General features: G+C 47.3%; 48 protein-coding genes and 2 pseudogenes (2 of these 50 only partly in view). 38 read left to right on the plus strand and 12 right to left on the minus strand.

Annotated elements, in window-relative coordinates; all coding sequences use genetic code 11:
- Both DN599_RS09270 and DN599_RS09275 read left to right on the plus strand, forming a co-directional pair.
- A protein-coding gene (locus DN599_RS09270; RefSeq protein WP_239473272.1) for a hypothetical protein crosses the window boundary here: on the plus strand, nucleotides 1-141 show its final stretch. It extends 198 nt beyond the left edge of the window; 141 of the gene's 339 nt are visible here — the last part of the coding sequence; the start codon falls outside the window, past its left edge; its stop codon occupies nucleotides 139-141.
- 147 nt (nucleotides 142-288) lie between these two features.
- The gene (locus tag DN599_RS09275; protein ID WP_110457323.1) at nucleotides 289-1,608 is read left to right on the plus strand and encodes a dicarboxylate/amino acid:cation symporter; all 1,320 of its coding nucleotides are present in this window, start codon (nucleotides 289-291) and stop codon (nucleotides 1,606-1,608) included.
- A gap of 126 nt (nucleotides 1,609-1,734) precedes the next feature.
- Here the strand turns inward: DN599_RS09275 and DN599_RS09280 are convergent, their stop codons facing one another.
- Complete coding sequence (locus tag DN599_RS09280; RefSeq protein WP_110457324.1) at nucleotides 1,735-2,148, minus strand: META domain-containing protein; 414 nt, start codon at nucleotides 2,146-2,148, stop codon at nucleotides 1,735-1,737.
- A gap of 157 nt (nucleotides 2,149-2,305) precedes the next feature.
- Here DN599_RS09280 and DN599_RS09285 point away from each other — a divergent pair, with 157 nt between their 5' ends.
- Complete coding sequence (locus DN599_RS09285; RefSeq protein ID WP_110457325.1) at nucleotides 2,306-2,512, plus strand: hypothetical protein; 207 nt, start codon at nucleotides 2,306-2,308, stop codon at nucleotides 2,510-2,512.
- Nucleotides 2,513-2,528: 16 nt separating this feature from the next.
- Here DN599_RS09285 and DN599_RS09290 read toward each other — a convergent pair whose 3' ends face one another.
- Nucleotides 2,529-3,506 carry a GGDEF domain-containing protein gene (locus DN599_RS09290; RefSeq protein WP_110457326.1) on the minus strand — a complete coding sequence of 326 codons (978 nt, stop codon included), beginning with the start codon at nucleotides 3,504-3,506 and terminating at the stop codon, nucleotides 2,529-2,531.
- 120 nt (nucleotides 3,507-3,626) lie between these two features.
- On the opposite strand from DN599_RS09290, the gene DN599_RS09295 reads away from it, so the two are divergent.
- From DN599_RS09295 to DN599_RS09320, 6 genes are all read left to right on the plus strand, one after another.
- Nucleotides 3,627-4,184: a GNAT family N-acetyltransferase gene (locus DN599_RS09295; RefSeq protein WP_110457327.1), complete on the plus strand. Its 558-nt coding sequence runs from the start codon at nucleotides 3,627-3,629 to the stop codon at nucleotides 4,182-4,184.
- 68 nt (nucleotides 4,185-4,252) lie between these two features.
- On the plus strand, nucleotides 4,253-4,618 hold the full coding sequence (locus tag DN599_RS09300; RefSeq protein ID WP_110457328.1) for a hypothetical protein: 366 nt from the start codon (nucleotides 4,253-4,255) through the stop codon (nucleotides 4,616-4,618).
- Nucleotides 4,619-4,868: 250 nt separating this feature from the next.
- Nucleotides 4,869-5,300: a DUF3429 domain-containing protein gene (locus DN599_RS09305; RefSeq protein WP_110457329.1), complete on the plus strand. Its 432-nt coding sequence runs from the start codon at nucleotides 4,869-4,871 to the stop codon at nucleotides 5,298-5,300.
- Nucleotides 5,301-5,690, plus strand: coding sequence for a thiol-disulfide oxidoreductase DCC family protein (locus tag DN599_RS09310; RefSeq protein WP_110457330.1), 390 nt, complete (start codon nucleotides 5,301-5,303; stop codon nucleotides 5,688-5,690).
- Between the two features lie 32 nt (nucleotides 5,691-5,722).
- Nucleotides 5,723-6,526 (plus strand): SDR family NAD(P)-dependent oxidoreductase, encoded by an 804-nt coding sequence (locus DN599_RS09315; protein ID WP_110457531.1) that lies wholly within the window; start codon nucleotides 5,723-5,725, stop codon nucleotides 6,524-6,526.
- A gap of 138 nt (nucleotides 6,527-6,664) precedes the next feature.
- Nucleotides 6,665-7,297 carry a flavin reductase family protein gene (locus tag DN599_RS09320; RefSeq protein ID WP_110457331.1) on the plus strand — a complete coding sequence of 211 codons (633 nt, stop codon included), beginning with the start codon at nucleotides 6,665-6,667 and terminating at the stop codon, nucleotides 7,295-7,297.
- A gap of 100 nt (nucleotides 7,298-7,397) precedes the next feature.
- On the opposite strand, the gene metK is transcribed toward DN599_RS09320, so the two are convergent.
- Complete coding sequence (gene metK, locus DN599_RS09325; RefSeq protein ID WP_110457332.1) at nucleotides 7,398-8,552, minus strand: methionine adenosyltransferase; 1,155 nt, start codon at nucleotides 8,550-8,552, stop codon at nucleotides 7,398-7,400.
- A 564-nt stretch (nucleotides 8,553-9,116) separates the two neighbouring features.
- Between metK and tkt the strand changes: the two genes are divergently transcribed.
- The 6 genes from tkt to DN599_RS09355 all read left to right on the plus strand — a co-directional run bounded on the left by tkt (nucleotide 9,117) and on the right by DN599_RS09355 (nucleotide 16,456).
- Nucleotides 9,117-11,111, plus strand: coding sequence for a transketolase (gene tkt / locus DN599_RS09330; RefSeq protein ID WP_110457333.1), 1,995 nt, complete (start codon nucleotides 9,117-9,119; stop codon nucleotides 11,109-11,111).
- A 137-nt stretch (nucleotides 11,112-11,248) separates the two neighbouring features.
- Nucleotides 11,249-12,268: an erythrose-4-phosphate dehydrogenase gene (gene epd, locus DN599_RS09335; protein WP_110457334.1), complete on the plus strand. Its 1,020-nt coding sequence runs from the start codon at nucleotides 11,249-11,251 to the stop codon at nucleotides 12,266-12,268.
- 123 nt (nucleotides 12,269-12,391) lie between these two features.
- Nucleotides 12,392-13,567: a phosphoglycerate kinase gene (locus tag DN599_RS09340; protein WP_110457335.1), complete on the plus strand. Its 1,176-nt coding sequence runs from the start codon at nucleotides 12,392-12,394 to the stop codon at nucleotides 13,565-13,567.
- Between the two features lie 177 nt (nucleotides 13,568-13,744).
- Complete coding sequence (gene fba / locus DN599_RS09345; RefSeq protein ID WP_110457336.1) at nucleotides 13,745-14,809, plus strand: class II fructose-bisphosphate aldolase; 1,065 nt, start codon at nucleotides 13,745-13,747, stop codon at nucleotides 14,807-14,809.
- Between the two features lie 198 nt (nucleotides 14,810-15,007).
- Nucleotides 15,008-15,748 carry a DUF481 domain-containing protein gene (locus tag DN599_RS09350; RefSeq protein WP_110457337.1) on the plus strand — a complete coding sequence of 247 codons (741 nt, stop codon included), beginning with the start codon at nucleotides 15,008-15,010 and terminating at the stop codon, nucleotides 15,746-15,748.
- Between the two features lie 276 nt (nucleotides 15,749-16,024).
- Nucleotides 16,025-16,456, plus strand: a complete 432-nt coding sequence (locus tag DN599_RS09355) for a winged helix-turn-helix domain-containing protein (protein WP_110457338.1) — start codon at nucleotides 16,025-16,027, stop codon at nucleotides 16,454-16,456.
- A gap of 391 nt (nucleotides 16,457-16,847) precedes the next feature.
- On the opposite strand, the gene DN599_RS09360 is transcribed toward DN599_RS09355, so the two are convergent.
- Nucleotides 16,848-17,381 (minus strand): hypothetical protein, encoded by a 534-nt coding sequence (locus tag DN599_RS09360; RefSeq protein WP_110457339.1) that lies wholly within the window; start codon nucleotides 17,379-17,381, stop codon nucleotides 16,848-16,850.
- Between the two features lie 11 nt (nucleotides 17,382-17,392).
- Nucleotides 17,393-18,214, minus strand: coding sequence for a cytochrome c3 family protein (locus tag DN599_RS09365; RefSeq protein ID WP_162599186.1), 822 nt, complete (start codon nucleotides 18,212-18,214; stop codon nucleotides 17,393-17,395).
- A 641-nt stretch (nucleotides 18,215-18,855) separates the two neighbouring features.
- On the opposite strand from DN599_RS09365, the gene DN599_RS09370 reads away from it, so the two are divergent.
- From DN599_RS09370 to tyrS, 5 genes are all read left to right on the plus strand, one after another.
- Nucleotides 18,856-19,635 (plus strand): winged helix-turn-helix domain-containing protein, encoded by a 780-nt coding sequence (locus tag DN599_RS09370; RefSeq protein WP_110457341.1) that lies wholly within the window; start codon nucleotides 18,856-18,858, stop codon nucleotides 19,633-19,635.
- Nucleotides 19,628-20,146 (plus strand): hypothetical protein, encoded by a 519-nt coding sequence (locus DN599_RS09375; protein ID WP_110457342.1) that lies wholly within the window; start codon nucleotides 19,628-19,630, stop codon nucleotides 20,144-20,146. Before DN599_RS09370 ends, DN599_RS09375 begins: the two co-directional genes overlap by 8 nt.
- Nucleotides 20,147-20,212: 66 nt before the next feature.
- Complete coding sequence (locus DN599_RS09380; protein WP_110457343.1) at nucleotides 20,213-21,619, plus strand: hypothetical protein; 1,407 nt, start codon at nucleotides 20,213-20,215, stop codon at nucleotides 21,617-21,619.
- 1,341 nt (nucleotides 21,620-22,960) lie between these two features.
- A complete protein-coding gene (locus tag DN599_RS09390; RefSeq protein WP_110457345.1) occupies nucleotides 22,961-23,761 on the plus strand; it encodes a response regulator transcription factor in 801 nt (266 codons plus the stop codon).
- A 91-nt stretch (nucleotides 23,762-23,852) separates the two neighbouring features.
- Nucleotides 23,853-25,103, plus strand: coding sequence for a tyrosine--tRNA ligase (gene tyrS, locus DN599_RS09395; protein ID WP_110457346.1), 1,251 nt, complete (start codon nucleotides 23,853-23,855; stop codon nucleotides 25,101-25,103).
- Nucleotides 25,104-26,370: 1,267 nt separating this feature from the next.
- Here the strand turns inward: tyrS and DN599_RS09400 are convergent.
- Nucleotides 26,371-28,548: an OmcA/MtrC family decaheme c-type cytochrome gene (locus DN599_RS09400; protein WP_110457347.1), complete on the minus strand. Its 2,178-nt coding sequence runs from the start codon at nucleotides 28,546-28,548 to the stop codon at nucleotides 26,371-26,373.
- Between the two features lie 506 nt (nucleotides 28,549-29,054).
- On the opposite strand from DN599_RS09400, the gene DN599_RS09405 reads away from it, so the two are divergent.
- Together DN599_RS09405 and DN599_RS09410 are read left to right on the plus strand one after the other, a co-directional pair.
- Nucleotides 29,055-30,032: a LysR family transcriptional regulator gene (locus tag DN599_RS09405; protein WP_110457348.1), complete on the plus strand. Its 978-nt coding sequence runs from the start codon at nucleotides 29,055-29,057 to the stop codon at nucleotides 30,030-30,032.
- The gene (locus DN599_RS09410) at nucleotides 30,019-30,972 is read left to right on the plus strand and encodes a LysR family transcriptional regulator (protein WP_110457349.1); all 954 of its coding nucleotides are present in this window, start codon (nucleotides 30,019-30,021) and stop codon (nucleotides 30,970-30,972) included. Before DN599_RS09405 ends, DN599_RS09410 begins: the two co-directional genes overlap by 14 nt.
- Nucleotides 30,973-30,984: 12 nt before the next feature.
- Here the strand turns inward: DN599_RS09410 and DN599_RS09415 are convergent, their stop codons facing one another.
- The 6 genes from DN599_RS09415 to DN599_RS09440 form a co-directional block, all read right to left on the minus strand.
- Complete coding sequence (locus DN599_RS09415) at nucleotides 30,985-33,216, minus strand: PAS domain-containing protein (protein ID WP_110457350.1); 2,232 nt, start codon at nucleotides 33,214-33,216, stop codon at nucleotides 30,985-30,987.
- 177 nt (nucleotides 33,217-33,393) lie between these two features.
- Nucleotides 33,394-33,996, minus strand: coding sequence for a TatD family nuclease-associated radical SAM protein (locus tag DN599_RS09420; RefSeq protein ID WP_110457532.1), 603 nt, complete (start codon nucleotides 33,994-33,996; stop codon nucleotides 33,394-33,396).
- Between the two features lie 114 nt (nucleotides 33,997-34,110).
- Nucleotides 34,111-37,248 carry an efflux RND transporter permease subunit gene (locus tag DN599_RS09425; RefSeq protein ID WP_110457351.1) on the minus strand — a complete coding sequence of 1,046 codons (3,138 nt, stop codon included), beginning with the start codon at nucleotides 37,246-37,248 and terminating at the stop codon, nucleotides 34,111-34,113.
- Entirely contained in the window at nucleotides 37,248-38,468 is a 1,221-nt protein-coding gene (locus tag DN599_RS09430) for an efflux RND transporter periplasmic adaptor subunit (protein WP_110457352.1), read from the minus strand. The genes DN599_RS09425 and DN599_RS09430 overlap by 1 nt, the downstream gene beginning before the upstream one ends.
- 212 nt (nucleotides 38,469-38,680) lie before the next feature.
- On the minus strand, nucleotides 38,681-39,910 hold the full coding sequence (gene srmB, locus DN599_RS09435; protein ID WP_110457353.1) for an ATP-dependent RNA helicase SrmB: 1,230 nt from the start codon (nucleotides 39,908-39,910) through the stop codon (nucleotides 38,681-38,683).
- A gap of 159 nt (nucleotides 39,911-40,069) precedes the next feature.
- A complete protein-coding gene (locus tag DN599_RS09440; RefSeq protein WP_110457354.1) occupies nucleotides 40,070-40,789 on the minus strand; it encodes a tRNA1(Val) (adenine(37)-N6)-methyltransferase in 720 nt (239 codons plus the stop codon).
- 449 nt (nucleotides 40,790-41,238) lie between these two features.
- On the opposite strand from DN599_RS09440, the gene brnQ reads away from it, so the two are divergent.
- The 16 genes and pseudogenes from brnQ to DN599_RS09520 all read left to right on the plus strand — a co-directional run.
- Nucleotides 41,239-42,570 (plus strand): branched-chain amino acid transport system II carrier protein, encoded by a 1,332-nt coding sequence (gene brnQ / locus DN599_RS09445; RefSeq protein WP_239473273.1) that lies wholly within the window; start codon nucleotides 41,239-41,241, stop codon nucleotides 42,568-42,570.
- 277 nt (nucleotides 42,571-42,847) lie between these two features.
- Nucleotides 42,848-43,690 (plus strand): site-specific tyrosine recombinase XerD, encoded by an 843-nt coding sequence (gene xerD, locus DN599_RS09450; RefSeq protein ID WP_239473287.1) that lies wholly within the window; start codon nucleotides 42,848-42,850, stop codon nucleotides 43,688-43,690.
- Nucleotides 43,691-43,898: 208 nt separating this feature from the next.
- Nucleotides 43,899-44,627, plus strand: coding sequence for a bifunctional protein-disulfide isomerase/oxidoreductase DsbC (dsbC, locus tag DN599_RS09455; RefSeq protein WP_110457357.1), 729 nt, complete (start codon nucleotides 43,899-43,901; stop codon nucleotides 44,625-44,627).
- Nucleotides 44,628-44,825: 198 nt separating this feature from the next.
- Nucleotides 44,826-46,550 (plus strand): single-stranded-DNA-specific exonuclease RecJ, encoded by a 1,725-nt coding sequence (gene recJ, locus DN599_RS09460; protein ID WP_110457533.1) that lies wholly within the window; start codon nucleotides 44,826-44,828, stop codon nucleotides 46,548-46,550.
- Between the two features lie 363 nt (nucleotides 46,551-46,913).
- Nucleotides 46,914-47,171: pseudogene (locus tag DN599_RS09465) on the plus strand (IS4 family transposase); the annotation flags it as partial.
- A gap of 39 nt (nucleotides 47,172-47,210) precedes the next feature.
- The gene (locus tag DN599_RS09470) at nucleotides 47,211-47,444 is read left to right on the plus strand and encodes a hypothetical protein (protein ID WP_110457358.1); all 234 of its coding nucleotides are present in this window, start codon (nucleotides 47,211-47,213) and stop codon (nucleotides 47,442-47,444) included.
- Nucleotides 47,445-47,514: 70 nt separating this feature from the next.
- Nucleotides 47,515-48,150, plus strand: a pseudogene (locus DN599_RS09475) (transposase); the annotation flags it as partial.
- 365 nt (nucleotides 48,151-48,515) lie between these two features.
- Nucleotides 48,516-50,552, plus strand: coding sequence for a TonB-dependent receptor plug domain-containing protein (locus tag DN599_RS09480; RefSeq protein ID WP_110457359.1), 2,037 nt, complete (start codon nucleotides 48,516-48,518; stop codon nucleotides 50,550-50,552).
- A gap of 9 nt (nucleotides 50,553-50,561) precedes the next feature.
- Nucleotides 50,562-51,560 (plus strand): ABC transporter substrate-binding protein, encoded by a 999-nt coding sequence (locus tag DN599_RS09485; RefSeq protein ID WP_110457360.1) that lies wholly within the window; start codon nucleotides 50,562-50,564, stop codon nucleotides 51,558-51,560.
- The gene (locus tag DN599_RS09490; protein ID WP_110457361.1) at nucleotides 51,551-52,597 is read left to right on the plus strand and encodes a FecCD family ABC transporter permease; all 1,047 of its coding nucleotides are present in this window, start codon (nucleotides 51,551-51,553) and stop codon (nucleotides 52,595-52,597) included. The genes DN599_RS09485 and DN599_RS09490 overlap by 10 nt, the downstream gene beginning before the upstream one ends.
- Nucleotides 52,597-53,931 (plus strand): ATP-binding cassette domain-containing protein, encoded by a 1,335-nt coding sequence (locus tag DN599_RS09495; RefSeq protein ID WP_110457362.1) that lies wholly within the window; start codon nucleotides 52,597-52,599, stop codon nucleotides 53,929-53,931. The genes DN599_RS09490 and DN599_RS09495 overlap by 1 nt, the downstream gene beginning before the upstream one ends.
- On the plus strand, nucleotides 53,928-54,620 hold the full coding sequence (locus tag DN599_RS09500; protein ID WP_110457363.1) for a hypothetical protein: 693 nt from the start codon (nucleotides 53,928-53,930) through the stop codon (nucleotides 54,618-54,620). Before DN599_RS09495 ends, DN599_RS09500 begins: the two co-directional genes overlap by 4 nt.
- A gap of 20 nt (nucleotides 54,621-54,640) precedes the next feature.
- Nucleotides 54,641-55,444, plus strand: coding sequence for a hypothetical protein (locus tag DN599_RS09505; RefSeq protein ID WP_239473274.1), 804 nt, complete (start codon nucleotides 54,641-54,643; stop codon nucleotides 55,442-55,444).
- Nucleotides 55,438-56,223 carry a DUF3450 family protein gene (locus DN599_RS09510; RefSeq protein ID WP_110457365.1) on the plus strand — a complete coding sequence of 262 codons (786 nt, stop codon included), beginning with the start codon at nucleotides 55,438-55,440 and terminating at the stop codon, nucleotides 56,221-56,223. The genes DN599_RS09505 and DN599_RS09510 overlap by 7 nt, the downstream gene beginning before the upstream one ends.
- Nucleotides 56,220-57,629 (plus strand): MotA/TolQ/ExbB proton channel family protein, encoded by a 1,410-nt coding sequence (locus tag DN599_RS09515; RefSeq protein ID WP_110457366.1) that lies wholly within the window; start codon nucleotides 56,220-56,222, stop codon nucleotides 57,627-57,629. The genes DN599_RS09510 and DN599_RS09515 overlap by 4 nt, the downstream gene beginning before the upstream one ends.
- On the plus strand, nucleotides 57,616-57,671 hold the 5' portion of the coding sequence (locus tag DN599_RS09520; RefSeq protein ID WP_110457367.1) for a MotA/TolQ/ExbB proton channel family protein. 460 nt of this gene lie beyond the right edge of the window; 56 of the gene's 516 nt are visible here — the first part of the coding sequence; its start codon is at nucleotides 57,616-57,618; the stop codon falls past the right edge of the window. Before DN599_RS09515 ends, DN599_RS09520 begins: the two co-directional genes overlap by 14 nt.

Below are 57,671 nucleotides of genomic sequence, written 5' to 3' on the forward strand. Positions count from 1 at the left end.
TCACAAGGTCGGCAAGGGCAGTTTTTTCATGGCTTTGACGATGCCTATTGGAGCCATTTAATCGAGCGTGAGCAACCGCCCGCCGCGCTGCATCAATTACACTTTGACCAACAGGGCCCATGGGGGCAATTCGACGCTTAACTGACTGTGATGTGGATAGGGTACAACCAAAGTATTATGTGCTAATATCGCCGGCCTAATTGTGCTTTGACGGCTAACCACCTCGGCGTATCGCGCTAGCAGAGGCTTAGTCCCAGGCTTACTCTCTCTATACTCAAGGTTGATAACATGTCTCGAAAATCCTCATCTTGGCTAGGCCGCGCTTGGTCTGGCTGGATGTCTGTGCCTTTGTGGCTGCAAATTCTTATTGGTATGCTACTTGGGATCACCGTCGGTATCGGTTTAGGTGAACAGGCTGTGGTGTTAAAGCCCATAGGTACTTTGTTTGTTAACACCATTAAAATGCTTATCGTGCCGTTAGTCTTTTGCTCGTTAATTGTCGGCGTCACCTCGATGCAAGATACCGCCAAGATGGGGCGCATTGGCTTTAAGTCGTTCGCTTTCTATTTAGGTACCACATCGATTGCGATCACTGTTGGTCTGGCGGTGGGCTATATTTTGCAGCCGGGTGCGGGCCTAAATATGACGCCCGATGCTGGCGTCGCGGTCGCGAAAGAGGTGCCGTCTGTGATGCAAACCTTGATCAATATCGTGCCGACTAATCCCGTGGCGGCGTTAGCAAATGGTCAAATTTTACAGGTGATCGTGTTTGCGGTGGCGCTGGGGATCGCCTTGGTATTGATTGGCGATCATGGCAAACCTGCGATTAAGGTGTTTGAGTCATTGGCCGAGGCCATGTACAAGCTTACCGATATGATCATGAAGCTGGCACCTTATGGGGTATTTGGCTTAATGGCGTGGGTTGCTGGCCAATACGGTGTCGATATGTTGATGCCGCTAATCAAGGTGATTGTGGCTGTTTACCTAGGTTGTGCGCTGCATATTATCGGTTTTTACAGCCTAGTGCTGACGACGGTGGCTAAACTTAATCCATTACAGTTCTTTAAAGGCATTCGTAGCGCTTTAGCCGTTGCCTATACCACATCTAGCTCGGCGGGCACCTTACCTGCCAGTATGAAGTGTGCCAGTGACTCTTTAGGCATTAATAAGAAGATCTCCAGCTTTGTCTTGCCACTGGGGACCACCATTAATATGGATGGCACCGCCTTATATCAAGGGGTGACAGCGCTATTTGTGGCTCAGGCCTTTGGCATTGATTTAACGTGGGTGGATTACATCACCATTATTTTAACCGCGACATTAGCCTCCATTGGCACCGCGGGTGTGCCTGGAGCCGGGCTGGTGATGCTAACCTTAGTGTTAACCACTGTTGGCTTACCACTAGAGGGCGTTGCGATCATTGCCGGTATCGATCGTGTGTTGGATATGGCGCGTACGGTTGTTAATGTCTCGGGTGACTTAGTGGCCACGACCGTTATCGCTAAGTCTGAAAATGAGCTGGATATTGAGCATTACAATGCCGATGCCGAGCAAAGCCAGATCATGGCCGATAAGGTTGAGCAGACGGCACTGGAAAAAGCCAGTTAGACGCTGTGCTTCGCTATGTGTAGATGTTCTTAATCTAGCACTCATGCATCAAAAACTGCTGCATAAAAAAACCGCCGGGATGGCGGTTTTTTTATGGGGTAATAACGCAATAGGTGTAGCGAGTAGTTATTGCTTGCTTAGCACCAGTTGAGCTTCACCTTCGGCATCTTTAAGGAGCAACTTGCCATTTGCAGACTCAGCGGTGGTGATTTTGCTCATCGCTTGCATCACGCGCTGCTCTTGGCTCATTAAGGCTTCGATACACGCTTTCATGGTGCTGCCCGCTGGCGATAAGGTGAGCTGCGTGCCTTCAAGCTTATATTGGCCAAAAAACTGATTACAACTGTTGTTACCACTCAAGGTGCCATCGGCGGCAAAGATCAGCTGCGCTGGGCTATAGTCGATCACGCTTTGACCTTGGGCGGTTTCAATATGCCACGTCCCTTCAATAGCGATAGTGGGCGTGTCGACGGATGTACTTGTTTGACAAGCGGATAAGCCAAGTAAGGCACTGGCAATAAATAAAATCTTCTTTGACATGATAGAATCCATAAAAATTGAACCGACTATTCTGACAATGTTAATCAGATTAAAAAAGGGTGATTAACGGTTTTTAAGATGATTTTTTATTTATACAGATTTTACTTGACGATAGCCAAATTTAATTATCCTCCGATGGCATAAGGAATACAAAAAGATGATGACTGCACTCAAAATAGCTCATTGGGTTGGTGTCTTAATGCTGTTGGTCGGGCTGGCGATTTACGGTTTTACCTCCCTGACACAGCAGATCGGCGGCATGTTACTGGTGTCGAGCCTGATTGGTCTTGGCCTAGTGTTAATGTCACCATTCCCCATTGTGCTGTTTATTCAATGGGGTCAAAAACAAGAAAAACAAGACTAATGTTGAGCACTGCTGCTTAGCTTAGCCCATGGTTAAAATTTATCGAGTTTGGGTCATCTTGTGTGTGGGCTTGCTGTGAGCGCAGTTGGCTTTTGGCCAGAGCTAACATGGGCGCGAGTTTGGCCGAGGACTCGGGCGCAAAAAAGGCGCTGCCTGAATCGAGCTGCAATAATCCATTTTGTTGTTTAAGGCTTTTTTTGACCCGCATGACGATGTGGTTGAGATCGCGCTCGGAATCGATAAATATCAACACCACAAATTGCGATTGATTATAGTGAGCGGCGATATCTGCGGTACGAATGGTGTCTTGAATAATGTTGCCCAGCAATCGAGTATGTTTATGTTCAATCACACTCAGCGCTGGTGGTGTTGGAGTTAGCTCAAACAGTAATATTCCTGCATGGGCGCCAAAGCGTCTGCCCAAATTTAGCTGCCTAGGCGCCATCATAATAAAGCCATAATGATTGAGCATGCCGGTTTCACGGTCGCGCATCGATAAAGACTCAATTCGCTGGCTTTGACACAATAAAGCCAAATCTTGCTGCAATAATATCTGAAACGGCTCGAGCATAAATGCATTGATATTAATCGATTCATCGCCTTGGGTATTGAGCACGCACAGGCAGCCAAAAACGGTGCCGTCAGGCCAATGTAACGGCCGAGATAATATGTTACGCGCCGAGGCGAAATCGTCTGGGAGTGGAATATTTTGACCGCTAAAGTCTATATTAGTACCGTCGGGTTGATTGTTCGATAAGCGATTGAATAGGCTTAAATCTGCTGGGTAAACGGTACCTGCGAGGTATTTACGGGAGTCGTTAATTGAGCTGACAATCACCTCAAAACCCAGATCGGTTTGCTGTACCACAAAAGCCACTTCAGCTTGATAGTAACGTTTCATCAGTTCACATTGATGCATCCAGCGGACTAAGTTTATCTGGGTGTTATCGTTTTCAAGTATACTGGCGCCGGTATCGATATTTTCTGGCAACATGGGGCAACTGAACCATCAAGGTAAAAGTAGCTTAATTGTGGTCGCGGAAGCGGTATTTAGCAAATCCTCCGCCAAGAGCGCAGAGGGTACTTTTTTAGTCGATAAGTTAACGAGAAAACCATGTTAGTAAGACGGGCTCAACTGGCCGACGCTGCGGCGATTGCATTATTAGAACGTGAACAAATAGAAGCCGAATTAGATCCTAGCCAGCGCGGTGGCGTCATGACGGGGCAAGCCTTTTCGGCGGCCGACATTAAGGTGTTAATCGAGCAGCATTGGATTGTGGTCGCCGAGCAACAAGGTGTACTGATAGGTTATGTGATTTCCGGTAGATGGTCGTTCTTTGAGTCGTGGCCTATTTATCGCCGCTTACTAAGCCACTTAGGTGAGCATAGCATGGGCAACACTCGCTTGAGTAAACACAATTGTTGCCAGTATGGCCCCATTTGGATCCATCCCCACCATCGTGGTCAAGGCCTGTTTAGCGCTTTGGTGACGCAGTTAAAGCAAGAAGTGAGCTCCCATTACCCCTTTATGTTGACCTTTATTGCCGAAGAGAATGAACACTCATTTTATGCCCACACCCACAAGGCGGCGATGCATGTGGTCGACTTTTTTGGTTTTGATGGTCGAGACTATTACTTACTTGCCTGTGCCAGCCACACATCACCCAAGTGAATGTTTGGCAACCCATATGCTAAGATGACTCCCCCTAGTTGCATGATCCATCGTTCGAGGAAATGACCATGGCACCCGTATCGCTGCCCCCTTTTGTGCAAGGCTTATTGCAGCCCTACGCCCAGTTACGGTTGAGCGCTTATGATAATGTGAAGCTCATTCGCGCCCTGTTAGCCGAGCAAGGTAAGGAGTGTGACTGTTGGCTAGTGCCTTTTACATGGGAGAATCAACAGGCTCGTGAGCGTTATTTGGTGTGTTATCAGCAGCATTGGCTCGATTGCGGTTGGAGTAACGATTACAGCGCCGCAATTGCCGCCGCCGAGACACCAAGCGCCGCGCAATTGGCTTTATCCAAGACAGTGTCTGCGCCCACCTTAACGCTGCAACAGGTCTCTTTTATGTGTATGCAATACAGCCACTTTGACCATTGTTAAGTGTGTGCAGGGTTATCTAGCTTCCCCCTGCGCTTAGCTCATCACTTGGCTCATCACTTGGCTCGCTAGCGTACTCTCCACCCTCAATATCGTCGTCAGCGACTTATCGCTAATAGTCCTCGTTAACCCGTAGAATTAAGGCCCGCTCCACCGTCTATTGTGCCGCTGCCATTGATACTGACGCTGCAATGGTGATCGCTGCACCCACCTTGCACGTAATACCTCTATTTCCTGTCAGCAGAGCGTATCTATGTCTACCACCTATTCGATGTTGGGCTACGCGGGATTATTGCCTTTTATCATCTGCACCGTTTTTATCTTGATGGGGATGCCGTTATTGTCCCTAAACCCCTTTATGCTGTTTGTCAGTTACAGTGCGGTTATCCTCTCTTTTTTGGCGGGCAGCTTATGGGGGCGACAAACCCATCAAGCCAACGGTATCAGCGATGATAGGCAGCTGATCACCAGTAATGTGATAAGCGTGTTGGCTTGGCTGGCGATCATCATTAACCAGTTATATGTCTCCTTGCTGATCTTAATGTACGGCTATGTGGTGATGTACCTAAAAGATAAGCGTCAATGTGAGCAGAAGGTGATTGCCGATGACTATATGGCGCTAAGGGCGCGATTAACGGCGGTCGCACTGGCGTGCCATTTGATTATTATTGTGCTGGGGGAGTAGATGAAACTGCGTATTTTCTATGATAGCCAATGTCCGCTGTGCGCCGCCGAAATGGCCAAACTGAGTCGCTGCGACAAGGCGGGGGTAATTGAACTTGCCGATTTAGCCGACGTTAATTTTGCCGAGCGATACCCACACATCGACGCGCAATATGCCAATCAGATATTACAGGGGGAAACCGACAAGGGCGAAATATTGCAAGGACTGGATGTCACTTATCTGGCCTGGTCGCTGGTGGGAAAAAAGCATTATGTGGCACCGTTACACTGGCCGATGGTTAGGCCAGTGGCCGATTTTCTCTACCTTAAATTTGCCAAGCACAGGCATAAGGTGTCTTATCTGCTGACAGGCAAAAAACGCTGCGACAGTGGCCGCTGCGGCATCTCATGAGCGGCGCGGAGCAAGTGAAAGGCAATGCCTTAATGGCAAGCGAATTAATCAAAGACTGTGCATTAGTGATCGGTGCCAGCAGTGGCATTGCCAAAGCGCTAATAACCCTGTTGCGCCAAGAATGTCCGGTAATCGCTATCAGTCGTCGCCATGGGCATGATGCCAACACCGACCATCATAACATTGGTCATCATCATGGCAGTGGCGAGGCGATTCACTCCCCAAGCCGTCACCACAGCGGTCATTATAGCCTTGAGTATTACCGCTGTGACAATAGCGATAGTGCCATCGCTGGGATAATTGCAGCGCTGATGAGCCGTCAGGTGCGGGTCACACGGGTGTACATTTTTAACGGCGTGCTGCATCAAGCTGGCCTGAGCCCAGAGAAACGTCTAGAGGAGATAAGCGCCGAGTCGATGCAAACCCTGTTTCATATTAATAGTGTTATCCCCATGCTTTGGCTCAAGCATCTATTGCCGTTGGTGAAAGGTCAAACGCCCTGCGTGGTGACTGTGCTGAGCGCCCGCATCGCGAGTATTAGCGACAATCGTTTAGGCGGTTGGTATAGCTACCGCGCCTCAAAAGCTGCGCTGAATATGTTGTTGCAAACGGCTGCTGTGGAGTACGCCAGACGGGCTAAAAATGTCGCCTTGTTGGCGTTTCACCCTGGGACCACCGACACCGAACTATCCAAGCCATTTCAACAAAATGTCGCTAAAGAGAAACTCTTTACCACCGAATTTGTCAGCCAGCGTCTGCTTAAGGTTAGCTCCGGTCTTACGCCATCACCCCAAGCTTATTTTATCGATTGGAATGGGGCGACTATTTCGTGGTAAGGCCGTTATTACTTAGCGTTAGGGTTTTATCGCGTGAGGGTTTTATTGAGCCATTGTTGTCTATCGCCAATCTAAATAACCAATCTAGGTAACTAATTTAAGTAAACAAGTCTAAGTAAACAAGGAAGATATTCTGTAATGCATATTAGTCATGATTCATTAAGCCAATTAGAGCGCCGTTACCGCGTGCAGTTAATCAATAGTTTGTCTGGGTTTAAAAGTGCTAACCTTATCGGTACCCAAGACGCTTTGGGGCGCTCTAATTTGGCCATCATTAGTTCAGTATTTCATTTAGGCGCCGATCCTGCGCTGGTGGGGTTTATTAGCCGTCCAGATACGGTGCAGCGAGATACCTTAGCTAACATTATTGCCACCGGCAGTTACACCATTAATCAGGTGAATAGCGATATTTGGCAGCAAGCGCATCAAACTTCGGCGCGCTACGACAGCGGCCAGTGTGAATTTAATGAGGTGGGGCTGACCCCGTTGCATCAACCACAAGTGGTGGCGCCCTTTGTGGCCGAGAGTCGATTAAAATATGCTGTTAAGTTAGAAAGTTATCAAACTATCGAGCTTAACCAAACCCTGTTAGTGATAGGCCGAATTACCGATATTTGGCTCGATGATGTGGCGCTTAAGCCCGACGGCAGTATTGACATTGAAAGGTTAAATACCGTCTGCGTATCGGGCCTCGATTGCTACCATACGACCGAGCGGTTGGGGCGGCTGAGCTATGCTAAGCCAGATAAGCCATCGGTTATCATCGATTAATGTGCGCAACTTGTGACAAGATCCAGTCACAACACACAGCTACAAAAAACAGCCACAAAAAAACCGCCATATTGGCGGTTTTTTAATGAGCTTGCTGCGATTATAGCTTAGCGTCGGCGCGAAGGGCTTCAGCTTTATCGGTGCGCTCCCAAGGGAACTCGTTACGACCAAAGTGACCGTAAGCCGCAGTGGCTTGATAGATTGGACGAGCCAGATCTAACATTTCGGTTAGGCCGTATGGGCGCAGGTCGAAATGCTGACGAACCAGCTTGATCAAGAGATCTTCAGACACTTTACCGGTACCGAAGGCCTCAACACTGATAGAGGTAGGCTCAGCGACACCGATAGCGTAAGACACTTGGATCTCACAGCGATCGGCAAGGCCTGCAGCAACGATGTTCTTAGCCACATAGCGCGCCGCGTATGCTGCACTACGGTCAACTTTCGATGGATCTTTACCAGAGAAAGCACCACCACCATGACGCGCCATACCGCCGTAAGTATCGACGATAATTTTACGACCCGTTAGACCACAATCACCAACAGGACCACCGATAACGAAACGGCCAGTCGGGTTGATGAAGTACTTAGTCTCTTTAGATAACCATTTAGCAGGTAATACCGGCTTAATAATGGTTTCCATCACACCTTCAATTAAGTCTGACTGGCTTACATCTTCACGGTGCTGAGTAGACAGGACAACCGCGTCGATGCCAGCAATGCTGCCATCGCTGTTATAAGCAAAAGTGACCTGACTTTTCGCATCTGGACGTAACCAGGGTAGGGTGTTGTCTTTACGCACTTCAGATTGACGCTTAACCAACTTATGCGAGTAAGTGATCGGAGCTGGCATCAATACGTCGGTTTCGTTGTTGGCATAGCCAAACATTAACCCTTGGTCGCCAGCGCCTTGCTCTTTAGGATCGGCGCGATCAACACCTTGGTTGATATCAGGAGACTGCTTACCTATGGCATTTAATACGGCACAAGAATCGGCGTCAAAGCCCATATCTGAGTGGGTATAGCCGATTTCACGGACGGTCTTACGGGTGATCTCTTCGATATCAACCCAAGCCGAGGTGGTCACTTCACCGCCCACCAAGACCATGCCGGTTTTGACGTATGTTTCACACGCCACGCGCGCCTTAGGATCTTGCTCTAAGATCGCGTCGAGTACCGCATCAGAAATTTGATCGGCGATTTTATCTGGATGACCTTCTGAGACCGACTCAGAGGTAAACAAGTGCTTTGCCATAGTGGAAAATCTCGTCTGTAAACAATTTGATTATGTAGAAGTATCTACATCTAGACGGCCATTTTAGTGGAAAATACGCTAGATAACACCCCCTTCGATAAAAATTGTGGGGTAAAGCCCAGTAAACTATCACTTACTCAGGCCGGCAGTAAAGATATGCCTGCAGGTAACAATCTGTAATTCATCATCTATTTATCGTTTTTTTATGGTTTTACCGGCGACTTACAGGGCGTGATTTTTTGCGCTATCGCCGCGCAGTTATTGCATGAGACGCTGCGAGTCATGACGTAGTGTTAGGTGTTTTGCGTAAAGATGCTTACTAAGTGTTAACAATGGGTTTGCAAAATGGAGTAAAAAAACGTGCAAGCGCTAAATGTCACGTTAGCGGGTATGCCCAGATTGACACATCGCCTCTACTCCTTGGGCCTGCATTTACGGGTTCTACAGCTTAGATCGGGTTAATCTGGGTAATTTGGCGAATTTTATTTGCGTCCCATCGCCTAGTAGGGGAAAATATGCGTCCACAATTGCCCGCAAAATCCCCAATAATAAGCAGGAGAGAGCATGTCATCTCGTAAAGAACTCGCAAACGCTATCCGTGTGTTAAGTATGGATGCCGTTCAAAAAGCTAACTCAGGTCACCCTGGTGCCCCAATGGGAATGGCGGATATCGCTGAAGTGCTTTGGAATGACTTCCTTAAGCACAACCCGACTAACCCAAACTGGGTTGACCGCGACCGCTTCATCTTATCTAACGGTCATGGCTCGATGCTGATTTACTCTTTGCTGCACCTTACTGGTTACGCACTTCCCATCGAAGAACTGCAAAACTTCCGCCAGCTTCACTCTAAAACCCCAGGTCACCCAGAATACGGATACACCCCAGGTGTTGAAACCACCACAGGGCCGCTAGGCGCGGGTATCAGTAACGCGGTTGGTATGGCGATTGCGGAAAAAACCTTGGCGGCGCAGTTTAACCGTCCAGGACACGACATTGTCGACCACTTCACCTACTGTTTCTTAGGGGATGGTTGTTTGATGGAAGGCATCTCACACGAAGCTTGTTCATTAGCGGGCACCTTAGGTCTAGGCAAGCTGATTGCATTTTGGGATGACAACGGTATCTCTATCGACGGCCATGTTGAAGGCTGGTTCACCGACGATACACCTAAGCGTTTTGAAGCCTATGGCTGGCATGTGATTGCCGATGTGGACGGCCATGACAGCGAAGCGATTCGCAGCGCAATAGAAGAAGCTAAGTCTGTCACTGACAAGCCAACCATGATCTGCTGCAAAACGATTATTGGTTTTGGTTCTCCAAACAAATCTGGCAGCCACGACTGCCACGGCGCGCCACTAGGCGATGCTGAAATCGCCGCTGCACGTGAGTTCCTTGGTTGGGAACACGCGCCATTTGATATCCCAGATAACGTCTATGCGGGTTGGGATGCTAAAGACGTGGGCGCCAGCAACGAATCGGCTTGGAATGAAAAACTGGCCGCGTATGAAGCTGCATTCCCTGAATTGGCGGCAGAATATAAGCGCCGGGTGATCGATGGTGAATTGCCTGCCGATTTCGAAGCGAAAGCACAAGCCTTCATTAAAGAATGCCAAGAGAAAGGCGAAGGCATTGCTAGCCGTAAAGCGTCACAAAATGCCATTGGTGCCTTTGGCGCTATGTTGCCAGAGCTACTTGGTGGCTCAGCTGATCTTGCGGGTTCTAACTTGACGCTTTGGTCTGGTTCTAAAGGCATTCAAGACGATGCTGCCGGTAACTACATCTATTATGGTGTACGTGAATTTGGTATGAGCGGCATCATGAACGGTATCTCGTTGCACGGTGGTTTCATCAACTACGGCGCGACCTTCATGATGTTTATGGAATACGCCCGTAATGCGGTACGTATGTCGGCGCTGATGGGCATTCAAAACATCTTCGTTTATACCCATGACTCTATCGGTCAAGGTGAAGATGGCCCGACTCACCAACCTGTTGAGCAGCTCGCTAACCTGCGCATGACCCCTAACATGATGGTATGGCGTCCATGTGATGCGGCCGAAACGGCAGTCTCATGGAAGAATGCTATCGAGCGCCGTGATGCACCAACATCGCTTATCTTTAGCCGTCAAAACCTACCCGCTCAAGCCCGTACCGATGAGCAGTTAGCTAACGTGGTTAAAGGTGGTTATGTACTGCGTGATTGTGCTGGTACACCCGATGTCATTTTGATTGCCACAGGTAGCGAAGTGCAATTGGCACTGGATTCTGCCGCTGCATTAACTGAGCAAGGTAAGCAGGTACGTGTGGTTTCTATGCCATCGACCAATGCGTTTGATGCACAAGATGCGGCGTACAAAGAGTCAGTATTGCCACGCGCTGTAACTAAGCGGGTTGCTATCGAAGCGGCTCACGTTGATTTCTGGCATAAGTATGTTGGTTTCGACGGCGCAGTAGTGGGCATGACCACCTTCGGTGAGTCAGCGCCAGGCGGCGAGCTCATGAAATACTTCGGCTTCACCGTCGATAACGTAGTGTCGACCGTTAACGCCTTGTTTTAAGCGTTAGTGTGAGTCGAGGCGTGAGCACCTTAATGGCTCACGCCAGATGGGACGGCTTATCTGGTGTTAATATCAGGTAAGCCGTTGTCGCATCAACAGTATGCGAGCAGGGATAGAGTGAGGAGTCAAGGCGCTTAATGATCAAAGTTGCTATCAATGGATATGGCCGTATTGGTCGTTCAATTCTTCGTGCCCTGTACGAGTCGGGCAAGCGTGACCGCATTCAAATAGTCGCCATTAATGAACTGGCTAAACCTGAAGCCATGCTTCACTTAACCCAATACGATACCACCCATGGTCGCTTTCAAACCCCGACGTCATTGGTCGATAATATTATGACGGTGGGCGATGACCGTATTCAGTTATTGCATCAACGCGATGCCAGCCAATTGCCTTGGGCTGAGCTGGATATCGATATAGTGTATGAGGCCACTGGTGCCTTAATCGATAGGCAAGCCTGTGAGGCGCACCTGCAAGCAGGGGCCAAACAAGTGCTGATTAGCCATCCATCATCGAGTGATGTCGATGCCACCATAGTTTATGGTGTTAATCACGATACACTTAAGGCACACCACACCATCATCTCTAATGCGTCTTGTACTACCAATTGCCTAGTGCCCATTATTGAGGTACTCGATAGAGCCTTTAAGGTTAAAAGTGGCGCGATAACCACTATCCATTCGGCGATGAACGATCAGCAGGTGATCGACGCCTATCACGACGACTTAAGACGAACCCGTGCGGCGGGGCAGTCGATAATCCCGGTCGATACTAAACTGGCACGGGGTATCGAGCGCATCTTGCCAAAAATGAAAGATAAGTTTGAGGCCATATCGGTGCGCGTGCCCACTATCAATGTCACCGCCATCGATTTATCGGTGACCATAGACAAGCGCGTCGATATCGACACAGTCAACCAAGTGCTGGCGCAAGCGGCTAATGGCTCCTATCAAGGGGTGGTGGGCTATACTAATGCGCCATTGGTGTCATGTGATTTTAACCATGATCCGCGCTCATCGATTGTCGATGGTACCCAAACTCGAGTGAGCGATGGCCATTTAGTGAAACTATTATTGTGGTGTGATAACGAGTGGGGCTTTGCCAACCGTATGCTCGACACCAGTTTAGAGATGATTAACGCCGTCAGGGCGCAGTAAATAAGCCTACCGCAGGCTTATCCGCTGAGTGTTAATCTAGGTGGAGTGTCCCTAATTAGCTCAGCATGAACCGGTTTTGTATTAACTTTTATCTTTTAACTTTTGAACTTAAGGAAACGTAAAATGGCGATTATCAATATGTCATCGTTGGATCTGCAAGGGAAGCGTGTGCTGATCCGTGAAGATTTAAATGTTCCGGTCAGTAATGGCGTGGTGACCAGTGATGCGCGTTTGCGTGCTTCACTGCCGACCATCAAGCTGGCATTAGAAAAAGGTGCGGCGGTCATGGTGATGTCTCACCTAGGTCGTCCAACAGAAGGCGAGTACAACAGCGAGTTCTCTCTGCAGCCTGTGGTCGATTACCTTGCAAAAGCACTCGATTGCCCTGTGCGCCTAGCGACCGACTACCTTGACGGTGTCGAAGCTAACGTGGGTGAGGTGGTCGTTTTTGAAAACGTGCGCTTTAACCTTGGCGAAAAGAAAAATGATGCAGCACTCTCTAAAAAGCTTGCCGCCTTGTGTGACGTCTATGTGATGGATGCTTTTGGTACTGCTCATCGCGCCCAAGCGTCTACCCATGGTGTCGGTCTTTATGCGCCTATCGCCTGTGCAGGCCCGCTATTAGCGGGAGAGTTAGCAGCATTAGGTAAGGCGATGGACAACCCTGCGCGTCCATTGGTGGCGATTGTCGGTGGCTCTAAAGTGTCAACCAAGCTGACTGTGCTTGAAAGCCTATCAGGCATAGTTGATCAACTGGTTGTGGGTGGCGGTATTGCCAATACCTTTATTGCAGCGGCCGGTCACGAAGTGGGTAAGTCGCTGTATGAAGCTGACCTTATCGATGAAGCCAAGCGCCTTGTTGCCAATGCACAAAGTCGCGGTGCTGCTATCCCTGTGCCTACCGATGTGGTGGTGGCTAGCGAGTTTAGCCCAACAGCGACGGCCACACTCAAAGCGGTGGATGCGGTCACCAGTGATGATATGATCTTTGATATCGGCCCCGACAGCGCCGAAGCACTGGCTGAGATCCTAAAAAATGCCGGTACCATCGTCTGGAATGGCCCGGTAGGCGTATTTGAGTTTGACCAATTTGGCGAAGGCACTAAGCGAATTGCCCAGGCCATTGCCGAGTCGTCTGCTTTTTCTATTGCGGGCGGTGGTGACACGCTTGCTGCGGTCGACAAGTACGGTATTGCCGATAAAGTATCTTATATTTCAACCGGTGGCGGCGCCTTCTTAGAGTTTCTCGAAGGTAAAGAGCTGCCAGCAGTGGCGATGTTAGAAAGCCGCGGCGAATAAGGGTTACAGAACAAGCAACGCGAATCATTCATATTATAAAAAACCGCTGACGATGTGCAGCTGCAGGATGTGGCTGCCATCGTTAGTATAAAAATCTGTCCAAACGATAGTGACCTCGGTGACTCAGTTAATGACTCATTAAAACATTAACTTACACCCTATTATTGGAGTAAAAAAATGGCCTTAATTTCCCTACGTCAACTGCTAGACCATGCCGCTGAACATAACTACGGTGTGCCTGCGTTTAACGTTAACAACCTTGAGCAGATGCGTGCCATTATGCAGGCTGCTGAAGCAACCGACAGCCCGGTTATCGTACAAGCATCGGCAGGTGCGCGTAAGTACGCCCGTCCTCAGTTCCTTAAGTACTTGATGGCAGCAGCGCTTGAGCAGTACCCAGATATCCCTGTGTGTATTCACCAAGATCACGGTACTGATCCTGATATCTGTCAGCGCTCAATTCAGCTTGGTATGTCATCTGTGATGATGGATGGCTCATTGATGGCCGACGGTAAGACGCCTGCATCCTATGAGTACAACGTCGATGTGACCCGTAAAACCGTTGCCTTTGCTCACGCCTGTGGTGTGTCGGTTGAAGGTGAAATTGGTTGTTTAGGTAGCCTAGAAACCGGCATGGCCGGTGAAGAAGATGGTGTGGGTGCCGAAGGCGTACTTAGCCACGATCAACTGCTGACGACGCCAGAAGAAGCGGCGCGTTTTGTGCGTGATACCCACGTCGATGCACTTGCCATCGCGATTGGTACCAGCCATGGTGCGTACAAGTTCAGCCGCAAGCCTACCGGTGACGTGCTACGTATTGATCGCATCAAAGAGATCCACGCGCGTATTCCTAACACTCACTTAGTGATGCACGGTTCATCTTCAGTACCGCAAGAGTGGCTTGAGATCATCAACCAGTATGGCGGTGCTATTCCGGAAACTTACGGCGTACCGCTTGAGGAGATCGTTGAAGGTATCAAGCATGGCGTACGTAAAGTGAATATCGATACCGATTTACGTTTGGCATCGACTGGCGCGGTACGTAAGTTCTTGGCTGAAAACCCAAGCGAGTTTGACCCGCGTAAATTCCTTAAAGCGTCGATGGAAGCCATGGCCGATATCTGTACCACGCGCTATGAAGCCTTTGGCTGTGCGGGTATGGGCTCTAAGATTAAGCCTAAGTCATTACAAGCTATGTACAAGGCGTATCAATCAGGCGAATTAGATCCAAAAATAAACTAAGTTAAGTTTGCCTTTGAAAAACCACCGTAAGGTGGTTTTTTTATGGCCTAACAATAAGTGAGAGCGCTAGAAGGCTAGTCATAATGGCGATTTACTCGTCGATAAACCAGATGATACCAGCCTTATTTTCATTTCTTTGCGCTGAATGTTAATATTGCGCCAATTTTAAGGGACTTCGATAACATAGGTAACGTGAAGATGAAAAAACTGCTGACTGCCACCGCTATTTTGTTAGCAACACCGTTTGTCGCTCACGCAGGTGCGGATTTTGTTAAGGGTGATAGAACCTTTGCTGCCGATGCTGAGCTGGGTGCGACAGTGACCACAGGGAACACGGAAACCACGTCTTTAAAAGGGCGTCTAGACATGAAGCATGAGCTTGGTAATTGGGAGAACCAATACCTGCTAGAGGCGCTGTATAAAGAAGATACCGGCGAAGAGACGGGTAAGCGTTATTACGGTTTAGTGCAGGGCAACTATCAGTTTGATGACGTCAATTACATGTTTGCCAATGCCAATCACGAGATAGACCCTTTTACCGGTTTCGATTCAAAATCAACCGTCTCTGTCGGTTATGGTCATAAGTTTATCGACAATCCTAAGACCATATTTGCTGTCGAAGTGGGCCCAGGTTACCAATATAAGCGTCTGGATGAGGAGAGCCGCTTAGCCGCTGGCTATGACAGTGAACAAAGCTGGGTTGCCCACGGCGTGATGAATTTCGAGACAGAAATTTCAGACAGCTCGACGTTTAAGCAGTTGTTTACCGCCGATTACGGTGAGAGTTTAGAAGGCCGCTCTGAAACCTCTGTCACTGCCAATATTGCTGGCGCTCTGGCGATGAAATTTGCCGTGGTCGTGCGTTATAACAGTGAGCCGTTGGACAATAAAAAGAGTACCGATACTGAAACCAATATGACCTTACTGTACTCTTTTTAACAAAAGGGTGAGGTAAGGGTTTAGTTTAAGTAAACCACAGCGCTTCTCGATGAAGTTAATGTTGTAATCTATTGAGAGCAGAGGTTTTTTTAAAGCGCCGATAAGGCGCTTTTTTGGTATTTGAGGCCGGTGTTGAGTCATTTTTACCACCTTGGAAGAGTATTTTGTGGCAGATGTCACGGAAATCAACATTCCTTTAGCTGGTAGCTTTATAATCGCAGCAGTTAAGTGGGGTTGTGAGTACAATTACTTATAGTTTTTGATGCGAGCACGCCTATGCAAATCGGTCGATGCTGGTTTGATATTGCTCAAGCACAGCTGTCAAATCAGGATAATGATACCAGTTGGAAAATGCCGCCAGCCGAGTTCGCTGTGCTTAACACCTTGGTAGAGCATCGAGATAAGGTGCTGTCAAATGAGCAGCTGTTGGCGTCTCTTCCCGAACAGGCTCGTTCGCTCGCCAGCTTAGAGGCGGCGATTAAGCGTGTACGCTTCTTTTTAGGTCAGTCGGCGCTATTTATTGAAGCCGTTGATGGGCAAGGATATATCTTGCACAGTAAATCGACGCGTGCCACAGGTTTTTGGGCCTTGCGTCCGGGTAAAAGCATGTCGCTGAAACAGTATTCGTTATTGATAGCTCAGCTAGTGTTGTTACTGCTGCTGATTTATTCGCTATTTGAACCCACCGCTAAGATATTTTTCCCCTAACGGATGCTGTGTTGCAAAGCCTGAGCCGTTATTGGCTGTTAGCCATGAGCCATTAACTATTAATGATAAGCCCACCTGTTACCACCTTCTCTTATGTGATCAGGCATAACACTAGTGCTCTCTTCACTTATCTACTCAGGTTATCGCTTGTCGGCTAGCCAAGCGTGAATGATGTGCTAAGGATGGAGATACTACTTTGGCGGAGTGGTCTCTCCGTCAGCATTTAACACTTACAGCTTAACACTCAGCATGATCTTGCTTATGGGCGTCGTGGTGTGAAGGCTGCTTGTTAGGGCTTAGGTGCCCCGCTTTTATTGAGCAGCTTAGCTGGGTGAGGCGAGAAAAAGGGCATAGTCAATCATTGCCTATGCCCTATGTCGGCTACCGACCTTTAGGTGGCAGGCGGTGTAGCAGGTTGTAAGGTTAGCTCGTTACTGGCGAGCGCGCCGTTAATTTCGATGGCCACTTTATAGCGTTTCACCGCACCGGGTGCACTATTGTCATCCCAATTGAGCCCGATTGCTTCGAAGCTGTATTGGCCCTTATCTGACTCGACTAACACACCATCACATTGCGCCGCTGCACTGTCACAGGCGTAGGAGTGGGTAACGTGCCAGCGTTTCCATGCTTTAGCCTTACGTGATGGCGATTCATCATCGGGAAAGCCAAAATAGGTGATGCGATAGTCTTTGACATTAGTGATGGCCTGCGCGCTATCATCTGCCAAGGAGAAGCTTAATGCCCCGCTGTCACCATCGAACTGCGCTAATGTGAGGTTAATCGCCGCCGCCTCATTAATATCGATACTGTCCGCCACTGGCGGCGGGACAACAATCGGTGGTTCTGTGGTATCTGCATCATCACTGCCACAACCGCCGCACAGTAACAGTGTCGCCAGTAGGCCTGTTATTAATTTATCATTCATATCAGCCTCCCTTAATTGAAGTGACCAGTATGGCAAGTGGTGCATTCCATATCGGTTTTAACACTGGCAGCGCTGCCCATAGTGTCGGTCACGCCGTGACAGCTTTGACAGCCTTGTGCCTCGCTCGATGGCTTAGACTCTGGCAATGAAGCTAGATCTTCGCCTGCATAAGCGCGGTTGAGTAGCTCTACTAAGTGATAAGCGATAGAGGCTGATAAACGGTAGCAACGCTCGCCTTTTTGGCTAAAGGCAAAGCCCGATGCCTTAGACCAGTTGCTGATAGAGGAGTGGCATAGCACACTGTTAGCGACTGATGATTTACCGACTTTTGCCGTTTTCTCATCGGTTGAGCCGATGCCTGCAATAAACTCTGGGCTCGATAGCGGTAACTCAGTCGTCTCGTAATACCTAAAGGCCGCGCCAATCACAGCACTGTTTTGACCATTGATATCATCTAAGATGTTGACCAACATGCCTGTGGCATTCATGTTGCCGCATACTGTGCCTTGTCCACCGATCCCCGCTCCACCATAAGCCGCTAATGCTGTTGGGATAGTGGCAAACTTTGCCGCATCGGCACTGGATGAGTTAGCTAACATGGTAACCAATGAATGAAACACTTGGTGCATACATCCGCCACCTGTTTCATAGGCAAGCTTAGCCGTCGCCATCGCATCGAGTGGGACGTATTTGAGTTTATCCCCTAAGGCTAAATGAAAATTGCCCTGGTCATCTGTAGCAGCGAAGGCAGAGGTGCCCATTAGGGTGGCTCCTGCGGCGGCGGTGCTGATGCCAATGATTTTGGTCAGTGCTTGGCGTCTATTAATGGTCATAATAATATCCTCACTTAGGTAGCATTCGTTATTAGTAAAATAGTGGGTTGTTACTGCAATGATTGTTGCGGGGAAGCGTTGGCTATCCCGCTGAACTTGAAGCCAGTTTGGCGTGAGAATCTTGTAAATAGTGTGATGACTGATGGATGAATACTGCTCTATCGATGCATATAAATGTGCAGGGTTGAAGAGTATCGTTTGGCCGTGGATTAATCGGTTTTAGGCTTAATTAATGTCTGCATTGATTAGCGTTGAAGATTAACGTGTGATCTGTAACCTTTTATTTGTGAGCTTCATGTTAATTTATCCCCAGTGAAGCCTTCGCCATCGTCGATATTTATGGCGTGAAGAGTGTGACAGGCTTCGCGTAACGACAAGCTTACCCATCGATTTACCGATGACTTCCATATAGATTGTAATGAGATAATGGCGATCACAGAAATAGTTGAGCGTATTGCTTATGCTAAGCCTGTTGGGTTATCGGCATTAACTGACTCACGGTCAGTATTAGCATTTAGCTGATAGCAGTGGCTAAATCTCATCGGTTTTGGGTTGGTAATAGCAGTGCGTTTAATTGATGGCTCAGCCACCGACAATGGCTATGGCAAACATTGAATCGTAACGTGAGGGTAAAGCAAGCAATGCAACTAGGTGACTGCCTGTTTGATGTTCAAAAAGGGCTATTGACCCACCAAGTCACACAAGAGCAATGGCAATTGCCACGGGCGGAGTGGCAAGTGCTACGTATTTTACTTGAGCACCATGATCAAGTGGTACCCAAGCAAGTGCTGGGCGCGGCGGATGCTGAGCACCCGCCGCTGAGCGACTCGTCGGTAACCCGTGCCATCTTTATGCTGCGCTCTTTTTTGGGTCCTGTAGATGAGCATTTGATTGAAACTGTCAAAGGCAAAGGTTATCGACTAAAACTAGCTTCACCATCGGCGAAAAAGCGAGGTTTAAGCGCTCGTTATAACTGGCTTAAGTGGCAGCGTATTGATGTCAGTACATGGATGAAAATGCTCATCGCGCTAGTGGTCACACTCATTATGGTCTTAGTTATGGGGCAATGGCTAAGTACGGTCAATCTTGAGACGCAAACCACGGCCCCCTTTGCCCAGCAAACACTGACTCTGGAGTCAGGCCAGCAAGTCACTCTGAGTAGTTTTGCTACCTCAAAAACCAATAATACCTTACTGATAGGGCTAGCAGAGCGGCTGGCTGACGATATTAAGCATTGCGAATCCACTCCATGGAGAAAAGTGTTTTTATCGCTATCACACGATAAGCAGGTGTTTAATATCACCCTTAGAGGTGAAAAGCTGGGTCAGTCAGTGGTGCGCAACCTTAAATTAACCGACTTTAGGCAGAGCAAAGCGTTTCTTACCGACGCCTGGCTGGCAGAGGTGTCTTTGTGTGAATAGAAAACTACTTTGGGCCATTAACCTCACTATCTTGCTGCTGCTTGCGGTAAGCGTCACTATAAGTTATCGCTATCTGTATCCGGCTAAGAGCATTATGCTTAGCTGCAGCTCCGAACTGTATGACAATAGTGACCCCTTAAACGGCGCCCGTCATTATCTGTTGGTCGACATTATGGCCAAAGCGCAGCAAGCCCAGATCAATTATCGTTATTTTAATCTAGACGGTACCTCGGCTGGCACCATACGTATGCAGGGCCAACTTAACGATTATGATGAGGCGGCTAATCGGTTTGATTTTTCGGTGTATACCAAAGAAGAAAGCTTAGATGAGCGCCTCGACAGTCGTCCGCAACATATGCAGTATCTTTCCTATGTCAGCTCGTTTAATTTAGACAGTAAAGGTATGCACAATCTGTCTATTGAATCATTAGACTTAGACTCGCATCGCGATTACGCTGTGGTGTTATTTCAACCCAGCAATACCGTATGTGGTTGTCGCTTAGTTCATTAACCTATCTTGGGTTATACTAATATTACCCCGTAAGTTTATGATATATTTTTACTATTTCGAGGTCGTGTGTCTAAGATTTATGTTAAGCAGGAAGAGTCACTGTCGATAAAGTTTACCCACCAGATGAAAGTGGGTGATCAAAGGCGGTTAGACCTTTATTTCTTTTTACCCAAAGAGATGGGTATCAACTCTCAGAGCTTAGATGCAGAAGAGTATTACTTCGCCGCCATTGCTGGGCGTCGCTCCTATTACTCATCCGGCCTACATCTCCCCTTAGTGCAAGGGCGCTTTATTAGCCAGAATAAACGTACCGTCGAAGAGTTTAGACTCTACTTAAACCTGTTTGCTTATCAGTTTGCGGTGGCGATTGAGACCGACAGTAAAGAGTTGGCGCAGGTGGAAGATGTTGAGCAGTTTTACACCTCACTGAAAGAACTCAGTGATATTGTCGCACAGCTATTGAAAAAGTTTCGCCGTAATGAACCGAGTGACCCTAAATGGAAGCACTATTTCGAAAACTCCGATAATTATCTGTCATGGTTTTGTGAGCAGCGGCTATTACAACTGATCTCTCACGCCCCGCGTAGCAGCGATTATAACGAGTTGACTGAAGAGGTGTTGTCGCTGTGTCGCAGTGAGCGAGCCTATCGTGAAGCCAAAAATTATAATTCTGCGCAAACCAAGGATGATCCTAACCGCATCTCGAATAAGATGCTGTTATTAAGACGTTTGATCCAGCAAGGGGTAGTACTCAAAGAGGAGCTTAAAACCTTAGGGGTGGGGTTAAAAAAACTCACCACTGGGGTGGCGACGGGCGGAGTGATGCTGGTCGTGTCGGCCTTGATTATTAAGGCCCAAGGTGTGTTTAACGGCCTGACCCTGTCATTGGTGTTGACCTTGGCGGTGATCTACGGCTTTCGTGAAATCTTTAAAGAAGATATTCGCAACGCCTTATGGCGCGTTATTCAAAAGGGGCGACCGCGCTGGAGCCGCATTTTGCGCGACACCACCACTCAAGCGGTCATTGGGCGTCAGTTGGTCTGGTTAGACTTTATTAAGTCCAAAGATCTGCCAGAACAGATTGAAGAGATCTTAAAGCGTCGCCATAGCCAAAATAAGGTCGATTCGGAGATATTACATTATGGTATTTACTCCCGCATCGCCCAGAAAGACTTTTTAGCCGGTTACTCGACCATTCAAGAGCAAGTGAACTTTAGTTTGGTGCCGTTTGCGCGTTATTTAGAGCGCGGCAGAGCCAAAATTTATAAAGAGTCCGCAGGCCAAGTGAGTTATGACTCTGTGGAGCGGCGCTACCAAGTTAATCTTATCTTGATGCTGCGAGAAGGGCGTAATCCGCCGCAATATGCGCGTTATAAGATCACCATGAACCGTTCGACCATAGTCGAGGTGACCGAAAGCCAGTTACCCGATGGGATGACGCTAATAGGTGGAGAGCAAGACAGCGAAGACTAAGGTGGCACTTCGCTGGCAGCGAAGCTGAGCTTGATACTTGATAGGGGATCAATTACCTGTGTTTGAAGCTCGTGTCTTCACTGTTATCCATTGCCTGTGCAGGGGGGAAATCTGCTGGTAGTTCTTCGGTAAGGTAAAAGCGGCGTAGCTTCTAGCCGCTTTAGATATTTAAAGGGGTTATTTTGAGCCATGACGGCATGGTATATCAATTGCCTGCAGCATGCCTTAAGTGTAGATATACCGATTTCTCACTCTCTTCGATTTAGCCGTAATTGGTATCCACAGAAACGTTAAAAGCAAAATTGTTTTTGGACAAAAGTATCTTGGCCTTCGAATGAAGGTGTTGGCATTTTTGGATTTTGCATTTGGTTGAGTTGGTTTTTACATCGCTGATGGTAGCGTTAACCTTCATCATTTTGAATTGCTTGCCGCAGGCTTACGTGCAGGTATTTCGGTGGGGCGCTGCAAGTATATCCCTATACGCTCGACGGTGGCATCCATGCCACCAACCCCCACCGCCATACCTACACCGACTTATCACTCTCTTCGATTTAGCCGTCATTGGTATCCACATAGCCGTTAAAAGCTAAATTGTTTTTGGACAAAAGTATCTTGGCCTTCGAATGAAGGTGTTGGCATTTTTTGGCTTGTAGCATTTAGTCGAGTTTGTTTTTATTGATTGATGGTAGCGTTAACCTTCATCATTTTGAATTGCTTGCCGCAGGCCTTTCGTGCAGGTGCTTCCTCGGCACCGCTGTAAACCCATCCTTGGGCGCTCTGCGATTTCATCCCTGAAATCGAAGGCCTCAGCCGCACCTACACCGAGTTATCACTCTCTTCGATTTAGCCGTAATTGGTATCCACAGAACCGTAAAAAGCAAAATTGTTTTTGGACAAAGTATCTTGGCCTTCGAATGAAGGTGTTGGCATTTTTTGGCTTGTAGCATTTGCCGGAATAGTTTTACATCGCTGATGGTAGCGTTAACCTTTATGGCAACCAATTGCCTGCAGCATGCCTTTTGTGCAGGTACTTCCTCGGCACCGCTGTAAACCCATCCCTGGGCACTCTGCGATTTCATCCCTGAAATCGAAGGCCTCAGCCGCACCTACACCCGAGTTATTAATCTCTTCGATTTGACCTTACTAGTGTCACTAGGGCAATCAAAAGCTAAATTATTTTTGGACAGATATGAGCTAGAATACTAACTCCAACTATTATAAAGAGGATAAAGAAAAGTAATTTGAAACCTCAGGTTTTTGCTATAGAACGCAATTAGGTTGCTTTGAGCAACGTAGGTAATTACGTTATGCTTATGGTTTTTATTATTCGTCCAATACGATATGTCTGAATCACAATTTAATAATCTACTCGCTGACTCTATTTCCTCTCTGAAATCACCGAGTTTTACATCTAAATTAATGGCCCTAATCGATTCGATACTGGGGTATGACTGTGCAGTGATCCTCGGTCTGCGTAAAGGCAAACACCCTATTTATCTTTACGATTCCATTGAAAATAACCGAGAATTACTTTTCGACCGTTACCTTACTTCTGCATTTCAAGATGACCCATTCTACAAAATGCTCACCATTGATGAGCAGCAAGGTGTTTTTTCATTAAAAGACGTAGTCCAACGGGATATGGATTATCAAACATACTGTAATCAATTTTACCTGCAAACAGGCTGGAAAGATGAGTTAAGTATTCTCATTAAAGTTGAAGAAACTCGCTGGGTCGTTATCTATTTAGGTTGCACTCATGTAGGCAATTCATTTTCGCTATCAAATGTTAAGACGTTAAAATCATACTTCGCAGTCATTCAGTCGCTATGTCAACAACACTGGAAACAAACTGAATTCCTTCTTGCAGAACCAGTCTTTTCTCCTGAATCTTACACAGCAAAAAGACGAGAGTTCATAGAAGATGGCCTGCATTCTTTTGGTAAAGATTTGCTTTCAACTAGAGAGAAACTAATCGCCCGTTTAATCTTACAAGGGCTTGATACTAAAGAAATCGCAAAACAATTAGACATTACAGAAGGAACGGTAAAAAACCACCGAAAGCGTATCTATGCTCAACTACGGGTGTCATCCCTCAGTGAACTTTTCCAAATTTTCCTCAACCATATTATTACCCACTAAATTAACCTATTATCCCTTTAGGGATATATCGCGCATAAATTTCTATTCGTAATCTGTATATCACATTATTCATACAGATAAGACTCTATAGATGACATTTATTCAAGAACTACAGACGCGCGGATTAATTGCTCAAGCCAGTGATTTAGACCAAATACAGCAACAACTTAGCCTGCCACAAACAGTTTACTGCGGTTTCGATCCCACCGCAGGTAGCCTTCATATTGGACATTTAGTCCCACTCATTATGCTCAAACGTTTTCAAGATGCCGGACATCAAGCATTAGCGCTTATTGGTGGTGCGACTGGTATGATTGGTGACCCAAGCTTTAAAGCCGTAGAGCGTAGTTTGAATACTGAAGAAACTGTAGCTGGTTGGGTCAAAGATCTCACTACTCAAATTGAGCAGATATTAGCACCCCATTTAAGCAACCCCATGACCATAGTCAATAACGCTGACTGGATGAAAGAAATTAATGTTATTGATTTTTTCCGTGAGGTCGGTAAGCATTTTTCAGTCAACAATATGATCAGCCGTGAGTCAGTAAAGCAACGATTGCAAAGGCCTGAACAGGGTATTTCATTTACAGAGTTTAGTTACAGTTTACTCCAGTCCTATGATTTTGCAGTGCTTAATCGAAACCATGGTTGCAGCTTACAAATTGGTGGCAATGACCAATGGGGAAATATCGTCAGCGGTATTGATTTAACACGTCGTCATAATGGCGAACAAGTGTTTGGTTTAACCCTGCCTTTGATAACTAAATCTGACGGTACTAAATTTGGTAAAACAGAAGGCGGAGCCGTTTGGCTTAATCCGGAAAAAACATCGCCGTATATGTTTTACCAGTTCTGGTTATCTACAGAGGATACCGATGTTTATAACCTTCTTCGATACTATACATTCTTGTCCTGTGATGAAATCGATAAGATAGAATTGCAGGATAAAACCAGAAACGGCAAACCCGAGGCACAAAGGATTCTAGCGCAAAATATGACTCGTTTTGTCCATGGTGAATCAGGGCTAATCAGCGTAGAGCGTATTACACAAGCATTGTTCACTGGTAGCGTCGAGAAACTGAGTTATAGTGAACTCAAACAACTAGAGTTAGATGGTATTCCAAGCATCGAAAGCACTCAGCAAGACATTGTAGAATTGTTGGTTGAATCAGGGTTAGCTAAATCAAAACGTATCGCCAGAGAGCTAATCGAAAACAATGCGATTAGTGTAAATGGTGAAAAAATAACATCTGACAATTCCCAACTAGGTTTTCCACTGTTTGATGAATATTGGTTAATTCTGCGCGGTAAGAAGCATTTTTGCTTAATCAAACGCAAATAAAGTAGAAAATGTAATGCGGCTCAGCTCTATCGTATGAGGGTTGAACGCATTACTTTAAGTATCACAATGTTTGACTGCGTAGAAATTAATTAGAAGAATCCTGAGAAGAAATGGGGCAGCCTTTAACTCACTAGTCGTATCAAATGAAGTCCAATCGAAGAAGCGTTAGAGATAGGTGTAAGCGCGGTTTTGGCCCTTGGCGGCATGGATGCCGCCGTGGAGCGTATAGGGATATATTCACAGCGAGCCAAAAGAGCGCTTGCACACTCCCCCGCCGGACAGGCGATTAATAACAGTGAAGGTGTGACCCTCTAACACACCCAACAAATAAGATTCAGCCCAACGCTACTCAGCTAAATAAAAAATGCCAAACCTTCATTCCAAGGCCAGCACACTTTGGGGCAAAACCTAGGTAGCTTTTGAACTAGCAACCCACATCAAATGCAGCTTAATCGAAGAAACGTTAGAACCCAAGTGTAAACGCGGCTGCGGCCTTTGCCAGCAGGGATGCTGGCAAAGGCCGACAAGGATGTGCTTGAACAACGTCCATGTCTAAAAGCCAGTTCGGCGTCCATGCCTCTCGTTCGTTAGCGCGAAGCTACGCTTCACTCACCGTGTCGCAGATGTGTGTTTGCACATAAGCTCACTGCAGGTGATAGATTGCCATGAAGGTACACCTTCAAACACCCGTTCCAAAAAAGACTCCGCTAATCACTACCCAAACAAAGTAAAAAAATGCCATACCTTCACTTCAAGGCCACCAAACTTTGGGGCAAAAGTACGTTAGCCTTTAACTCACTAGTCGTATCAAATGAAGTCCAATCGAAGAGGCGTTAGGTAGAGGTGTAAGCGCGGTTTTGGCCTTCGAAATCATGGATGATTTCGCAGAGCCCACACGGACGTGCTTGCGGCGAGCCAAAAGAGCGCTTGCACATTCCCCGCCGGACAGGCGATTAATAACAGTGAAGGTTCGACCTTCAAGCCTCTGTCCCAATATCCACTTCGTCAGGCGCTAATGCTTTTTAGATCTCGATTAGTTATCCGAACGTCTCGAACACGGTTCAGCCGCACAGCCGCACAGCCGCACAGCCGCACAGCCGCACAGCTTATCCAACTGCTAGACGCTAAATTGCTAATGTTGAGCGAATAAAAAAGCGCCCGAGGGCGCCTTTGACTTTGCAGGGTAAAACAGTTGCAGGGACTAACTTTGCAGGGTTAGTGTAGGTGCTTGGTATCACCAAGCACCTAATGGGGTATCACTTGTGGGTTATAGCTGGTGTCCGTGGTGCTCCATAATTTTCTCTGGGCTATGACAAGTCGCACAGGCTTCTTTAGCGTCTTTGGCTTCTTGTTTATCTGGGCCAAAGTAGGCGCCGTTATTTTGCATGTGTGCCATAGCGGCATCTGACAGATACTTCTGGTGACAACTAATGCACGAAGCCGCATCAGATGAAGCATACCAAGTGGCAACGGGCGTTAGCGCGGGATCGTTATTTTTACCTGGAATAAAGCTAGGTACAGCATGGGCTTGGCCTGCATTACGACCGAGCTCGAAACCGTAGGCTTTGCCGCCCCAACCTTCAACCTCAGCATGACAAGTGGTGCAGTCAGTCTTCAAAATGGTGCCGCTACCACCATGACCATTATCATGGCCTTGTGCTTTATGGGCTTTATACATAAAGCTGGTGGACTTCATTTCGCCCGAAGCAAGCGCGTCGCCATTGGCATCTTCTACCGCCCCGAGTTTCTTATCGTTGGTGTGGCAAGCGATACAATTGACGCCATTTGAGTCATGGTAAAACTCATAGCTATGACAGTCGTAACAGGTTTGCTCATCAATAATCGCGCGGCGCTGTGCAACAACCGCAGCGGTGTCGTTAAGGATGGTGCGATAAGCCTCTGTTTGGACATAGGCAGGATATGCATTGGTCGCATCACAGCTCACACGGCTAGCGCTGTTCTCTTCGAAACATACTTTAAGCACTGGCAGTACTTCTAGTGAGCGTGAAGCGATATCGCTTGGGAAGTTCATCGCGACCTTAACGCTAACACTGTTGTCGCTATTCCAAGTTGCTTTAGCAGGATCTTTAATGTCGATACGGCGCTGGCTGTAGGGGGATTGATCAAAATCTGGATAATCTTTCTCAACATCCCAGCTGACCACGACATAAGGCTTGCTGTAACCCTGTTTATAGACTTCAGCTTGGCTTACTAGGTTACCGGCTTCATCCATTATCTTCATGTCGAAGCTAATTTCATTGGCGACGCTGATGGCAACATTAGTGACAACGGCGTCATAGGCTTTTGCCGCTTGGTAAGGCTTAGCATGGTCGTTATGCACCGCAGCGCTGTGACAATCTGTACAGGTCAGCTCTGGGTTTTTATCTGACTTATGCTGCGCAGGTTTGTCGGTATGACAACCGGTACAAGCGTTGGCATTGGCATTAGCGAGCCAGAGATCTTTATCAGCCAACGTGTCATCTTCAACGTGACAGGCGGCGCAATCCATAAAGGGTTTGGTTGGGAAGGCGGGGTAGTCAAAGGCGTGAGCGCCGCCATAACCGGCGATGGTGTAGGGCATGGGGACCACATTACCTTCGCTGTCTTTACCTTCACGGTGTGGCCCCATATGAATAGCGTGCACCATATGGCCTAACTCGACAGAAATAGCGTTAGGATCGGTGACAATACCATTGTGACAAGACTGGCAATTTTCCATATCGAGTCGACGGCCACCATGGGCTTTTAGGCTGTCTGGCTGGTGACAGGTGTAACAGGTTTGCATGGTGACTAGATCGCGGGTCTCTATGCCTTCACTGGCATTGGTCGATGGGATCCAATCGAAGTGAGCATTCTCTGCCAGTTCATGGCCTGAGTCATATTCAAACTGCATCTCAATAGCGATGCGTTGGGTCAGTTGTGGGTCGAAGGTGACGCCCGCAGGATCGTCAGCCGTGGTGAGATTAGTGTTAAAGGTATAGGTGTAAGTACCGTCTTGATGATCGGTTAAGCACTCTGGACAGTCGTTTATCTTTTCAAAGCCCTGCTCAAAGGTGGTGCCAGCATCATTGGTGGTTTCATTGAGAAGTGAAAACCACTGCTTGAGTTCGGTGCCATCTTTGCTCTGTAACTGGGCTAATGAAAAGCGAAAATCGTGAAAGGGATTCGTGCCATTTAATCCGATTAGCCCAACGCCTTGGCTATTTTCAAGGCTAAAGTCGACGGTAATAATACCATTTTCGTAACGCGCACTGCTGATATTGGCGATGGCTTCGTCAGCCATGTCGATATTGAGGCCGTTACCGCCGGGTTGTCCTGGCACGCCTGGCTGGCCGTTTTCGCCATCAACACCATCTTTACCATCATTTCCATCTCCACAAGCTGCCAACATCATTGACGAAGCAATGAGTAGCGCCAGTGTGGTTGTTTTTGTTTTTATCATCATTTATCTCCAAGATTAACCACTGGGTGTAGCTGCTTGAAATGTTAAAGATTGGTAGCGATATCCGATATGAAGCGCATCACTTTAACGACTGCAGCGCTAAATGCTGAACATGCTGCTTATTGCGTTACAAATTGGATTTAACGACCTGTTTGCGGCGTTAAAGTTGGCGTAATGCACTGGATTTTTTACAGTTAACGGCATTTTAGTTCAAGTTTTACGCCGAGGAACTCTAATATTCATATTGCGCAAATCACAATTGTGAATCTTGCTTGGTAGGGAGTTAAGGGCGGGAGTGAGACCTAGGGGGATAATTAGAAGCTGATGAGTTGAGATGGGGTTTATCTGTGTCACATATTTAACAAAATATTTGCATTGGGTATCACTCTTTACTCTGCGTAATCGTATTGCGAGGCAATTTACCTTAAATTAGCGCTCAGTAAACTAAGCGGTTAGTAAGCTAGGCGATTAGTCAATATAGGTGACATGGATCCTGAAAAAGGAGAGGCATGAGTCGAGTTAATACCAATAGTCTATTTAATATTAAAGTCTTCGTATTATTGTTTGAAACATTAAGCTCTACCGAAGTCGCGCAGCAATTAGGTGTGGCGACATCAAAAATTAGTCGCAGTTTAAAAGCCTTACGCCACTCGTTCGATGAGCCTTTGTTTATTCGTAAGCAACATGGTTTTGAGCATACCCCATTCGCAAAGACGATTTATCCTCACTTAAAACAGTTGCTCACCCTATCAGAGACCAGTTTGGCCTTGTCGCAACCGGTAAATACACAGGTGACCCAGCAGATGACCATTACCTGCCCGCCGCCATTATCGCTTAATTTACTCAGTTATCTGCAAGATAAAGCGTCGCAATTAAAGCTGCAATACTGCTTTAATATTAAGCCCTGTAGCAATGATATCGATAAGCTATTAAACCGCTTAGAGGTGGATTTAGCGGTGACCTTTGAAGCCTATAATTCCGAGCGTTTGTCGTCAGAATTTGTCGCTAAAGCCAATGCCTATGTGGTGGTGGGTAATCAACAACATCCTATTTTTAAGGGCGACAGCCGTATCGATGTCGATACTATGCTCAAGTACCCTTATATCAGTTTTAATGGCCATGAGTTTGAGCAAGGGCACGATCCGCTGGCGATGTATGCCTTAGATAAAGGGCGGTCAATTAACATGGTGGCCAAGGTGTGTCTATTGGCAGATTTGATGATCCAGCTTGAGCGTAGCGATGCCTTAGCCTTGATCTGTTATCGCGATGCGGTGGCGTTTTTATGTGCCAAAGCCAAGCTGCATGCGGTCGCCTTGCCTGAAGATCAAAATCGCCTCCTTAATTTACGCGCAGACGGCCATCGTCATTACCTGACCAAACTGAGGCAGGGCAATCAAGCGAACCTGTGGGTTGAGGCTGAGATAGCGTCTTACATTCAAGGCAATGTGATCCTACATTGTGATGGAGCCATTGATGCCAAAAGATAAATTACTCGATATCTCGTTAGCCACCTTAGAGATTTTTTGCCTAGTCTATGTGAGAAAAAATGCTATCGAGGTGGCAAATCATCTAGATCTGTCGCAGCCCAAAGTGAGCCGAGCATTGGCGGCCCTTAGGGCGGTATTTGATGATCCCTTGTTTATTCGCCGTGAGAGTCAATTTCAGGCGACCGAAACGGCGCATAATCTCTACCCCATTTTTTGCCAAATGATGGCCTGTAGCCAAGAGGTCGATCATCTGGTGAGAGGCGGCAAAGGGGTGATGGCGGCTAATGTCGAGGTGGCAACTGTGCCGCAACTGGAGATCAATTTAACCCAAAGTATCAAACAGGCAGCGTTAGCGGTGAGTGAGGCCGAGATGATGGTGGCTACCACGCCATGGGGTGAGGGCACGACGCAGCAGTTATTAAATGATGAGCTTGATGCGGCCATCAGTTTCGAGCGAGCAGATAATCGCGCTATCTTGTCAAAGTCGATTATTCAACATCGTGGTGGCCATCTGGTGGCTCGTAAAGATCACCCTATTTGGCAAGCGCCTAATATCGATAACATGATTGACTATCCGCTAGTGAAGCTAATCACTATGCCTTTTCCTGCCAATAGGTCGCCCCTTGGCTGTTATGCCAAACGCGTAGGCAAACAACTGCAGTTATATGCCACCGCCCCGGATCTGGGCAGCGCGGCAAACAGCCTGTTAAACTCAGATGCCATCATTATTATTGGGGTGCAGGGCGCGGTTGATTTTTTAAGAAACATCAATGGATTGCATGCACAAAAAATTGATTATCAGCAAGATAAGTTGCTGTTAGAAAACTTCAGCCATCCGACGGTTTATCTATGGCTGAAGTTGGATGCCAGTGGCAAAGTGACCACGCCGTTTTGGTTACAGCGCTGTTTAGAGGATTACATCATCAAGGCACATCAATAGTCGTTATACGCGCTATTTTTTATCTGTAGCGCCGTGACGCGTATAGGCTTGGCAAATACTTTGCTCGCCAATCTGTTTTGCGCGCTGCAGGGCGACCTCGGCATTACTTAAGTATTGCTCTAGGTTTTGCCCTGCTTGATAGCTGGCTATCCCCATGCAAATACCCGTACCAAGGCCGATGTCATTGAGGCTGTTGAGTGATTTAACGGCAAAATGATGCGCCGCATCTGAGCTAGTGTCTGGCAAGATAATAATCACTTTTCCCAGTTGCCAATGTGACATTTGATAGCCCGCAGGCAGCGACTTTAATATGTGGATCTCCACTTCGCGCTGGCGGCTTTCTAATTGACCAATATCACTCATATGGCTGAGCATGCTTTCGGCGGTAATATCGATTAACAGTAGGCTGGAGTTATCGCGACTCTTAGGTGTCAGCGATTTAAAGTAATCGTCTAAATCCCGCAGGTTAACTAAGATGGTGCTGCGATGGGGAATAAAATCGCCTCGGTCTTGCAGTAACGCCCGCTTTTGGGCCTGCTCTAAGGTGCAGACGATATACTCTATCTCGCCAGCAGCATCTAGATGCCCTTTTAAAGTGGCTTGCAGGCAAGTGTTCTCTTGGCTATTGGGATCACATAAAATTTGCCCCTTCCAGCTACCTTGCAGCAAAATTTGCTGAGTAATCCGCGGCCACTGCGAACTCAAGTCGTTATTGAGTAGCTCGGTGAGGTTCTGATTAGTGATGTCATGAATCGACACCAACTGCATAAATGCTTCATTGGCTAATTCAAGTGAGCCATTAACTGACACTAAGGCGCTCGCAACCGCATTATCATTAAGCAGGCGATTAAGGTTAGCTTGCTTTTGGGCCTGCTTTAACTCAGTAACGTCGTTAAAGATGACTAACAGGTAGTTGCCTTTTTTGGCTGGGCGCGGGGCGCTGCTAATAGTAACGGCGAGGAAGTGACCACATTGTTCTTCAAAATCGATAACATCATGCCATTTTTTGCGCTCATTGAGCTGGGTTAAGATAGCGGCGTAAGCATCATCTTCTAGTTGCAGTATGCGTTGTAAATTACGATCTGATAGCTCATCTAGCTCAATATTTAGTAACTTAGCTGCCTGTTCGTTGGCCGTCACAACCCGATTGTGATCATTGACTATGATGCAGCCCGTGTCTTGATGAAACAGGCGGTTGGCGAGATCGATACTAAATTCTCGTGAGCGCTGTGCAATGCGGTAGGCATGTACCAGCAAGATCAATCCCAGCGACAACAAGGTCAATACTACCGAGCCAATAATGACGATATTACGCCATTCATAAAAATCGGCGGCAATCGCATCGTTACGCACATAGGAGACTAAGTAATATTCTCGGTGCGTTTCATATTGGGTCGTTAGCCCTATTTTTAAGTAAACAAAAGTAGCGTCATCACCATGAAACTGGCCAAAATTACTGGTGGCCATTTTACGCCATAGCGCCGGATAACTTAGGCGTAAACTGCTGCCCAATGTCTCAGGGATGCGATTGATGGTCGGCTTATTTTTAACACCGGCGTAAAGTAAACCTTGGGTATCAACCATTAACAGTGGCGACTCTTCACTAGAATAAGCGGGTTTAATGCTTTTGAGCATACGGGTCATAGACTGATAGGTGACTAAGTACCCCCGCACACTCAAGTCAGGGTTTTCGAGCCACGCCAGTTGGTACAGGTAGGGTTCTATCTTGCCATCGACCTGAGTAAAATCCAGTGGTGAGGTATAAACCTCGGTGCCCCCCATGCTACTAGCACCGCCTAATAATGAGGGTGGCAGCGCTCCATAATTCATCTCATTGGACGCTGAGAATTTAAATTCCCCTTGAGAACCAAATAGAGCGATATCAAATAGTTCAGGAATATTACCTGTCATTAATTGCCAGTTTTGTTGTAGCTGTTCTTGCCGTGCCTCACTCGGGATCATAAGGTAGTTTTTAAGCAGTTCAGAGTTGGCAAACATTTGGGTTCTAAATTTTTGAAACGTCACTCTGTCCGCAATTAAACTGCCAACCGATTGCAGCTCACTATATCGTTGGGCTGCCCAATCTTCCTGCAAACGGCGTTCACCGAGCGTAACGATCACATTGGTCAACAGAATTGAGCTGATCAGCAAAATAATGATCTGTGTTGCCACAGAAAAAATACGTTGCGGTGACCAGTGAAGTCCTTGCCCTGTGATCAGAAGTGGAAGTTTTTGCGTCAGCATTGAGTGTTCATTGTCTAATTATTTTAGCGGCTATATTAGCAGATTCTCTCGGCTTAACACAGTGACTTACAATTGACTAACACTCGTGACGATATCCATGGATTAGGCGATGTTAGATTGGGTTACCTTTTCGGCGCAAATGCGCCTTGCTAATGCTTTATTGTCAGCTTAAGGTCGCTAGCCGACCACGCCTAAATGTCGGTGTTTAAATTCGGCATTGGCTGCCAACACTATCTGTTTACAGCGCACAATATCGACGCCTTCTAAGCCATCAATGGCCGACACTTGCACCTTGGCGATATACTGCGGCGCCAGTTTAATAAACTCATTTACGGCGTGATATGCGCCTTTTAACTTGGGTTGGCAGTGGCGAAGGTACGCCGCTTCAGTATCGGCATTGAGTGAAATCGATAGCGCGTCAACGACAGGGGCTAACTCAGGCAAAATATTCCGTCGGTGAAACAGATTGCCTAAGCCATCGGTATTGACTCTGACTCTGCCGCCTTGGCTTTTGATTGCGCCGGCAACCTCGAGCAGGGTCGCAAGATTTAAGGTGGGCTCGCCATAGCCGCAAAACACATATTCATCGAAGCTACTGACATCTCCTAGCAGAGGGATAAGCTCCTGTGCCTTAGGTTGATGGTCTAAGGCTAACTGATAGTCGTGGACCTGCTTGCTACCATTGTGTTTTGGGCAAAATTGGCAACGTAAGGTGCAACGCCCTGTGATGTTAAGGTAGCGGCTGTTACGAATATCGTAGACTAAGGTTGATTGACTCATGATAGGTGACGTTGCCCGAGCTGATGGGGTAAAGAGGACAGTGTAGCGACTTTGAGCGATTGAAAATGGCGATGAGATCAAAAAGAGAGGCAATGCCTCCCTTTTTGCTAGCATTTAAGGCTCAATCACCTCATCGGTTTTAGGCTGCCACCACCACTGGAAGAAGCGGCGTGTTGTGCGCTTAATATCATCGAGAATAATATAGAGCACTGGGACTAAAATTAGCGTCACCACGGTCGAGAATAAAATACCAAAGGCCAATGAGGTTGCCATAGGGATCACTATCTTGGCTTGTAAGCTCTTTTCCATGATGATGGGCACTAAGCCGACAAAGGTGGTCAGCGAGGTTAAGATAATCGCCCTAAAGCGGTAGCAACCGGCATCGATGGCCGATTGCACCAAAGATAAGCCTTGCTGGCGCGAGCGATTAACAAAATCGACCAAGATCAGCGAGTCATTCACCACCACGCCCGCCAACGCGACGATGCCACAAAGGCTGAGCACGCTCATGGACAAGCCCAAAATAAAGTGGCCAAACAGCGCCCCAATAATCCCAAAGGGGATAACCGACATGATGATCAAAGGTTGGCTGTAGGATTTAAGCGGAATCGCCATCAAGGCATAGATGGTAAACATGGCAAAGAAGAAGCCTTGGATCAAACCCACCATGGCACTTTGTTCGTCGGCGCTACCGCCATCTAAGGTGCTGGAAATATGTGGGTATTTACTCTGCAGTTGCGGTAAAAAATCTTTTTGGATCTCGGCCACCACTTTAGCGGGTTCGACAATCGTGGTATTGGCGTTGGCGCTCACGGTAATGGCCCGGCGTCCGTCCACCCGGGTGATGGAGGAGTAGGAATCACCTAGCTCAATATCGGCCACGCTAGAGAAGGGCACCGAGGTGCCTTGAGGTGTGCGGATCATCATATTTTCAAGATGGCCCACGGTGCGGCGCTGCTCAAGCGGGTAGCGCACCATCACTTTGACTTCTTCTTTATTGCGCAAGATCCGCTGCGCCTCAAAGCCGTAGAAGCCGTAACGCACTTGGCTGGCTAGATCGGCAAGGGTTAAGCCTAGTGCCTCGGCGGCCGGTTTTATCGACAAACGAATTTCATGGCTGCCCGACGAGTAGTTATCCGAAATGTCATACACCCCTTCATAGGTGCGCAGCTTCTGTTTTAAGTCATTGGCGGCCAAGGCGAGTTGTTCAAGATCGCTAGAGGTTAGCCTAAAGGAGATATCACCGCCGGCGTCGTTGGTGCTGGCGTTAATGTTGAGCTTTTTAACCGAAATCAGCTCAGGCAATGCCTCACGCCAAGCGGACGCAATGGTTACGCCATCAACCTCTCTGTCTTCTCCTTTGGTTAGTTCGGCAAACACAAAGGCCGAAGTACGCGAGCTCATATTGATAAAGCTATGTTTAACCACGGGCTTGCCATATTCGGCTTCCATATCATCGTTCATGCGATACAGAGCGCTTTCAATCTCTTTAACCACTTTTAAGGTGTTGGCTTCGGAGCTGCCCACATCCATTTCCAGTCGTACCTGAATAAAATCAGAGGGAATATCGGGAAAGAATACCCAGCGCACTTTACCACTTTCCACCAAGGCGATAGAGAGGACTAACACCCCAACAAAGGTAGCGACCACATTGTATCTATGTTTGATACAACGCTCGATAAAACTCCGATATTTATGGTGAATAAAGTATTGCACCTGATTGTTTAGTGCCAGCTTAAAGCGCACAAACGCATTGGGGTTAGGGTTGGGGCGACTCGGTTTCATGTGCGCTAAATGGGCGGGTAAAATCAGTTTTGACTCCACCAAGGAGAAGGCTAAACAGAGGATCACTACCAAGCCTATCGACTTCCAAATAATGGCCATCGGGCCAGATACCATCACCATTGGCATAAAAGCGGCGATGGTGGTCAGTACCCCAAAGGTGGCGGGCATGGCCACTTTTTGTGCGCCTTTAACCACATTGTCCAGCGAGTGACCATGGCGCTCAATTTCGGTATAGGCGCTCTCGCCGATGACAATGGCATCATCGACCACTATCCCCAGCACCAAGATAAAGGCAAATAGGGTCAACATGTTGATGGATAAAGAGAAGGGCTCTAGCGGCATAATAAACATCGCTCCCAGAAAACACACAGGTAAGCCCATCATCACCCAGAAGGCCAATTTCAACTCTAGGAACAGGGCTAAAATGATAAAGACTAAGAGGGCGCCATAAAACATGTTTGATATCATCATGTTTAAGCGACCCTTGAGGTAATGGGTCAGGTCGCCCCAAGTATCTAATTGGGCATTGGCTGGCAAACTGGCGCGGCGCTGCTCTATGTACTCTTTGACCTGCGATGAGATATCCAGTGCATTTTGATCATCGACACTCAGCACTTCGATAATGGCCGCCGGTTTGCCATTAAAGCGGGTGTATTCCAAACGGTCTTCGAAGCCATCACGAATGGTCGCCACTTGGGGGAGCATGACACGGCTGCCGTCGGGGCGAGTGGTCACCACGATTTGGGCAAAATCATCACCGGTATAGGCTTGGCCTTTGGTGCGCAGGAGTATGTCACCATCTTCGGCACGAATAGAGCCGCCGGGCAGATCGATAGAGGAGTTACGCACCGCTTGAGCGACTTGGGCAAAACTTAAATTGTATTCTCGCAGTTTGTCTTCCGACAGTTCGATACTGATCTCATATTCACGTACGCCAGTGACCTGAGCACGGGTGACGGCAGGCAGCATGGTCAGCTCGTCACGAATGCCCTTTGCCAGTTCTTTCATCTGGTGCAGATCCATATCGCCATACACAGACACCCAAATCACATTGTTCTCTGGCTTAATGCGAAAAATATTAGGTTTTTCGATATTGTCGGGGAAGGTGGAGATAGCATCGATATTCAACTTGGCTTCATCGAGAATATCTTGCGGATCGAAGCCATCGGCAACCTCTATGGTCACATTACCAAAGCCTTCGCTGGCCACTGAGGTGACTTTTTTAATGCCGCTAATATCTTGAATTGCTTCTTCAATTTTAATGTTTATCCCTTCTTCAATCTCTTGCGGCGCGGCGCCGGGGTAGGCGACCGAGATCTGCAAGTAGTTGAGTTCGAACGAGGGGAACACCTCTTTATTGATCAACACGGTACTAAAGAGTCCGCCAATCAATAAAATAATCATCAATAAGTTGGCGGCAACACTGTTGCGGGCAAACCAGGCGATAATGCCTTTTTGGGTATCCATTACTGTTCACCTGCTGCCATTAATGTGGTGGGGGCTGGCGTTGGCTCGCTGTCGAGCTTCGAGTTGTCATCAGTTTGCTCGCCTATCACCTTAACCAGTTGGCCAGTAGCCATATTATTGATGGTGGTCAGTGAAATGCGCTCGCCATCCACTAGGCTGTCTTTGATATAGACATTGTCGATATCGCTACGAACCACATTGACGCTGCGCATCTCTAGGGTATTGTCATCTCGCACGATTGCCACCTGAGAGTTGCGCACGATATGGCGCGGCAGTTTGACTATGCCCTCAACGGTGCGGCCTTTAATCACGGCGGTGACGAAACTGCCAAATTTTAACGGCAGTTGCCCAGCTTGTTTGTTGTCTCTCAGGTAGGGATCTTTAATTTCGGCGACCAAATACACCATGCGATTATCGGCGTCGATCACTCCTTCGCTACGCACAATTTTGCCTGTCCAATACACAGTGCGCCCAGCCAGTTCGGCGCTTAAGGTCACTTCAGTATCTGGGTTGTCTACCGACTCTAGGTAGGCCAGTTCATTATTGGCCAGTGGCAGGCGTATTTCGGCGGTGCGGGTATCGTAAAGTTCACCAAGATTAGTGCCTAAGGTGACATATTGGCCAAGGTCGACATGTCTCACCTTGATGATGCCATCGAAGGGGGCACGAATGACGGTTCGGGCTAAGTTTCGCTGGGCGCGGGCTAAAGCGGCCTCGGCAAATTTGACGTTAGCTTGCTCTTTTTTCAGTTGTGGTAACCGCAGGCCCAATTCGGGGGCGGCGCCGCTGTCATAATCTTCCCAATCCTTCTTAGCCACTTGACCGCGGGCGATCTCTTCATCGAGCAGGGCTTTGGCTTGAGCTAGAGTCGCTTGAGCTTGGATCAGGTCGGCTTGGTAGTCTGAGGGTTCAATCTCAGCCAGTATATCGCCGCTTTTAACTATGCCACCGGCAACAAATTTGTCGGAAATGGTCAGCATACGCCCCTGAACTTCGGTCACCAGCTGGGTACGGTTCTTGGGATTGACCACGCCATAAGAGGGCAGATTTAACGACACCGTTTGCTGGGTCACCGTCATCACATCGACAATCGGAATGGGGATCTCATCGGGCTTTTGCTCGGGCGCCTCTTTGGTGCTTATGAGCAGCGCTGCTAATCCACTAAAAAGGGCCAGAATAAGAATCGGCGGAAGCGTTCTACGAAGAATTATTTTTATCATTGCCTTGATGCGGTTCCATGCTGCATTGCGTTGGTTGTTAAATTACCAGAGTCTGCACCTAGGGCAAACGTCTTTTTGTAACTTAAATGTATCAAGCTAGCGTTAACGTGTTGATTTTGTGATTGCACAACCGCTAAACGCTCAATTAACGATACAAAAAAGCGCCCATGATGGGCGCTTCTTAAGTTGTCAGCAAAGAATAACCGAGTGAGTTACTTTTTCTTTTTGCCGGCTTTAAATTTTTTACTGACCTTTTTGTCGACCGCTTTGCCTTTTTTCTTTGACGGTGGACGAGCCTCTTTATGTTTTGGGCGTAAGCCTTCAATAACGCGGCGTTTTAAAGGTTGTTCAATATAGCGCTCAATCTTAGCGACAATGCGCATATCATGGGCTTCGGCCAGTGAAATGGCGGTGCCTTTGTTACCGGCGCGGCCAGTGCGTCCGATACGGTGCACATAGGTATCGGCCGAACGTGGCATATCGAAGTTAATCACGTGGCTAATATCGTCAACATCAATACCGCGAGCGGCAACATCGGTAGCCAGTAGCACTCTGACTTCACCTTTGGTGAAACGCCCTAGGGCTTGAAAGCGTGCTTTTTGCTCCATATCACCGCGCATAAAGGCGCAATCAATGCCTACGCGCTTAAGCTGGCCTTCGAGGCTGGCAACCACTTCACGGGTTTTAACGAATACGATGGCGCGGGTCACATCTTCACGTTGCAAGATGTTGCACAGCAAGGCGAATTTATGCTCTTTATCGTCGGCCAAATGGATCCACTGATGGATTTTGGCTTTTTCGCTGCGCGGCGGCTTTGTTTCGATAGTGACAGGATCGGTCAGTAGCTCTTGAGCGAAACGGCTAACACCACCGCCCTCGAGCGTGGCCGAGAATAGCATGTTCTGTTTGCGGCCCTGCGCTTCGATAGCGATGGCCTGTACGATAGAGGTAAAGCCCATGTCCAGCATGCGGTCGGCTTCATCTATGACTAAAATCTCAACTTCTTGAGCATCAAACTGCCCCTTGTCGAGGTATTCCATCAAACGTCCAGGCGTGGCAACAAGAATGTCGACATTCTCACTCAGCGCCTTTTCTTGCGGTGCGTACGGTACGCCGCCAGTAATAATGGCGATATCTAAATCTAAGTCGGTAGCCAGGTGAGACGCATAGCGGTGGATCTGGCTCGCAAGCTCACGAGTCGGGGTTAAAATAAGTACCCGAGCTTGGCCAGAAAAACGGCGTGGAAAATCGATAAGATGCTGCAGCGCGGGCAGCAAAAAACTCGCCGTTTTACCGGTTCCGGTTGGGGCGCGTGCAAGAATGTCTCGCTGCTCAAGCCCGAGTGGGATGGTCTGTTGCTGGATGGTGGTGGGCGTATTATGACCCATCGCCTTGAGTGACCTTAGTAAAGTCTCGTCAAGGTGGAAATCTTCAAATTGCATGCGCTGCGTCTCAGTGAATAATAGCGCGGCATTATATACCGAAATTGGATTCAAGTGCGAGGATAGTCATCAGTGACTGTTGGATAATCAATAAGCCACTTTTTGCCCTTTATCGATAGCCATCAATTGCCGATCAAGCTCCGGTTACGGATAGCGCCTCTAGAGCTTGAGGTAAAACGCCTTGGTCAGTGCCACCATCTCTTGGGTGTACTTACCGCTGCGATCTCGAATACACAGTGACTCAGGTTTATCAGAGTGGGGGGCTATTGGCTCTTGATGGCCGAGCAAAAGCAGGTGGCGATGAGGGATTTTACCTTCAATACTGGCTACATCGACACGTTTGATTAGCGTCAACTGATGCGCACTAAGCTGGGATAAAAACGCCTTAAGGCTTTGGGTGGGCAAAATGAGACTGGCGCGTCCCTCGGGGTGCAGTAAGGTTTTTATCGCCTCTAACAGTTGCTGAAAACTTAAGCTTTGGGTGTGGCGAGCCAGGGCTCGGCGCTCAGTGGCAGCTTGAGGCCCGTTATCAAAATAGGGCGGATTACACACAATATGATCAAATAAGCTTGGCTGCGTAGGCTGGCTCAGCCATTGATTAATACATTGCGGCACTAAGGTGATTCTGCTGGCCCACGGGCTGGTATCGATGTTGTTGCTACAATCGATAGCGGCATCATGATCCAGTTCGATAGCGGTGATAATTCCCTTGCTGCGCTGGGCGGCCATCAAAGATAAGAGCCCACTGCCCGCGCCGATATCGAGAATCTTGCTTGCCTCTGTTAAGGGCGCCCAAGCGCCTAAGAGCACGCCGTCTGTACTCACAGGCATGCCGCAATGGCTATCATCTATGTGAAACTGTTTAAAACTAAAAGGCATAAGAATATCGGTAATGCAAACTGTGGCGCCATTGTACTGCATAGTGAATAGCGGACAAAGCCGAGGCGAATCGCGTAAACACAGTGGATCTAACTATGATGAAATGTAGCTTGATGTAATGAGTGGGACCTGCCTGTTTTTAGTTTGTTAATGTTTTGGTGTTAATCGCCATCTTTGCTCGCTGTTTTCTTGTTAATTGATAGGTATTTTGCTAATAGTAGTCCCCCAATCTGCGGCGAAAGCCCGTAAATTGGCTTAGGTAATCCAGTTTGAATGCATTGTTAGCGTTAGTTGATTCTGCTGTTGTTCAAAAAGTAGTCGTGATGCGGCTAGATTTACCGTAAGGTCGTGTAATTAAATGTTTACACGCAATGAATGTCGTGAAAATTATCGACTGATTTTCCACAAGTGATTGAGATCATTATAAAAGCAGTTTAACGGGGCGTTGTGTGCAGAATAATAAAATGAGTATGACCGATACATTAAGCTTAGGTTTTATGACCTTTGCCTTTTTTCTTGGTGCGGGAAACTTAATCTTCCCGCCATTGGCTGGCTTTTTAGCCGGTGAAAACATGTCGTTAGCCATGGTTGGTTTTTTGCTGACAGCGGTAACCTTACCCCTTATTACCTTGATTGCAGTGGCTAAAGCCAACGGCAAAATCATGGGGTTATTACCTCCAGTGGCGGCGACTATGTTGGCTGTGGCTATTTATATCATCATTGGCCCCGCATTTGCCGCGCCCCGCGCTGGCTTAGTGGCCTATGAGATGGGATTTAAGCCCTTTATTGATTTTGGTGATGACACCTTTACGTTGTTGGGCTTAGTACTCAATAGTTCACAACTGTTGTATACCCTGATCTTCTTCGGTATCGCTATGTTGCTGTCACTGTTTCCGGGTAAATTACTCGATAGTGTCGGCAAGGTACTGACCCCCATAATGTTACTATTGTTACTGGGCTTAGCGGTTTCTGTCATAGTGCTGCCCAGCGGCGACATAGGCCAAGCGGTGGGCGAGTACCAACATAGCCCATTATCGAAGGGGATTTTAGAAGGCTACAACACCATGGATACCCTAGCGTCGCTTATTTTCGGTATGCTGATTATCGATATTTTGCGCAAGAAGGGGATTGAAGCACCTAAAGAGCAAACTAAGTATTTAGTGCGCGCCGCATTTATCGCTGCTGCAGGCTTGGCTTTTGTGTATATCTCTTTGTTTTACCTTGGTGCTAGTGCAGGCAGTTTGGCGGCCGGTGCGGATAACGGTGGCGTGATTTTAACCAATTATGTCAACGTTCAATTTGGTGCCATGGGGCAGTTCTTGTTAGCAGCGGTTGTCAGCTTGGCCTGTTTAACCACTGTGGTGGGACTGGTATCGGCTTGTGCCGAATACTTTAATGAGTTGATGCCTAGCTTGTCTTATAAGTTGTTGGTCGTGATCATGAGCCTAGCCTGTGTCACTGTGGCCAACGTTGGCTTAGCGCAATTAATCAATATCAGTATTCCAGTGCTTGTGACTGTCTATCCGGTGGCGATTGCGCTGGTGGCTGTGACCTACCTGACAGAACATTTCGATCGTCCAGCATTGGCTCACCGCTTAGTGTTAAGCGTGGCGCTGATCTTCGGTATCATCGATGGTCTAAAGGCGGCGGGACTGGACATGAGCGTGTTTGATGTGATGCCGATGCACAGCGAAGGTATGGCTTGGTTGTTGCCCACAGGGCTGGTGATTATTGCCTGTTTAATGGTAAAGCGCCCAAAGGCGCAGGCGGTTCTCAATTAATGTGAACCGCGGCCACCATCGATGATTAACTAGCGTTATGCCCTGCGAGCTAACCTTTGGTCGTTTACACGGCGGCTCATCTGGTTCGTACAGTAGATAAATAATAGGTCAGGTTGTGCGTTTGTTGTTTGCGACAATCTTGGCTAATCGCTTAAGATAACGGTGTTAATTCAGTTGAATTAACACCGTTTTTTTATAAGGACAGCGCGTGACTTCAAGTCAACAAGAGTATCAAATTGACCCCCTAATCGAGCCATTTCTCGATGATTTATGGTCAATGAAAGGGCTAAGCGATAACACACTGCAAGCGTATCGAAGTGATTTGTGCCATTTTGATCGTTTTGTTCAAAGCCAGCATGCAGCGCTTATAGAGGTTGACGCTGTATTGGTGAGAGAGTATCTCAGTCAACGCTTCGATACTGGGTTTGCTAAATCCAGCAGCGCTCGACTCATCAGTAGCTTACGACGATTTTATCAGTATTTGGTGGCTAAAAAGCACATCGCTATCGACCCCATGGCCATGATCAAACCGCCTAAATTGGCGCGCACCTTACCCGATTCACTCAGCGAAGCCGATGTCGACCGATTACTGAGTGAGCCCAATGTCGATGAGCCTATCGAGTGCCGCGATCGGGCGATGTTGGAGCTGCTGTATGCCAGCGGCTTGCGAGTGTCTGAATTGGTCGGACTGACGATGGATCAACTCAGCCTACGTCAAGGGGTGGTGCGTATTGTCGGTAAGGGCAGTAAAGAACGATTGGTGCCACTGGGGGAGATGGCGGTGACAGAGATTGAGCAGTATCTGGCATCGGCACGTTTTGAGCTGTTAAAAGGCAACAGCAGCGATGTGGTATTTCCCTCGAAACGGGGCACCATGATGACGCGGCAAACCTTTTGGCATCGCATTAAACTCTATGCATTACGGGCCGGCATTGCGGTGCACCTATCACCCCATACACTTCGCCACGCCTTTGCTACCCATCTGCTTAATCATGGCGCTGACTTGCGAGTTGTGCAGTTGTTGCTTGGCCATAGCGACCTATCGACCACCCAAATTTATACCCATGTGGCCAAGGCCAGATTAGCTAAATTACATCAAGTGCACCATCCAAGAGGCTAGGCGGTGGAATAATTTGCTTTCCGTGCTTTGAACATGTAACTTTTCAGCCTTTAGTCGGGTCTATATAGCAGATCACTTATGCAATTTGACGCAATCGCTGCTTAATTTCGTTGTCGATGTAGCCGCAAGTGTGAGTGGTGTTGAGTGATATAAGCACGACCTTGTTTTGGTTTAATGGTTGTAGTCCAAATACAATACAGGATATCTAATGAACTTTACCCGCGCTCTAACTTTGTTATGTGCCCTTGTGGTCACGCCGTTTGCAATGGCGGCTAACAACAGTATTGATAATAGTGAGCAATTAAAGCAAAAACTGGCTAGCACCTTGAGTGTGGAAGTGCAAAGCCTTAATGTATCGCAAATTCCAGGCCTTTACGAAGCCATCACCGACCGTGGCGTGCTTTATATTAGTCAAGATGGCAGTAAGTTATTTCATGGTAACTTATACGATCTTGATAACGGCATGAAAAACCTCACCGAAGCGGCACTGGCTGGCCCTCGTGTCGAAATGATCAAGCAGTTTGAGCCTAATATGTTGGTCTATAAGGCTAAAGATGAAAAGCACGTCGTGACCGTCTTTACCGACATCACCTGTGGTTACTGCCGTAAGCTGCATAATCAAATGGGTGAATACAACGACTTAGGCATTACCGTGCGCTATTTAGCCTTCCCACGCCAAGGCGTGCCATCGAAAAATGCTAACGATATGGCGGCCATTTGGTGCTCGGCCGATCCGTTAAAAGCGATGACCGATGCCAAGGGCGGTAAGTTGGTCGATACGGCTAAAAACTGCGATGCCAACATCTCGCAGCAATACAATTTAGGCCAAACACTGGGCGTAAATGGGACGCCGGCCATCGTATTAGAAGATGGTACTATGATCCCAGGTTATCAGCCTCCAGAGCAGTTATTGCAAGCGCTAGAGCGCGTTCAATAAGCTTAAATGGTAAATCGAGTGACTAAAAGGTGAGCTTAGGCTCACCTTTTTTGTGTCTAGTCGCAATGGCTCCCGCCGTGCAGGTAGTGATTGGCTTATCTCTAGTGCTCACAGATAGCAGCAATCGATACTTTTGCTGTGTGTTCTGCCGCCGCCTTTGTTATGCTAGCGCCATTGTTTGTTGAGGTTATTTACGCTGTGATCCATAAGATAGTTCGTCGCCCTAAGGTGGATGATAATCATCTTCCTGCTCATCTCTCGCCTATTTTAAAGCAAGTTTACGCCAGCCGAGGTTGCAGTGATGCCGACTGTGAGTTGGCGCTTGCTAACTTGCTGCGCCCTAATACCATGAAAGGACTCGATGTGGCCGCGCGGCTGATTGCCGATGCCATGGCAAATAATCGTAAAATCCTTATTATGGGCGACTTTGATGCCGATGGCGCCACCTCTACCAGTGTCTGTTTGTTAGCGCTGAAGATGATGGGCGCGCAGCAGGTGGATTACCTCATTCCAAACCGCTTTGATTATGGCTACGGCCTTAGCCCTGAGATTGTTGCAGTGGCTTACCGTAAAGAGGCGCAGCTGCTGATCACTGTCGACAATGGCATCTCATCTATCGAGGGCGTTGCCGCTGCCAAGGCGCTAGGCATGACGGTGGTGATCACCGACCATCATCTGCCGGGTCAAACGGTGCCGGCTGCTGATGCCATAGTGAACCCTAACCAACTCGATTGCCCATTTGCCAGCAAGTCGATTGCGGGCGTTGGCGTCGCCTTTTATTTAATGTCGGCATTAAGAGCCGAATTAAGAACCCGTGGTTGGTATCAACAGCGCGCCATTGCCGAGCCAAATTTAGCCAGCTTACTGGATATTGTGGCGCTGGGCACGGTTGCCGATGTGGTCTCGCTCGATACTAATAACCGTATCTTAGTCGATGCCGGTTTAAAGCGAGTCAGAGCCGGCCGTTGTCGCCCTGGCATCACCGCCTTATTGGAAGTCGCTAAACGCAATACCTCACGTATTGTGGCCTCTGATTTTGGCTTTGCGGTTGGCCCCAGACTCAACGCCGCCGGGCGGCTCGACGAGATGGCTCTAGGGGTTGAAACCTTACTGTGTGATGACATCATGCAAGCTCGGCGTATGGCCAGTGAGCTCGATAGCTTAAACGCCGAGCGGCGCGATCTTGAAGCCGATATGCAGCAAGAGGCGCTAAAAAGCCTTGAGGCGCTGAGTTTAGATGAAGCAGACTTACCTTGGGGAATCGCGCTTTACCAGAGCGATTGGCACCAAGGGGTGATAGGTATCTTGGCTTCGCGCATTAAAGATAAATATCATCGCCCGGTGATCGCCTTTGCCGAGGCTAATGAAGGCGAGATCAAAGGCTCGGCGCGCTCGATTAAAGGCCTGCATATGCGGGATTTACTCGAACTAATCAATAGCAGACATCCAGGTATGATCATCAAATTTGGTGGCCATGCCATGGCGGCAGGCTTATCGCTTAACGCTGGCCAATTTGACCGTTTTGCCAAGGCGTATGATGAAGCGGTGCGAGAGCTACTGGCCCCCGCGCAACTGACCGGTGAAATTGTCAGTGATGGTGAGCTATTGCCCCATCAAATGACGATGGCATTAGCCCAAGAATTGCGTAATGCCGGCCCTTGGGGACAGAATTTCCCAGAGCCGTTATTTGACGGTTACTTCAGAGTGGTGCAGCAGCGCATTGTTGGCGAACGTCACCTTAAGCTCGTACTGGAAACCGAATGCGGCCAAACCATGGTCGATGCCATTGCCTTTAATGTCGATTTAAAAACGTGGCCCGATGCGACCATTCAATTTGCGCAGGTAGCTTATAAGCTCGACATCAATGAGTTTAGGGGCAATGAGAGTCTGCAGTTTATGGTGGAGCAGATAGAGCCTAGATAAGCTGGGAACGCCCATCTACGGGCTATGGGTTTCGAGATGCGAGCTTTAGCGTCTGACGGCGTGCTTGCTGGTTGAGTTTGTTTGAGGGTTGAACCTTTAATGGGAGTTAATTGCTTGCAGCAGGCTTATGTGCAAGCGCTCTTTTGGCTCGGTGAGTGAAGCGTAGCTTCGAGCCCACGAACGAGAGACTGGGATTGTCGAACTGGCTTTTAGATAGGGATATCGTTGCGAGCACATCCCTGTGGGCTCTGCGCTGAGGAATCCCCTAATGATTTTTAAATAAATCATGAGATTAAAGTGAACTTGCACCTTAAAGTGTGATCTGATGGAAGTGCAAACAAACATCAATCACAGGACTTCAAGGTGCAAGCGTTAACTATCTTACATCAATCTCTCTATCAACATTGTCCAGAAATACATCAAAAGCGTCTCAATACGCTCATCGTCGCCTGCAGAGCGCTCATCAACGCAGATTGTCTCACTCTCACTCATTTAGGACGGCACATTGATGGCACTAGCACTCATACTAAGCACTCGATAAAACGTATCGATAGGTTACTGGGCAACCATCACCTTCACCATGAAAGAATGGCTGTCTATCAGTGGCATGCAAAGTGGCTTGGTAAGCCCCTAGAACAGTAGACACTTCATAGAGTTATAGTGGAATATGAAGATATGAATCTCAAGACGGTATCTTGTTCAGACAAACTTTGTGGCATTGTCATTTCCTCTGGAAATCGTTCTAATGTTGATTCTTTCTTAGATTTAATTACATCTAAGCCCATTGTAAAAGAAAAGTTAAAGGGGGGGAGCTTGAAAATTGTGGAGGATAATGGCGAATATTATGGGGTTTTATTTGGTGCCATTGGAAATATGCCGATACAACATAAGTAAAATGAAAGTTGCATAGCTATAGGCTGTGGTAAGCCCCTAATTTTTTAGATGGGAAGGCTCAGGAAAGCAGCGACACTGGTTAACGCCAGTCAAATCGAAAATGCGTTATGAAGTCGTCGAAGCGTTTTCTGATAATGATTTGCTTATTGATATGCCTGTATCACCGCAAGCGAGAAAGAAGACCCCAAATTTACCTGAAACATGGCGCGCGCGTTTTATTGCTTATCAAAAGCCAAAGGGTGAGATTAAAGGCTTCGTTACCTCGCTGGTTGACCCCACTCGGTATCCACTGGATAAGCTACTTAATATCTACTGGCAACGCTGGGAAATTGAAGAAGGATATGGCGAGCTTAAGCAAGCTCAACTGCAAAGTAAGGTGACGTTACGAAGTCAATTTACTGAAGGGGTCAGACAAGAACTATGGGGCGTACTTATCGCTTACAATCTGGTTCGTTTAGAGATGGTAGCGATAGCAAAGGAAGCAGAAGTTGCTCCAACGCGTATCAGTTTTAGCGCAGCAATAAGCTTGATAGACACACAATTGATGTGGCTTGCTTTATCGCCGGATGGGAAACTGCTGGCTAAGCTGAAGCAAATGTGAGCCGATATAAAACACTTTATCCTTCCAGATAAAAGAAAGCACCGAACGTATCCACGTTCAGTGCTCTATATACCTAGCCGTTACCCACTAAAATATAAGCAATAATGCTTAACCGAATAGCATTAACTCTATTGACTGGCTTTGTGGGCGCTATTTGTCAAAATAATCAGAGATTACTTCCTGGTATCAAACCTTGACGCTGAATGAGCGTTTTTTACATGGTTAATTTAGGGGGAGACAAATTAGACTGGTAAACTTGTCCTTGTGCGACTAATTGTCCCTCCGCATCTGTAAGTATGTGCTATTACGTCGTAATTGGTCTTTTATTGGGTGACGTCTGTCTAGAGTTCTGCTTTACGAATTGTTAAATCTGGTTATAAAGAATAAGATGTGCGCGAATTTACGACTGGGCAGTTCTTAACGATGTTGAAGATCTGCAAGCCATTATCACGAGCAGATTGGAGTCTTAAGTGATCAAAACAAGAAATACTAAAATCGCGATTATCATCAGTAGCCTACTATCAAGCCAAGCTGTACTAGCTAATGAAGCTAATGACGTTTTTTCACTTGGTGAAATTGTTGTTTCAGAGCAGACAGGTGTAAAAGATATTGCTATCAATAACACAATGACAGCAGAGCAAATTGAACTTATTGGCGCCAAAACGGCTGCGGATGCACTGGACTATGTTCCTGGTGTACACGTTGCTCAGTCGAGTAAAGGTGAGAAATTTTTAACTATTCAGGGCTTTGAGCAAGATAAAGTGCTTATTCTGCTTGATGGTGTGCCATATTATGAAACTAACTATGGCCAGTTAGATCTTAACCAAATCCCTGCCAATATCATTGCCAAAATTGATGTAGTGAAAGGCGCCTCTTCAGTGCTTTATGGCCCAAATGGAATGGGCGGTGTGGTCAATATTATCACTAAGAAAGGCCAAGAAGGTATCAGTGGTGATCTTAATGCATCATTTGGGCAAATGGGGCAAAACCATCAAGCAGGTTCTATCAGCTTAGGCAAAGATGGTTTTAGCTTATTTGCATCAGTCGATCACCGTGGTCGTGATGCAATGCGTATGTCTAATGACTTTGAGCCTGTACTTTCAGACATTAAAAATAAATTTGGTGATTTACCAAAGCAGATGGTTGTTGAAGACGGCGGTAAGCGCGAAAACTCTGATTATGAATCGACTAATATCTGGGTACGTGGTGGTTACGCCAATGAAAGCACAGAGCTTTTTGCTAGTGTATTCAGCTTAGATTCTGATCGTGAGCTTCCTTATAACACCCGTTATAACAAAGTATTTAGTGATTTTAGTAGTTTTGCCGATATCTCTGAATATAAAGATACTGGTATGGATTTAAGCGGTTTACACCGCGTAAATGACTGGCTAACAGTGCGTGCATTAGGTTATTACCACATGCATAACGACAGCTATGATTCATACGATAATCCAGATAAAGACCTTAAGTTAGCGACAAGTAGCTACAGCGATTACACCGCAGGTGGCGCTCTGTTTACTGATATGGCATTAGCGGATTGGAATAGCTTAAGCCTGTCAGTTAACTATAAAAATGATGTACACAAAAAGAAGAATGTTGCTTACGTTGATGTAGGTCGCTCTCATGGATATGAACGCTCTCAATTAGATACTATCAGTGTTGCAGCAGAAGATACCATGAGCTTTGGTGCACTAAATGTGGTCGCTGGTATTGCTTGGCATAAACAAACGATTGTTGAAGACCGCGGTAATGATGCTACGCCGGGTGAAGATGGTTCAGATACCTTAGATCCAATGCTTGGTATGAGTTATACCTTCGACAATGCGGGTCTAGTTTATGGTTCTATCGCGCAAAAGACCCGTTTTGCTACCTTCACTGAGATGTTTGACGATACTGGCGCCCGTCACGATCTTAAGCCTGAACGCAACACTAGTTACACCTTAGGCTGGAAAAATGACTTTAGCCATCAGTTGTTAAATAGCATTGACGTGGGTCTGTTCTATCACGATATTACTGACAAGATTGTTGAAACTTATCTGCCGGATCCAAATGATCCGAATTGGGATCTAGAAGTTTACCAAAACATCGGTAAGTCAGAGTTTTACGGTATTGAGATCACGACGCTAAGCCAGCTAACGGAAAATATCAGTCTGTCACTGGATTACACTTATACTCACGCACGTAACAAGAGCGAAAACCGCGACTCAGATTACTTCCGTGATATTCCAAAAGACTCTGTCACAGCGATTGTTAACTGGTATCAGCCTAGGTTAGATATCGATAGTAACCTACGCGTACGCTATCGTACTGATATCCTGATCGATGAACGCTCACAAGAGTGGGAGTCAGATACATTAACTATCGATATGGGAATTAAAAAGGCGATTACACCGCAGTTTTCTGCTTACATGAATCTTAACAACTTACTCGATGAGTCACACTACGAAGGATACGGCCAGCCAAATGAAGGTCGTTCTTATGAAGTTGGCGTAAAGTACCGCTTCTAAGGAATAGGAATGTTAAACAGACTATTTAGTGCTGTTGTCATTCTCCTTTGTGGTCTTTCAAGTGTATCGGCAACGCCGATACACTTGGTCGATCAACAAGGCCGTGAGGTGGTGCTGCAACAGCCTGCCTCACGCATTGTGACGACCTTTACCCCTGCAAACTTGTTTGCTCTTAGTCTTGGTCTTGAAGACCAACTTGTAGGAATTGGCGGTAGCACCAAGTACTCGCCATTCATTAATCGTATTTTAGGCGAGCGCGATCCTTTGGTGATCGGCAGTCGTTCGGCTGGAACCAGTTTAGAAACCATCGTCGCTTTAAAGCCTGATTTGGTTTTAGTCTTTGGCAAAAAAGATGGCTACCGACTGGCAGATCGTCTTAGCTCATTAGGTATCGCTAGCTTGGTTATTCAACCTGAAAGCTTTAAAGACAGTGAGTTTGTGCTATCGCTATTAGCAAAAGCTACGGGCACCGAAGACAAGGCGGCTAAGATAGCAGCTGAAAACCAGCGCTTAGCCGAGATTATCCAAACTGGACTTAAAGGGCTTAGTGACGATCAATACTTACGTGCATATTACGCCAATAGTTCAGATCTATACCGCACCGCGAGTGAGCAGATGTTTCAACATCAGTTAATGGCTGTTGCTGGCATCAATAATGTCGCTACAGGTGTACCGGGTTTTTACCCTAAAGTGAATGCGGAGCAGCTACTACTTTGGCAACCGCAATTATTAGTGCGTGAATCTAATGATTCAACCAAAGTTGATGAACAACTTAAAAAATCATTGATGACACAAATCGCTGAGTTACCGCAGATCAAAATACCTAATGGTAGCTTCTGGGATATGCCGTCACCAATGGCAATGGCTGGTGCACTCTATATTGCTGCTAACGCTTACCCTGAACGATTTAAAAACATCGATTTAGATGCCGAAATAGCCCATTATTATCAAGTCGCTTTTGGTGATGCTTGCCTCTCGCCTCTGCAAGAGACGAGTCAATGTTTATAGCTAAAGGACGCACTTTTCAGCCGGTTAAGTGGCTGAGCATTGCCATTGTTGTAGGCTTGGTAGGCCTTTGCGCGGGACGCTTTTCGATTAACTCAAGCGACTTATTCAGTGCGATTCAAAAACTGCCCTCTGTACTAAGCAGCTTAATACTTGCAGGGCAAGTGCCGGATAACTTAACCCAAGAAGAAAGGGTCATTCTGCTTATTCGTTTTCCGCGTTTACTAACCGCTCTGATTGTTGGTGCTGGTCTTGCTGTATCAGGCGCCGTGTATCAGGGGGTGTTTCGTAACCCGCTGGTGTCACCTGATATTTTAGGCGTCGCATCGGGCTGTATGTTTGGCGCAGCGATGGGACTTATTTTACCGGGCAGCAGTTGGTTGATGGTGCAGTTATTGGCATTTGTTTGTGGCTTAGCAGCCGCTTGTGCGGCGATGTTCATGGCCAAGCGCTTTGGTAGCAACAGTCTGCTATTGATGATTATGACCGGGATTATTGTCGGCTCGATATTTGGCGCAGGGTTGACCATGTTAAAAGCCTTAGCTGATCCCTATGGAGAGCTGCCAGCGATTGTATTTTGGCTAATGGGATCACTATCGGTAAGCAGTTGGAGCACGGTTGCGCAGCTGATAGTGCCTGTGGCCTTAGGTTATGGACTTATTCATACATTGCGATATCGCCTCAACGTGCTTTGCTTAGGCGATCATCAATGCCGCAGCCTTGGGGTAGAACCAGCAAGACTGCGTATGGTGCTGATAGTGATTAGCTCTTTCATTGTGGCTTCATGTGTCGCAACTGTTGGTTCCGTCGCTTGGATTGGCCTAGTGGTGCCACATATGGTGCGTACCTTCACAGGCGCTAACAATATGCGATTGATTCCGCTATCGACTGCGGTTGGCGCCATCTTTTTGCTGCTAGCAGATAGCGTTGCAAGGGCGAGTTTTAGCATGGAGATCCCGATTGGCATTGTGACCTCGCTGGTTGGTGCACCTTTGTTCGCCTTTTTGCTGTTTCGTTTTCGTCAGGGAGGCGCGTATTAATGCTATCTGTTGAAAATGTGAGTTTTTCTGTTGCTGACAAGCAACTATTAAAAGATGTCAGTTTTGAACTAGCAACGGGTGAGTTTTTGGCGATTTTAGGCGCTAACGGTGCAGGCAAGACGACCTTAATTAACTGCTTATGTGGTTTAAACCAACCGAGCCAAGGTCTGGTCAGTCTTAATTCGCGTCCTTTAAATAATATGAGCCGCGCAGAGATCGCGCAATTGATGGCCTTGGTACCACAACAGCAAGAAACCGCCTTTGCATTTACTGCGCTCGAGATGGTAGTGATGGGGCGCACGCCGTTTCTATCAACTTTTGAGTCCCCGTCAGAGCAAGATATCCACGACGCTAAAAGAGTCATGCAGTTACTCGATGTTGGCGGTTTAGCCAAGGCGGACTACAACCGCCTATCTGGTGGCGAGCGTCAGCTAGTACTGTTAGCCAGAGCACTGTTTCAGAGTGAGCAATTGTTGCTACTCGATGAACCGACTAATCACCTTGACTATCGTAATAAATTTCAAATCCTTTCTCAGGTAAAGCGCTGCTGCGTTGAATCTAATACCGCTGTGATTGCCATCTTACACGATCCAAATTTAGCCCAGCTATACGCCGATAAAGTACTGCTATTGGAACATGGCAAGGTATTGGATTATGGCGAGCGTAGCGCCGTGATGACCTGTAAAAATATGAGTCGACTGTATGGCTTGGCAACGGCCAGTTATCAAGTCGCCTCGCAGGAGTTTTTTATGCCGCAAAACGTATTGGGCTTGAGTCTCAGCAAAGTGCTAATTGTTACCGGTGAAAGCGGTAGTGGTAAAACCACCGCTTTAGCAGCACTTATTGAGCAGTGCCAACAAAAACAGCTGCCATTAAAAGGCATGCTTTGCCCTGGTGTGATGAAAAATGGTCGTCGTTTTAGTAGTGATATTGTCGATATAGCGACGGGAGAACGTTGTCTATTTGGTCATCGTACTGGTGTGCTAGATAAGAAAACCGGCACACGTTTTAGTTTTACTGAAGCCGGATTGGCCCTAGGTTTACAAGCCCTTGATCATAATAACTTTAACCAAGGCGATATCTGTATAGTCGATGAAATTGGGCCGATGGAGCTTGGTGGACAAGGTTTTGGTAAGCAAATCGCGCCACTACTCGCAGTGGCAAATAGCCGTCATATTTGGGTGGTGCGTCCAAACTTGATTGAGCAAGTTTGTCGCCATTGGTCGCTGCATAACCCAGAGGTTATCGGTATTGAAGATAGCGATTTATCCCGAAAACTAATGCAGTTTATCAGCGCTGATAATCTAGCCCTTGTAGGTGAGCAAGGTAAATGAACGATGTCAGTTTAAATCAAACGAGCGTGCTTGAACAAAATTTTATTATTGCCCGCCTAGCCGGTTTGGTCGTGCTAGCTTTATCCGTTATGGCGCTTATCTTGATCAATGCTAATAGCCTGTTGTTTCCAGGCAGTAGCGTGACAACATACTTAGTGGTAACTGCCATTGCCAGCTCGCTTTCGGTTTGCGTCTTACCTATCCGTAGTGGTATCCAGGCTCGCTATGTATGGATAGTGAGTGGCTTGGGGCTATTGCTGCTTATCTACAGCAAAACACTTGAGCCACCAATGGGCGACAGTGCCATGCTAACTTCACTTTGGGCGCAGCTTTTCTTCCTTTCTCGACCTATTGCGCTGGGCTTAGCTATTGCAGCTTGTATCGGTTACTTGTTGCATGCATTTGGTCGTGATGCGCGATTAGAGAGTCATAGCCACCTATTGAGTCTTCTTGCTGGTACAGCGTTTCTTGGTGGAGAAATCGCGGGTAGCTATTGGGCATTTATCGGCTGGGGACGTAGTTGGAGCTGGAGTGGGCACTTCTTTTTCTCAGCCCTGACATACCTGTTATTTATCTTAGTATTTCACTTACCTAAAGCTTGGTTTGCGAATGGCAAAGCTTTGGCGTTAGGTAAGGCCGCGGTGCTTGGCTTTATTTGCGTATTGATGTTGGGGTATCGTCTGTCATGACTATGAACTGGTTGTTTTCAATGCGGCTAGCTTTTGTGCTGCTATTGTTGTTGTCAGTGTGGTTTGCGCTTGGCGTTGCGATGAGTGAGCAAGATGTTTACCGCCAAGTGCTGCGCTCACTGAATGATTTACCTATGTTGCAATGGATGCAAAGCTTAGCCGCAGCGCCTCTAGTGGCAAGTTGGCTTGCGGGCCTATTTGGTTTGATGTTTTTACTTGGATTAAACACTGCACTTTGTTCTTGGCGCGATCTGCTACCGACTTGGCGACATAAGCGCTGGCGTAGCCCACGGATCATGATGCTACCGATTCATATCCTGACCTTATTGGTGTTTATCTTCCACGGTGTCGATTTAGTGTTTATTCATGGCCACGACAGCGTTGTGCTGCATCAAGGTGAACGTTTTAACAATGGGCGTTACCAAATTGAGTTAGTCAATGTTGATTACCGCAACGATGTCAGCCAAATCATTGAAGATGAAAAAGGCTTTAGCCCCGCCGGACGCATTACTCGCCGCAGTGTCGAAGTATTCGATCCGCGCATTAATAATGCTTACTTTGAGGTAAGCAATGGCGAGCAAACTGTCAATGGTCATGCTGGTTTTCTGCGTCCATTTAACTGGGGTGACTTGTATATCACAGTGACAGATTTTCGCGTGCCTTATCAACAAGAGGCCAAAGGCGTGCAAGTTAAGCTGTTAGCTGTACATAACCCACTGATTAACTATTTCTTTATCTGTTATTGCCTATTACTGGTGAGTTTACTGTTGCAAGGGCTGGTGTTTTGGCGTCGCTCAATCAAAAAAGGGAGCCGAAAATGCTAGCTCGAGTTTACATCAGTTTATTGGTCGCTTTAAGTGTATTGCCACTCGCAGTTAATGCGACTGCCGTAGCGACTGACTCAAGCAGTCAGTTAGCTGAACGCTGGCGCGAGCAAATACAACAACCTGTGATGCAATCTGTGCAGCTGGGCGAAGAGGCTGCTGCATGGCAACAGCAAAAAGCGCAGTCACTGTCGCAGCAACAACAAGACTTAGGTGAGCTTTATTGGACTGAGTATCAGCTGCAGAAGCAGCAAAGGTACTTAGCATCATTGCAAGCTGAGGTTACCCAGTTGCAGCAAGACATTGCCACAATAACCGCATTAAAACAGGAGTTAGAGCCGCAACTTGAGATCTGGTATGCCATGTTAGAGCGTCAAGTGAGCAGCGATCTTCCGTTTGACTTTGATGAGCGTAAGCGTCGCTTAGCATTTTTACGTAAAGCTATGGATAGCAATGATCTACCATTAGCCGAGCGTTTTAGACGTTTACTCGATGTGATGACTATAGAGGTTGCTTATGGTTATGGTCAGCAGTTAACGCAAGAGGTTATTGCAATTGATGAGCAACCAGTGCAGGTGAACTTACTGCGTTTAGGGCGTTTATCTTGGTTTTATATCACCCCTGACGAGCAGCATTTAGGTTGGTTTGATAATCAGTCTCGCCAGTGGCGGCCCTTACCTGTTGATCAACAAGGTGACATTAAAGTAGCCATGGCAATTACTGCTAATAAGCAGGTGGCACAGATTGTTAATCTTCCACTAGGAGGGCAAGAACAATGAGAGCTGTGATTGCCATTTTACTTTTTAGTGCTTCTGCTCAGATTTTTGCCCAAGGCCCAGTTGTTGCAAACACTACAGTGAATGAAACTGCTGGTAATTATCAACAGCAAAAGGCTCAAATCGATAAGCGAGTGGCTGATATCCGTCAGGAAAATAGTGCTTGGGAGCATCAATTAAAGCAAGAGATCGATGAGGTTAAATCTAACCAACAAGCGTTAAGCGCAAGGTTAGCCAGTAAACGCGCACAACTCGCTGTATTAAACGAGCAACTTATCGCGCTTAATCTGCAAAAGCAGCAATTGACTAGCAGTTATCAACTCGCTGTTGATGATATGCAGCTGGTGCAAGGCGCCTACCAAAAAGCGTTGAGTAGCTTATCGCAGCAATGGCAGCAAAGTCCTACCAGCTTAATTGAGCCGCAGCGAGAGCTAAGTTTAACGGCTGCTAAGGCTAGCTCTGGTTTTCCACGTTTGTCACAACTCAATGAGTTGATGACTTACGCCATCGACGATATGCAGATGACGGCTCAAGTCGCTAGTACTGCAGCGCCAATAAGCCAAGCTGATGGCAGTGTTAGCACACAAGAGCTACGAGTATTTGGTGGGCTAATGGCCGTAACCGATACGGATTTACCTAACTTTATAGCCTTTACTGATAAACTACCTACCGCAATTAGGCCTGTTGATATCGATGTCAGTCAGCGGCTAAGAGCATGGTTAGATGGTGAAAGTCAGCTGTTGGCAATGGATTTGAGTCAAGGCAGAATGCTGCCAAGCTTGGCGCAAAAGCAAAGCGTTGGCCAATGGGTCAAAGATGGTGGTGAAGTGTTGTGGCCAATTCTTATTTTAGCTGCACTTGGCTTACTGATCGCCCTTTGGCGCGCGGTATTCTTGCTATATTGGCGTCCATTAGCCCAGCTTCAAAACGATGATAGCGCTAAAGCAGATCTGCTAACGATTAAGCAGCAGCTACAGAGTATGTCTCGAGTGCCGGCAGCGAAAGTGCTAGCTAATGCCATTGTTGAAGGGAGCGGTGTTGAAGCAATGGATCAGCGGCTTAAACAGTTAATGCTGAAACAGATAGCGCAGTTTGAACGAGGTCTTGGCTTTATTGCGCTACTCGCTGCTATGGCGCCAATGCTAGGTTTGCTGGGAACGGTTTCCGGCATGATTGAAACTTTCCAATCACTCACAGAGTTTGGCAATAGTGACCCTAAGTTGTTGTCGCAAGGGATCAGTAAGGCACTGATCACCACTCAAGCTGGCTTACTGGTAGCATTGCCATTGCTACTGCTGCATTACCCGTTAAAGCGCCGCGCCCAAGCTCTAAGTTTGAATATGGAGCAGCAATCAGCCTTGTTACTAGCGCTCAACCTTGAGCAAGGGGAAGGCCATGGCTCCAAGTAGTTCGATGCAGTCATTAGAGCAATTTGTTCATGCTGTTTTAGG

This window comes from Shewanella algidipiscicola (assembly GCF_900380485.1).
GTDB lineage: Bacteria > Pseudomonadota > Gammaproteobacteria > Enterobacterales > Shewanellaceae > Shewanella > Shewanella algidipiscicola.

Bases quoted from the DNA above. Each gene is read 5' to 3' on its own strand.
- DN599_RS09275 (WP_110457323.1), top strand. From the start codon at position 289: ATGTCTCGAAAATCCTCATCTTGGCTAGGCCGCGCTTGGTCTGGCTGG.
- DN599_RS09280 (WP_110457324.1), bottom strand. From the start codon at position 2,148: ATGTCAAAGAAGATTTTATTTATTGCCAGTGCCTTACTTGGCTTATCC.
- DN599_RS09285 (WP_110457325.1), top strand. From the start codon at position 2,306: ATGATGACTGCACTCAAAATAGCTCATTGGGTTGGTGTCTTAATGCTG.
- DN599_RS09290 (WP_110457326.1), bottom strand. From the start codon at position 3,506: ATGTTGCCAGAAAATATCGATACCGGCGCCAGTATACTTGAAAACGAT.
- DN599_RS09295 (WP_110457327.1), top strand. From the start codon at position 3,627: ATGTTAGTAAGACGGGCTCAACTGGCCGACGCTGCGGCGATTGCATTA.
- DN599_RS09300 (WP_110457328.1), top strand. From the start codon at position 4,253: ATGGCACCCGTATCGCTGCCCCCTTTTGTGCAAGGCTTATTGCAGCCC.
- DN599_RS09305 (WP_110457329.1), top strand. From the start codon at position 4,869: ATGTCTACCACCTATTCGATGTTGGGCTACGCGGGATTATTGCCTTTT.
- DN599_RS09310 (WP_110457330.1), top strand. From the start codon at position 5,301: ATGAAACTGCGTATTTTCTATGATAGCCAATGTCCGCTGTGCGCCGCC.
- DN599_RS09315 (WP_110457531.1), top strand. From the start codon at position 5,723: ATGGCAAGCGAATTAATCAAAGACTGTGCATTAGTGATCGGTGCCAGC.
- DN599_RS09320 (WP_110457331.1), top strand. From the start codon at position 6,665: ATGCATATTAGTCATGATTCATTAAGCCAATTAGAGCGCCGTTACCGC.
- metK (WP_110457332.1), bottom strand. From the start codon at position 8,552: ATGGCAAAGCACTTGTTTACCTCTGAGTCGGTCTCAGAAGGTCATCCA.
- tkt (WP_110457333.1), top strand. From the start codon at position 9,117: ATGTCATCTCGTAAAGAACTCGCAAACGCTATCCGTGTGTTAAGTATG.
- epd (WP_110457334.1), top strand. From the start codon at position 11,249: ATGATCAAAGTTGCTATCAATGGATATGGCCGTATTGGTCGTTCAATT.
- DN599_RS09340 (WP_110457335.1), top strand. From the start codon at position 12,392: ATGGCGATTATCAATATGTCATCGTTGGATCTGCAAGGGAAGCGTGTG.
- fba (WP_110457336.1), top strand. From the start codon at position 13,745: ATGGCCTTAATTTCCCTACGTCAACTGCTAGACCATGCCGCTGAACAT.
- DN599_RS09350 (WP_110457337.1), top strand. From the start codon at position 15,008: ATGAAAAAACTGCTGACTGCCACCGCTATTTTGTTAGCAACACCGTTT.
- DN599_RS09355 (WP_110457338.1), top strand. From the start codon at position 16,025: ATGCAAATCGGTCGATGCTGGTTTGATATTGCTCAAGCACAGCTGTCA.
- DN599_RS09360 (WP_110457339.1), bottom strand. From the start codon at position 17,381: ATGAATGATAAATTAATAACAGGCCTACTGGCGACACTGTTACTGTGC.
- DN599_RS09365 (WP_162599186.1), bottom strand. From the start codon at position 18,214: ATGACCATTAATAGACGCCAAGCACTGACCAAAATCATTGGCATCAGC.
- DN599_RS09370 (WP_110457341.1), top strand. From the start codon at position 18,856: ATGCAACTAGGTGACTGCCTGTTTGATGTTCAAAAAGGGCTATTGACC.
- DN599_RS09390 (WP_110457345.1), top strand. From the start codon at position 22,961: ATGTCTGAATCACAATTTAATAATCTACTCGCTGACTCTATTTCCTCT.
- tyrS (WP_110457346.1), top strand. From the start codon at position 23,853: ATGACATTTATTCAAGAACTACAGACGCGCGGATTAATTGCTCAAGCC.
- DN599_RS09400 (WP_110457347.1), bottom strand. From the start codon at position 28,548: ATGATGATAAAAACAAAAACAACCACACTGGCGCTACTCATTGCTTCG.
- DN599_RS09405 (WP_110457348.1), top strand. From the start codon at position 29,055: ATGAGTCGAGTTAATACCAATAGTCTATTTAATATTAAAGTCTTCGTA.
- DN599_RS09410 (WP_110457349.1), top strand. From the start codon at position 30,019: ATGCCAAAAGATAAATTACTCGATATCTCGTTAGCCACCTTAGAGATT.
- DN599_RS09415 (WP_110457350.1), bottom strand. From the start codon at position 33,216: ATGCTGACGCAAAAACTTCCACTTCTGATCACAGGGCAAGGACTTCAC.
- DN599_RS09420 (WP_110457532.1), bottom strand. From the start codon at position 33,996: ATGAGTCAATCAACCTTAGTCTACGATATTCGTAACAGCCGCTACCTT.
- DN599_RS09425 (WP_110457351.1), bottom strand. From the start codon at position 37,248: ATGGATACCCAAAAAGGCATTATCGCCTGGTTTGCCCGCAACAGTGTT.
- DN599_RS09430 (WP_110457352.1), bottom strand. From the start codon at position 38,468: ATGATAAAAATAATTCTTCGTAGAACGCTTCCGCCGATTCTTATTCTG.
- srmB (WP_110457353.1), bottom strand. From the start codon at position 39,910: ATGCAATTTGAAGATTTCCACCTTGACGAGACTTTACTAAGGTCACTC.
- DN599_RS09440 (WP_110457354.1), bottom strand. From the start codon at position 40,789: ATGCCTTTTAGTTTTAAACAGTTTCACATAGATGATAGCCATTGCGGC.
- xerD (WP_239473287.1), top strand. From the start codon at position 42,848: ATGAAAGGGCTAAGCGATAACACACTGCAAGCGTATCGAAGTGATTTG.
- dsbC (WP_110457357.1), top strand. From the start codon at position 43,899: ATGAACTTTACCCGCGCTCTAACTTTGTTATGTGCCCTTGTGGTCACG.
- DN599_RS09485 (WP_110457360.1), top strand. From the start codon at position 50,562: ATGTTAAACAGACTATTTAGTGCTGTTGTCATTCTCCTTTGTGGTCTT.
- DN599_RS09490 (WP_110457361.1), top strand. From the start codon at position 51,551: ATGTTTATAGCTAAAGGACGCACTTTTCAGCCGGTTAAGTGGCTGAGC.
- DN599_RS09495 (WP_110457362.1), top strand. From the start codon at position 52,597: ATGCTATCTGTTGAAAATGTGAGTTTTTCTGTTGCTGACAAGCAACTA.
- DN599_RS09500 (WP_110457363.1), top strand. From the start codon at position 53,928: ATGAACGATGTCAGTTTAAATCAAACGAGCGTGCTTGAACAAAATTTT.
- DN599_RS09505 (WP_239473274.1), top strand. From the start codon at position 54,641: ATGCGGCTAGCTTTTGTGCTGCTATTGTTGTTGTCAGTGTGGTTTGCG.
- DN599_RS09510 (WP_110457365.1), top strand. From the start codon at position 55,438: ATGCTAGCTCGAGTTTACATCAGTTTATTGGTCGCTTTAAGTGTATTG.
- DN599_RS09515 (WP_110457366.1), top strand. From the start codon at position 56,220: ATGAGAGCTGTGATTGCCATTTTACTTTTTAGTGCTTCTGCTCAGATT.